General features: G+C 44.1%; 56 protein-coding genes (1 of these 56 running past the window's edge). 27 read left to right on the top strand and 29 right to left on the bottom strand.

The genetic code is table 11. The features are described from left to right. From sucC to sdhC, 7 genes are all read right to left on the bottom strand, one after another. Positions 1–113 carry the beginning of an ADP-forming succinate--CoA ligase subunit beta gene (sucC, locus tag AB6E85_RS21925; RefSeq protein WP_010436793.1) on the bottom strand. 1,054 nt of this gene lie to the left of the window's left edge, so only the first 113 of its 1,167 coding nucleotides appear in the window; its start codon is at positions 111–113; its stop codon lies beyond the left edge, outside the window. Positions 114–319: 206 nt separating this feature from the next. After that, entirely contained in the window at positions 320–1,528 is a 1,209-nt protein-coding gene (gene odhB / locus AB6E85_RS21920) for a 2-oxoglutarate dehydrogenase complex dihydrolipoyllysine-residue succinyltransferase (protein WP_017056410.1), read from the bottom strand. A gap of 21 nt (positions 1,529–1,549) precedes the next feature. Next, positions 1,550–4,366: a 2-oxoglutarate dehydrogenase E1 component gene (sucA, locus tag AB6E85_RS21915; protein WP_017061946.1), complete on the bottom strand. Its 2,817-nt coding sequence runs from the start codon at positions 4,364–4,366 to the stop codon at positions 1,550–1,552. 97 nt (positions 4,367–4,463) lie between these two features. Beyond that, positions 4,464–5,177: a succinate dehydrogenase iron-sulfur subunit gene (locus AB6E85_RS21910; protein ID WP_010436773.1), complete on the bottom strand. Its 714-nt coding sequence runs from the start codon at positions 5,175–5,177 to the stop codon at positions 4,464–4,466. A 12-nt stretch (positions 5,178–5,189) separates the two neighbouring features. After that, entirely contained in the window at positions 5,190–6,956 is a 1,767-nt protein-coding gene (gene sdhA, locus AB6E85_RS21905; protein WP_048606450.1) for a succinate dehydrogenase flavoprotein subunit, read from the bottom strand. After that, entirely contained in the window at positions 6,957–7,304 is a 348-nt protein-coding gene (sdhD, locus tag AB6E85_RS21900; protein WP_010436768.1) for a succinate dehydrogenase, hydrophobic membrane anchor protein, read from the bottom strand. Then, positions 7,298–7,690: a succinate dehydrogenase cytochrome b556 subunit gene (gene sdhC / locus AB6E85_RS21895; protein ID WP_017061948.1), complete on the bottom strand. Its 393-nt coding sequence runs from the start codon at positions 7,688–7,690 to the stop codon at positions 7,298–7,300. The genes sdhD and sdhC overlap by 7 nt, the downstream gene beginning before the upstream one ends. A 417-nt stretch (positions 7,691–8,107) precedes the next feature. On the opposite strand from sdhC, the gene AB6E85_RS21890 reads away from it, so the two are divergent. Beyond that, positions 8,108–9,397: a citrate synthase gene (locus AB6E85_RS21890; RefSeq protein ID WP_017630646.1), complete on the top strand. Its 1,290-nt coding sequence runs from the start codon at positions 8,108–8,110 to the stop codon at positions 9,395–9,397. A 504-nt stretch (positions 9,398–9,901) separates the two neighbouring features. Here the strand turns inward: AB6E85_RS21890 and AB6E85_RS21885 are convergent. Continuing rightward, complete coding sequence (locus AB6E85_RS21885; RefSeq protein WP_372144281.1) at positions 9,902–10,660, bottom strand: Nif3-like dinuclear metal center hexameric protein; 759 nt, start codon at positions 10,658–10,660, stop codon at positions 9,902–9,904. A 90-nt stretch (positions 10,661–10,750) separates the two neighbouring features. Between AB6E85_RS21885 and AB6E85_RS21880 the strand changes: the two genes are divergently transcribed. Continuing rightward, positions 10,751–11,509: a DUF1853 family protein gene (locus tag AB6E85_RS21880; RefSeq protein ID WP_372144279.1), complete on the top strand. Its 759-nt coding sequence runs from the start codon at positions 10,751–10,753 to the stop codon at positions 11,507–11,509. 121 nt (positions 11,510–11,630) lie between these two features. Here AB6E85_RS21880 and pgm read toward each other — a convergent pair whose 3' ends face one another. Both pgm and seqA read right to left on the bottom strand, forming a co-directional pair. Beyond that, entirely contained in the window at positions 11,631–13,277 is a 1,647-nt protein-coding gene (gene pgm / locus AB6E85_RS21875) for a phosphoglucomutase (alpha-D-glucose-1,6-bisphosphate-dependent) (RefSeq protein ID WP_019820492.1), read from the bottom strand. A 91-nt stretch (positions 13,278–13,368) separates the two neighbouring features. Further along, positions 13,369–13,908 (bottom strand): replication initiation negative regulator SeqA, encoded by a 540-nt coding sequence (gene seqA / locus AB6E85_RS21870; RefSeq protein ID WP_019820493.1) that lies wholly within the window; start codon positions 13,906–13,908, stop codon positions 13,369–13,371. A 93-nt stretch (positions 13,909–14,001) separates the two neighbouring features. Between seqA and AB6E85_RS21865 the strand changes: the two genes are divergently transcribed. The 3 genes from AB6E85_RS21865 (at position 14,002) to fldA (ending at position 15,682) form a co-directional block, all read left to right on the top strand. Further along, positions 14,002–14,763 carry an alpha/beta fold hydrolase gene (locus tag AB6E85_RS21865; protein ID WP_268672536.1) on the top strand — a complete coding sequence of 254 codons (762 nt, stop codon included), beginning with the start codon at positions 14,002–14,004 and terminating at the stop codon, positions 14,761–14,763. Positions 14,764–14,871: 108 nt separating this feature from the next. Beyond that, the gene (locus AB6E85_RS21860) at positions 14,872–15,090 is read left to right on the top strand and encodes a DUF2788 domain-containing protein (RefSeq protein WP_004737900.1); all 219 of its coding nucleotides are present in this window, start codon (positions 14,872–14,874) and stop codon (positions 15,088–15,090) included. 58 nt (positions 15,091–15,148) lie between these two features. Then, a complete protein-coding gene (gene fldA / locus AB6E85_RS21855; protein ID WP_010436745.1) occupies positions 15,149–15,682 on the top strand; it encodes a flavodoxin FldA in 534 nt (177 codons plus the stop codon). 96 nt (positions 15,683–15,778) lie between these two features. Here the strand turns inward: fldA and AB6E85_RS21850 are convergent, their stop codons facing one another. Beyond that, on the bottom strand, positions 15,779–16,285 hold the full coding sequence (locus tag AB6E85_RS21850; protein ID WP_268672537.1) for a DUF4442 domain-containing protein: 507 nt from the start codon (positions 16,283–16,285) through the stop codon (positions 15,779–15,781). Between the two features lie 206 nt (positions 16,286–16,491). Between AB6E85_RS21850 and fcrX the strand changes: the two genes are divergently transcribed. Then, positions 16,492–16,941 (top strand): ferric iron uptake transcriptional regulator FcrX, encoded by a 450-nt coding sequence (fcrX, locus tag AB6E85_RS21845; protein ID WP_048606469.1) that lies wholly within the window; start codon positions 16,492–16,494, stop codon positions 16,939–16,941. Between the two features lie 54 nt (positions 16,942–16,995). Next, positions 16,996–17,613 carry a hypothetical protein gene (locus AB6E85_RS21840; protein ID WP_372144276.1) on the top strand — a complete coding sequence of 206 codons (618 nt, stop codon included), beginning with the start codon at positions 16,996–16,998 and terminating at the stop codon, positions 17,611–17,613. 132 nt (positions 17,614–17,745) lie between these two features. On the opposite strand, the gene glnS is transcribed toward AB6E85_RS21840, so the two are convergent. Together glnS and nagE are read right to left on the bottom strand one after the other, a co-directional pair. After that, on the bottom strand, positions 17,746–19,413 hold the full coding sequence (glnS, locus tag AB6E85_RS21835; RefSeq protein ID WP_017063407.1) for a glutamine--tRNA ligase: 1,668 nt from the start codon (positions 19,411–19,413) through the stop codon (positions 17,746–17,748). 302 nt (positions 19,414–19,715) lie between these two features. Then, positions 19,716–21,275 (bottom strand): N-acetylglucosamine-specific PTS transporter subunit IIBC, encoded by a 1,560-nt coding sequence (gene nagE / locus AB6E85_RS21830; RefSeq protein ID WP_048612171.1) that lies wholly within the window; start codon positions 21,273–21,275, stop codon positions 19,716–19,718. 475 nt (positions 21,276–21,750) lie between these two features. Here nagE and nagA point away from each other — a divergent pair, with 475 nt between their 5' ends. The 4 genes from nagA (at position 21,751) to asnB (ending at position 27,681) form a co-directional block, all read left to right on the top strand. After that, a complete protein-coding gene (nagA, locus tag AB6E85_RS21825; RefSeq protein ID WP_372144274.1) occupies positions 21,751–22,887 on the top strand; it encodes an N-acetylglucosamine-6-phosphate deacetylase in 1,137 nt (378 codons plus the stop codon). 2 nt (positions 22,888–22,889) lie between these two features. Next, on the top strand, positions 22,890–24,104 hold the full coding sequence (locus AB6E85_RS21820) for an ROK family protein (protein ID WP_017062194.1): 1,215 nt from the start codon (positions 22,890–22,892) through the stop codon (positions 24,102–24,104). An 84-nt stretch (positions 24,105–24,188) separates the two neighbouring features. Next, positions 24,189–25,775 carry a cation:proton antiporter gene (locus tag AB6E85_RS21815; RefSeq protein ID WP_372144272.1) on the top strand — a complete coding sequence of 529 codons (1,587 nt, stop codon included), beginning with the start codon at positions 24,189–24,191 and terminating at the stop codon, positions 25,773–25,775. A 235-nt stretch (positions 25,776–26,010) separates the two neighbouring features. Then, a complete protein-coding gene (gene asnB, locus AB6E85_RS21810; protein ID WP_017062196.1) occupies positions 26,011–27,681 on the top strand; it encodes an asparagine synthase B in 1,671 nt (556 codons plus the stop codon). A 79-nt stretch (positions 27,682–27,760) separates the two neighbouring features. Here the strand turns inward: asnB and rfaH are convergent, their stop codons facing one another. After that, positions 27,761–28,267: a transcription/translation regulatory transformer protein RfaH gene (rfaH, locus tag AB6E85_RS21805; protein WP_372144270.1), complete on the bottom strand. Its 507-nt coding sequence runs from the start codon at positions 28,265–28,267 to the stop codon at positions 27,761–27,763. A 502-nt stretch (positions 28,268–28,769) separates the two neighbouring features. Here rfaH and AB6E85_RS21800 point away from each other — a divergent pair. Next, the gene (locus AB6E85_RS21800) at positions 28,770–30,167 is read left to right on the top strand and encodes a peptide MFS transporter (protein ID WP_017062198.1); all 1,398 of its coding nucleotides are present in this window, start codon (positions 28,770–28,772) and stop codon (positions 30,165–30,167) included. A gap of 123 nt (positions 30,168–30,290) precedes the next feature. Here AB6E85_RS21800 and hemH read toward each other — a convergent pair whose 3' ends face one another. The 3 genes from hemH to htpG form a co-directional block, all read right to left on the bottom strand. Then, a complete protein-coding gene (gene hemH, locus AB6E85_RS21795) occupies positions 30,291–31,253 on the bottom strand; it encodes a ferrochelatase (RefSeq protein ID WP_372144268.1) in 963 nt (320 codons plus the stop codon). 277 nt (positions 31,254–31,530) lie between these two features. Next, positions 31,531–32,175 carry an adenylate kinase gene (adk, locus tag AB6E85_RS21790; RefSeq protein ID WP_048617835.1) on the bottom strand — a complete coding sequence of 215 codons (645 nt, stop codon included), beginning with the start codon at positions 32,173–32,175 and terminating at the stop codon, positions 31,531–31,533. 388 nt (positions 32,176–32,563) lie between these two features. Next, positions 32,564–34,468 carry a molecular chaperone HtpG gene (htpG, locus tag AB6E85_RS21785; RefSeq protein ID WP_048612176.1) on the bottom strand — a complete coding sequence of 635 codons (1,905 nt, stop codon included), beginning with the start codon at positions 34,466–34,468 and terminating at the stop codon, positions 32,564–32,566. A 270-nt stretch (positions 34,469–34,738) separates the two neighbouring features. Here htpG and AB6E85_RS21780 point away from each other — a divergent pair, with 270 nt between their 5' ends. From AB6E85_RS21780 to AB6E85_RS21765, 4 genes are all read left to right on the top strand, one after another. Then, positions 34,739–35,650: a winged helix-turn-helix domain-containing protein gene (locus AB6E85_RS21780; protein WP_372144265.1), complete on the top strand. Its 912-nt coding sequence runs from the start codon at positions 34,739–34,741 to the stop codon at positions 35,648–35,650. Between the two features lies 1 nt (position 35,651). Beyond that, complete coding sequence (locus AB6E85_RS21775; RefSeq protein ID WP_017066005.1) at positions 35,652–36,167, top strand: regulatory protein ToxS; 516 nt, start codon at positions 35,652–35,654, stop codon at positions 36,165–36,167. A gap of 115 nt (positions 36,168–36,282) precedes the next feature. Beyond that, entirely contained in the window at positions 36,283–37,038 is a 756-nt protein-coding gene (locus tag AB6E85_RS21770; RefSeq protein ID WP_372144263.1) for a sulfite exporter TauE/SafE family protein, read from the top strand. Between the two features lie 18 nt (positions 37,039–37,056). Beyond that, positions 37,057–37,377: a SelT/SelW/SelH family protein gene (locus AB6E85_RS21765; protein WP_333007831.1), complete on the top strand. Its 321-nt coding sequence runs from the start codon at positions 37,057–37,059 to the stop codon at positions 37,375–37,377. A 24-nt stretch (positions 37,378–37,401) separates the two neighbouring features. Here AB6E85_RS21765 and yfcE read toward each other — a convergent pair whose 3' ends face one another. Genes yfcE through AB6E85_RS21740 form a run of 5 tightly spaced genes read right to left on the bottom strand, consistent with a single transcriptional unit; the run spans position 37,402 to position 40,264 of the window. After that, positions 37,402–37,947, bottom strand: a complete 546-nt coding sequence (gene yfcE / locus AB6E85_RS21760) for a phosphodiesterase (RefSeq protein WP_017068995.1) — start codon at positions 37,945–37,947, stop codon at positions 37,402–37,404. A 47-nt stretch (positions 37,948–37,994) separates the two neighbouring features. Continuing rightward, the gene (locus AB6E85_RS21755; protein WP_333007828.1) at positions 37,995–38,402 is read right to left on the bottom strand and encodes a CBS domain-containing protein; all 408 of its coding nucleotides are present in this window, start codon (positions 38,400–38,402) and stop codon (positions 37,995–37,997) included. Beyond that, positions 38,399–38,749, bottom strand: a complete 351-nt coding sequence (locus AB6E85_RS21750; protein ID WP_050653755.1) for a P-II family nitrogen regulator — start codon at positions 38,747–38,749, stop codon at positions 38,399–38,401. Before AB6E85_RS21750 ends, AB6E85_RS21755 begins: the two co-directional genes overlap by 4 nt. Next, positions 38,739–39,533: a DUF1538 domain-containing protein gene (locus AB6E85_RS21745; protein ID WP_061038753.1), complete on the bottom strand. Its 795-nt coding sequence runs from the start codon at positions 39,531–39,533 to the stop codon at positions 38,739–38,741. Before AB6E85_RS21745 ends, AB6E85_RS21750 begins: the two co-directional genes overlap by 11 nt. Continuing rightward, a complete protein-coding gene (locus AB6E85_RS21740) occupies positions 39,530–40,264 on the bottom strand; it encodes a DUF1538 family protein (RefSeq protein ID WP_372144259.1) in 735 nt (244 codons plus the stop codon). Before AB6E85_RS21740 ends, AB6E85_RS21745 begins: the two co-directional genes overlap by 4 nt. A 289-nt stretch (positions 40,265–40,553) precedes the next feature. On the opposite strand from AB6E85_RS21740, the gene AB6E85_RS21735 reads away from it, so the two are divergent. From AB6E85_RS21735 to AB6E85_RS21715, 5 genes are all read left to right on the top strand, one after another. Further along, positions 40,554–41,468: a TIGR01777 family oxidoreductase gene (locus tag AB6E85_RS21735; RefSeq protein WP_333012126.1), complete on the top strand. Its 915-nt coding sequence runs from the start codon at positions 40,554–40,556 to the stop codon at positions 41,466–41,468. 43 nt (positions 41,469–41,511) lie between these two features. Then, entirely contained in the window at positions 41,512–42,339 is an 828-nt protein-coding gene (locus AB6E85_RS21730; RefSeq protein ID WP_017061923.1) for an SDR family oxidoreductase, read from the top strand. A gap of 396 nt (positions 42,340–42,735) precedes the next feature. Further along, a complete protein-coding gene (locus tag AB6E85_RS21725; protein WP_372144257.1) occupies positions 42,736–43,590 on the top strand; it encodes a co-chaperone YbbN in 855 nt (284 codons plus the stop codon). Positions 43,591–43,787: 197 nt separating this feature from the next. After that, on the top strand, positions 43,788–44,717 hold the full coding sequence (locus tag AB6E85_RS21720; protein WP_017063395.1) for an SPFH domain-containing protein: 930 nt from the start codon (positions 43,788–43,790) through the stop codon (positions 44,715–44,717). Between the two features lie 3 nt (positions 44,718–44,720). Further along, complete coding sequence (locus AB6E85_RS21715; protein WP_372144255.1) at positions 44,721–45,176, top strand: NfeD family protein; 456 nt, start codon at positions 44,721–44,723, stop codon at positions 45,174–45,176. 36 nt (positions 45,177–45,212) lie between these two features. Here AB6E85_RS21715 and cueR read toward each other — a convergent pair whose 3' ends face one another. Continuing rightward, a complete protein-coding gene (gene cueR / locus AB6E85_RS21710) occupies positions 45,213–45,608 on the bottom strand; it encodes a Cu(I)-responsive transcriptional regulator (RefSeq protein WP_050647342.1) in 396 nt (131 codons plus the stop codon). A 351-nt stretch (positions 45,609–45,959) separates the two neighbouring features. On the opposite strand from cueR, the gene AB6E85_RS21705 reads away from it, so the two are divergent. Next, positions 45,960–46,136, top strand: coding sequence for a hypothetical protein (locus tag AB6E85_RS21705; protein WP_372144253.1), 177 nt, complete (start codon positions 45,960–45,962; stop codon positions 46,134–46,136). Positions 46,137–46,173: 37 nt separating this feature from the next. On the opposite strand, the gene AB6E85_RS21700 is transcribed toward AB6E85_RS21705, so the two are convergent. From AB6E85_RS21700 to zipA, 5 genes are all read right to left on the bottom strand, one after another. Continuing rightward, positions 46,174–46,539 (bottom strand): DUF2799 domain-containing protein, encoded by a 366-nt coding sequence (locus tag AB6E85_RS21700; RefSeq protein WP_372144251.1) that lies wholly within the window; start codon positions 46,537–46,539, stop codon positions 46,174–46,176. A 62-nt stretch (positions 46,540–46,601) separates the two neighbouring features. Then, positions 46,602–47,990 carry a multidrug transporter gene (locus tag AB6E85_RS21695; protein ID WP_372144249.1) on the bottom strand — a complete coding sequence of 463 codons (1,389 nt, stop codon included), beginning with the start codon at positions 47,988–47,990 and terminating at the stop codon, positions 46,602–46,604. Further along, on the bottom strand, positions 47,971–48,126 hold the full coding sequence (locus tag AB6E85_RS21690) for a DNA ligase (protein ID WP_372144284.1): 156 nt from the start codon (positions 48,124–48,126) through the stop codon (positions 47,971–47,973). The genes AB6E85_RS21695 and AB6E85_RS21690 overlap by 20 nt, the downstream gene beginning before the upstream one ends. A 389-nt stretch (positions 48,127–48,515) precedes the next feature. After that, entirely contained in the window at positions 48,516–50,528 is a 2,013-nt protein-coding gene (ligA, locus tag AB6E85_RS21685) for an NAD-dependent DNA ligase LigA (RefSeq protein WP_372144247.1), read from the bottom strand. Between the two features lie 92 nt (positions 50,529–50,620). Beyond that, the gene (gene zipA, locus AB6E85_RS21680; protein WP_372144245.1) at positions 50,621–51,664 is read right to left on the bottom strand and encodes a cell division protein ZipA; all 1,044 of its coding nucleotides are present in this window, start codon (positions 51,662–51,664) and stop codon (positions 50,621–50,623) included. Between the two features lie 229 nt (positions 51,665–51,893). On the opposite strand from zipA, the gene cysZ reads away from it, so the two are divergent. The 5 genes from cysZ to crr all read left to right on the top strand — a co-directional run bounded on the left by cysZ (position 51,894) and on the right by crr (position 56,895). Further along, complete coding sequence (cysZ, locus tag AB6E85_RS21675) at positions 51,894–52,652, top strand: sulfate transporter CysZ (protein ID WP_029235129.1); 759 nt, start codon at positions 51,894–51,896, stop codon at positions 52,650–52,652. Between the two features lie 237 nt (positions 52,653–52,889). Continuing rightward, positions 52,890–53,858 carry a cysteine synthase A gene (gene cysK, locus AB6E85_RS21670; protein WP_017061934.1) on the top strand — a complete coding sequence of 323 codons (969 nt, stop codon included), beginning with the start codon at positions 52,890–52,892 and terminating at the stop codon, positions 53,856–53,858. Positions 53,859–54,160: 302 nt separating this feature from the next. Further along, complete coding sequence (locus AB6E85_RS21665; RefSeq protein WP_004734263.1) at positions 54,161–54,418, top strand: HPr family phosphocarrier protein; 258 nt, start codon at positions 54,161–54,163, stop codon at positions 54,416–54,418. A 136-nt stretch (positions 54,419–54,554) separates the two neighbouring features. After that, on the top strand, positions 54,555–56,279 hold the full coding sequence (ptsI, locus tag AB6E85_RS21660) for a phosphoenolpyruvate-protein phosphotransferase PtsI (protein WP_017061935.1): 1,725 nt from the start codon (positions 54,555–54,557) through the stop codon (positions 56,277–56,279). A gap of 106 nt (positions 56,280–56,385) precedes the next feature. After that, positions 56,386–56,895 carry a PTS glucose transporter subunit IIA gene (gene crr / locus AB6E85_RS21655; RefSeq protein ID WP_004737851.1) on the top strand — a complete coding sequence of 170 codons (510 nt, stop codon included), beginning with the start codon at positions 56,386–56,388 and terminating at the stop codon, positions 56,893–56,895. Between the two features lie 527 nt (positions 56,896–57,422). Here the strand turns inward: crr and AB6E85_RS21650 are convergent. Further along, the coding region (locus AB6E85_RS21650; protein WP_372144243.1) for a hypothetical protein at positions 57,423–57,671 on the bottom strand (249 nt) is incomplete at its 5' end.

The raw sequence follows: 57,671 nt of genomic DNA, 5'->3' as shown, positions 1-57,671 counted from the left end.
ATACGACCTGCAGCTTCGAAAGCTTCTTGTGCAGTATCACATGCGAAACCTTCTGGTACAGGCAAACCGAATTCTGCAAACAGCTGTTTGGCTTGGTATTCATGCAAATTCATTTTGATATTCCGTTTATTTTCCCTTAAGGGATTATTATTTCCATAACGACACAGTTTCCTGTGTTACGTCTGTAGGGTCTTCTCAAATCAACTGCTGTCCATTTTCTAATGGCTTTACAGTTCAATTGAAGGCCAGACGTTGAGCAGCCTAGCCTTTGAAACTTTTTACGTCTAGCTAACGGGGTTAACTAGACGTTTTAGCGATACTAAACGTCTAATAGCAGACGTGCAGGATCTTCTAGAAGCTCTTTGATGGTCACTAGGAAGCCAACTGATTCACGGCCATCGATTAGACGGTGGTCGTAAGAAAGCGCTAGGTACATCATTGGTAGAATCTCTACCTTGCCATCAACAGCCATAGGACGGTCTTGGATTTTGTGCATACCCAAAATTGCCGCTTGAGGCGGGTTGATGATTGGCGTAGACATTAGAGAACCAAATACACCACCGTTTGTGATAGTGAAGTTACCGCCCATCAGTTCATCAACCGTTAGCTTGCCGTCACGGCCTTTGATTGCTAGCTCTTTGATGCCTTTTTCGATATCAGCGAAACCTAGTGTGTCACAGTCTTTCAGTACTGGAGTCACTAGACCACGTGGCGTTGATACTGCCATGCTGATGTCGAAGTAGTTGTGGTAAACGATATCTGTACCGTCGATAGAAGCATTCACTTCAGGGAAACGTTTTAGCGCTTCTGTTACTGCTTTCACGTAGAAAGACATGAAGCCAAGACGCGTGTCGTGACGCTTCTCGAATTGGTCTTTGTACTGCTTACGAAGGTCCATGATTGGCTTCATGTTCACTTCGTTGAAAGTAGTCAGCATTGCTGTGCTGTTTTTCGCTTCTAGAAGACGGTTTGCAACTGTCTTACGTAGGCGAGTCATAGGCACCCGTTTTTGGCTACGAGCCGCTGCTGGCGCTTCAACTGCTGGTGCAGATGCTGCTGCCGGAGCCGCTTTCGCTGCTGCTAGGTGTGCGTCGATGTCTTCACGAGTAATACGACCACCAACACCAGTGCCTTTAACGTCAGCTGGTTGTAGGTTGTGCTCAGCAAGCAGACGACGAACAGCTGGGCTTAGTGCGTCGTTGTTCTCTTCTGTTAGCGCAGCTTTATGGCGCTTGTCAGGAGATGCTTCTGTATCTTCAGTGGTGTCTTTCGTTGGTTCACCAGCGACAGCACCCGGCTTGATTTTAGCCAGAAGCTGCTTAGAAAGTACCGTAGCACCCTCTTCTTCGATGATAGCTTCCAGAACACCCGCTTCAGGAGCCGGTACTTCTAGAACTACTTTATCTGTTTCGATATCTACAATGACTTCATCACGTGCAACCGCTTCACCCGGTTTTTTGTGCCAAGTAGCAACTGTTGCATCAGCCACAGATTCAGGTAAATCTGGAACCAGAATTTCAATTGTCATGTGCGTATTTTCCTTTTACTTCTAGTTCTTAAGTAGGGTCAAAGCGTCGTCAACTAACGCTTTTTGTTGTTTCAAGTGTACCGACATATAGCCAACAGCTGGTGATGCTGATGCAGGACGACCTGCGTATTGAATATCAGCACCTACTGGGATAGCAGCTCGGAAATTATGTTGGCTACTGTACCAAGCACCTTGGTTTTGTGGCTCTTCTTGACACCAAACGTAATCGACTACATTTGTGTATTGTGCAATGGCAGCTCTCACGTCCTCATAAGGGAACGGGTAAAGTTGCTCAATACGTACAATAGCGACATCGTCTTGCTCGTTCTTACGTCTTTGATCAAGCAGGTCAAAGTAAACCTTACCTGAACAGAACACGACGCGTTTTACATTCTCAGGCGCCAGATCATCAATTTCTGCGATAGCTGGTTGGAACGTGCCTTCTGCCAAATCTTCAAGAGAAGAAGTACACAAAGGGTGACGAAGCAATGACTTAGGTGACATTACAATCAGTGGACGACGCATTGGTCGAACTACCTGACGGCGAATCATGTGGTAAACCTGTGCCGGTGTTGAAGGAACAACAACCTGCATGTTTTGTTCAGCACATAACTGAAGGTAACGCTCAAGACGTGCAGAAGAGTGCTCTGGGCCTTGACCTTCATAACCGTGAGGAAGCAGCATAGTTAGACCACATAGACGTGCCCACTTTTGCTCACCTGATGAAATGAATTGGTCGATAACAACTTGTGCACCGTTTGCGAAGTCACCAAATTGTGCTTCCCAAAGGGTTAGACCGCTTGGCTCTGCTGTTGCATAACCATACTCAAATGCGAGTACCGCTTCTTCAGATAACACCGAGTCAAACACTTGGAATGGCCCTTGTTTATCATGAATGTTCGCAAGAGGAACATACGTGCTTGCATCTGATTGATTGTGCAGTACTGAGTGACGGTGGAAGAACGTACCACGACCTGAATCTTGGCCTGAGATACGAATACGCTTACCGTCGTCAACAAGTGTTGCGTAAGCCAGAGTTTCAGCCATACCCCAATCGACTTGTTTCTCACCATTCACCATGGCAGTACGATCGTTGTACAGTTTATTTACTCGGCTTTGCAGCTTGTGGCTGTCTGGGTATTGGCAAAGTTTGGTACCAAGCTCTTTCAGGCGCTCGATATCAATCTTGTTATCCCACTCGATGTTCCAGTCGTGACCTAGGTAAGGAGACCAGTCTACTGAGTGAAGTGCCATTGGACGCCACTCTTTAACCACAACTTCACCGTGATCAAGTGCATCACGATATTCGTTAACTAGCTGAGTTGCTGTATCAATACCAAACTCACCGCGCTCCATTAGCACGTCAGCGTAAAGCTTACGTGGCGTTGGGTGTTTCTTGATTTTTTGGTACATCAAAGGCTGTGTTGCATTCGGCTCATCGGCTTCATTGTGACCGTGGCGACGGTAACAAACCAAATCAATAACAACATCACGCTTAAACGTATTACGGTAATCCAATGCAAGACGCGCAACGAACGCAACCGCTTCTGGATCATCAGAGTTAACGTGGAAAATCGGAGCCTGAACCATCTTCGCGATATCGGTACAGTACATCGTAGAGCGTGTATCGCGAGGGTTAGACGTTGTAAAACCAACTTGGTTGTTTACAACAATACGAACCGTACCACCAACACAGAAACCACGCGCTTGAGACATGTTAAACGTCTCTTGTACTACACCCTGACCAGCGATAGCTGAGTCACCGTGGATAGTGATTGGAAGTACACGGCTACCATCATTATCACCTAGGCGATCTTGACGTGCACGTACTGAACCGATAACTACCGGGTTTACGATTTCTAAGTGAGATGGGTTAAATGCTAGTGCTAAGTGAACGTTGCCGCCTGGCGTTGCGAAGTCCGCAGAGAAGCCTTGGTGGTATTTCACATCACCAGTACCCCACGTGTCATCGTGCTTGCCCGCAAACTCGTCAAACAGGTCTTGTGGCTTTTTACCAAGCACGTTGACCAACATGTTTAGACGACCACGGTGAGCCATACCAACAACAACTTCACGCATGCCTTGTCCGCCAGCATGACGAATAATTTCTTTCGTCATTGGGATAAGAGCATCACCACCTTCCAACGAGAAGCGTTTTGCGCCTGGGAATTTCGCACCAAGATAGCGCTCAAGACCTTCAGCAGCAGTTAGCTCTTCTAGGAAAGCTTGCTTTTCTTCTTTGTTGAAAGAGGGTTGACCAGATACAGACTCTAAACGTTGTTGGATCCAACGCTTTTGCTCTGTATTTGTCATGTGCATGTATTCAGCACCAATAGAGCCACAATAAGTTTGCTTTAGAGATTTGTAGAGATCTTTAAGCACCATCGTCTCTTGGCCAATGGCGTAAGAGCCGACGTTAAACGTCTCATTGAGGTCATCTTCGGTAAGAGTGTGGAAAGAAGGGTCCAGTTCATCAACTGTCGCTCTTTTCCATAAACCTAGGGGGTCTAGATTTGCTGCTTGATGCCCTCGGAATCGATAGGCATTAATAAGTTGCAGAACCTTTACTTGTTTCGCATCGACATCTGGATCACTAACTTGGACACTGTAATGCTTTGTTTCTTGAGCGAGTCGACGGAAGTATTCACGAACACGAGAGTGTGGTTGTTCCACTGTCTCTGAAGCTTGCACAGGCAGTTCTTCAAAAACACTTCTCCATTCGTCACTTACCGAATCTGGGTCACTTAGATACAGTTCATAGAGTTCTTCTACGTACGTTGCATTGGCGCCAGCCAAGTGTGAAGACTCGAGCCATGCCTTCATCACGCCGTTGTGCATATTTTCCCTTAACCAGTAGTTTTCACGTTTGCTGCGGTCTATGCCGAGCTATTAAAAGGCCGCCCCAAAACTTCTAGGGCGGCAATTTTTATATAACTTAAACCGAACGATTCACTAGCATGGTCTTGATGTGACCAATAGCTTTCGTCGGATTTAATCCCTTAGGACAAACACTTACACAATTCATGATGCCATGGCAACGAAAAACGCTAAATGCATCATCAAGATCGGACAAACGTTCGTCTGTCGCTGTATCTCGGCTATCAATTAGCCAACGGTACGCTGCAAGCAGGCCTGCTGGTCCGATGAATTTGTCAGGGTTCCACCAGAACGATGGGCATGACGTTGTACAACATGCACACATGATACATTCGTACAATCCATCTAAATGAGCACGTTCATCAGGGCTTTGTAAGTTTTCGCGAGCCGGTGGCACATTGCCATCAGACACTAAGAATGGCTTCACTTTTTCGTAGTTATCGTAGAACTGAGTCATGTCTACAATCAGGTCACGAACAACAGGTAAGCCAGGCAGTGGGCGAATCACAATCTTGTCTTGGCCCGAAAGCGCAGACAATGGCGTGATACACGCTAGGCCATTCTTACCGTTCATGTTCAAACCATCCGAGCCACATACACCTTCACGGCATGAGCGACGGAACGAGATTGTTGGATCTTGCTCTTTCAACAGAATAAGCGCATCCAAAAGCATCATGTCTGAACCTTCATCCACTTCTAGAGTGTATTCCTTCATATAAGGCTTCTGGTCGACATCTGGATTGTAACGGTATAAAGAGAAATTCAGTTTCATGGTTATATCTCCTTAGTACGTACGTGCTTTTGGTGGGAACGCTTCACGATGGATAGGTTCCATGTTTACACCACGCTTAGTCATGCTCTCTGACTCTGGGTTGTAAAGTGAGTGGCATAGCCATTGCTCATCATCACGGTCAGGGAAATCGAATCGAGCGTGTGCGCCACGGCTCTCTGTACGGAAGTTTGCAGCAACAGCCGTTGCGAATGCTGTTTCCATCAAGTTTTCAAGCTCTAGACACTCGATACGTTGAGTGTTGAACTCTGTAGACTTATCAGATAGGTGTGCATTCTTCAGACGCTCGCGAATCGCTTTTAGCTCTTCTAGGCCTTCAGCCATTGCTTTGCCTTCACGGAATACCGAGAAGTTGTTCTGCATACATTGCTGAAGATCTTTACGAATTTGCGCTGGATCTTCGCCGTCTGTACTGTTTTCCCAACGGTTGTAACGCTCTAGTGAACGCTCAATGTCAGCTTCAGTTGCAGGTTTCGCTTCGTCTTGCTTCTTCAGTGTCTCACCTAGGTGTAGACCTGTCGCACGACCAAATACCACTAAATCAAGCAGTGAGTTACCACCTAGACGGTTGGCACCATGTACTGATACTGATGCGATTTCACCACAAGCAAATAGACCTTGGATTTCAACATCGCTGCCGTCTTCGGTTTGCTTGATAGCTTGACCAGAAACTTGTGTTGGAACACCACCCATCATGTAGTGACATGTCGGGATTACTGGGATTGGCTCTTTCACTGGATCAACGTGAGCAAAGGTACGAGAAAGTTCACATACACCAGGAAGACGAGATTCAAGCGTCTCTTTACCTAGGTGATCAAGCTTAAGCTTAATGTGTGGACCCCAAGGGCCATCGCAACCGCGACCTTCACGAATTTCAACCATCATTGAACGAGCAACAACATCACGACCCGCTAAGTCTTTAGCGTTTGGTGCGTAACGTTCCATGAAGCGTTCGCCGTCTTTGTTAAGAAGGTAACCACCTTCACCACGACAACCTTCCGTTACCAATACACCTGCACCAGCAATACCCGTTGGGTGGAACTGCCACATTTCGATGTCTTGCATAGGAACGCCAGCACGAATCGCCATACCAACACCGTCACCAGTGTTAATGTGTGCATTCGTTGTTGATGCGTAGATACGACCAGCACCACCAGTCGCAAGGATTGTTGCCTTCGCTTTGAAGTAGCAAACCTCACCGGTTTCCATACAAAGCGCAGTAGTACCTAAGATTGCACCATCTTCGTTCTTAACAAGATCCAGTGCATACCACTCAGAGAAAACGGTCGTTTTGTGTTTAATGTTTTGTTGGTAAAGCGTGTGAAGCAGAGCGTGACCAGTACGGTCAGCTGCAGCTGCGGTTCGAGCCGCTTGCTCACCACCAAAGTTTTTAGATTGACCACCGAAAGGACGCTGGTAAATAGTACCGTTCTCAAAACGAGAGAAAGGTAGGCCCATTTTTTCAAGTTCGATTACCGACTCAGGACCGTTTTTACACATGTATTCGATAGCGTCTTGGTCACCGATGTAATCAGAACCTTTTACTGTGTCATACATGTGTTGTTCCCAATGGTCTTCATGCGCGTTACCAAGAGCAACAGTGATACCGCCTTGCGCTGAAACCGTATGAGAACGAGTAGGGAAAACTTTAGAAAGCAATGCACAAGAAAGGCCTTGCTCAGAAATTTGCAGTGCGGCACGCATACCTGCACCACCAGCGCCGATAACTACGGCATCAAACTCACGAACAGGAATAGTCACTTACGCACCCCACAAAATAAACAGACCAGAGAAGAAATATCCAAGAAGAACTGCAACAACACCGACTTGAAGACCAACACGCAGTTTTGCGCATTTGATGTAGTCAGTTAGTACTTGCCATAGGCCGATCCACGCGTGAACCAAAACAGAAGTAAGCGCTAACATGGTGAAGACTTTAGTGAAGGTTCCACCAAAGAATTGCGTCCAAGATGCGTAAGAGATATCACCAGAGAAAGCACAGAAGCTGACTAGGTAGATAGTGTAAAGCGTCATAATGATGGCAGTTGCACGAATCAATAGATAATCGTGGACACCATTACGACCAAAAGTAGAAACGTTGTTTACCATACTAAGATCCCCGCTAGTAGAGACAATACCGCTGTTGCTGCGAATGCAACCTTAGCGCTCTTAGCGCCAGATTCCAGCTCTTCAAAGTGACCAAGGTCCATAAGAAGGTGACGAATACCACCAGCAATGTGGTAAGCCAAAGCGGTTAAAATGCCCCACAGAATAAACTTCACGAAGAAACCATCGACAATGTCGCTAGCTTCGGCAAAGCCTACTGGGGATGAGAGGGAAATGGATAGTAACCAAAGCAAAATTCCAATCGCGACAAAAGTTATCACCCCAGACACACGGTGTAGGATGGAAGCTATTGCTGTGATTGGAAAGTGGATGGTCTGTAAATCTAAATTAACAGGTCTTGTCTTTCTTTCTTTCACGGGCTTGCTCACTCAGCTCCATTGAGCATTATGGTCATTAAATAACCTTATGATATTGTTATGGACAAAATTTGATTGCAAACCTTCAAAATTTAACATTAACCTAACAAATAACTGAAGTTGAGCCTTAGATAATTGTAAAATAATTGTTAACTGCTCGATTAAGAAAGACACCTCACATTTCTTCTTAGCCTTGCATTTATAAGGTTTTAACCAAACTTTTCAGCGCCACTATACGGCTGGCAACATTCTAATACAATTGATGTAACAAATAATGCTACACAGACCAGATTTTTAACGAATTTAATGTAAAAAACACTAACAAGTGCACACAAAGCTTCAGAAAAATTGACTTTCCCACGTAAGACCAGTAAAAAAATGGCACATAAACATCCTGGACGGATTAAATAATAAACAAAGGAGATTGTTATGGCGGATAAGAAAGCTACCCTTCACATTGAAGGTCAAGCGCCAATCGAGCTGCCGATTACAGAAGGTGTACTTGGTACTCCAGTGATCGATGTTCGTACACTAGGTTCTAATGGTTTTTTCACTTTTGACCCTGGTTTTCTTGCCACTGCATCCTGTGAGTCTCAAATCACTTTTATTGACGGTGGAAAAGGCATTCTTTTACATCGTGGTTATCCAATTGACCAACTTGCCAATAACGCTGATTACTTAGAAGTATGTTACATACTTCTTTACGGTGAAGCCCCATCTCGAGCTGAGTACGAAAAGTTCAAGACTACCGTGACACGTCACACTATGGTGCATGAGCAAATCGCTAGTTTCTTCCACGGCTTCCGTCGTGACGCTCACCCTATGGCTGTAATGTGTGGTGTTGTAGGCGCTTTAGCGGCGTTCTACCACGACTCACTTGATATCAACAACGATACACACCGTGAAATTGCGGCATACCGCCTGATTTCAAAAATGCCAACACTGGCTGCAATGTGTTACAAATATTCAATCGGTCAGCCGTTTATCTACCCACGTAACGACCTAGGCTACGCAGAAAACTTCTTACACATGATGTTTGCAAACCCATGTGAAGAGTATGAAGTGAACCCTATCGTTGCTCGTGCAATGGATAAAATCTTTACTCTACACGCTGACCACGAACAGAACGCTTCTACGTCTACAGTGCGTCTTGCTGGTTCATCTGGTGCTAACCCGTTTGCGTGTATCGCAGCAGGTATCGCATCACTTTGGGGCCCGGCTCACGGCGGTGCAAACGAAGCTTGTCTGCGCATGCTTGAAGAGATCGGTAGCGTAGATAACATTGAAGAATACGTTGCGAAAGCAAAAGACAAAGATGACCCATTCCGTTTGATGGGCTTCGGTCACCGTGTTTACAAGAACTACGATCCACGTGCAACAGTAATGCGCGAAGCGTGTCACGAAGTACTCAAAGAGCTAAACATCCAAGATCCACTACTAGACGTAGCAATGGAACTTGAGCGTATCGCTCTTTCTGATGAGTACTTTGTTTCTAAGAAGCTATACCCGAACGTAGATTTCTACTCAGGTATCATTCTGAAAGCAATCGGTATTCCAGTATCTATGTTTACAGTAATCTTCGCGATGTCTCGTACCATCGGTTGGATTGCTCACTGGAACGAAATGCACAGCGATCCGACGAACCGTATCGGTCGTCCTCGTCAGCTGTATACTGGTGAAGAACAACGTGACTTTAAGGCACTTCACGAACGTGAATAGTTGCTATAAATCATAATGTTAAAAGGGGTTGATGTGAGAACATCAACCCCTTTTCTTTTGTACGCTCTCAACTCCGTCCTCCTCAAGAGTGCGAAGTGAACGAATAAAATAATATCGTCATCCCCAAGAACGAGGGACGAGTGAGTTGGGGATCTCAATCAGTTTATAGAGAACCTTAAGAGATTCCCTACTCCTTCCTTCGTCAGTCTAGGGAATGACGGTACTTATAGAGCGAAACAATGTCGTCATCCTCAAGAGCGAGGAACGAGCGAGTTGGGGATCTCATTTAGTTTATAAAGAAACTTAAGAGATTCCCTATTCCTTCCTCCGTCAGCCTAGGGAATGACGGAGCCTATAAAACGAAACAATGTCGTCATCCTCAAGAGCGAGGAACGAGCGAGTTGAGGATCTCTTTAAGCGTGCAGATAAACTCTACAGGTTACCTGCTCAATTCTAGAGAATGACGCATACGCTCGACTCGTATCCCTCATCTCGCAACTTCTCTTATACCGGATTATCGATATCAATAAACTCAACATCCAAGCCATGCTCTTTCGCTAACCATTCACCTAGCGCTTTTACACCGTAGCGCTCAGTCGCGTGGTGGCCAGCAGCAAAATAATGAATGTCTTGCTCGCGTGCTGAGTAAGTAGTGCGCTCTGAAATTTCACCAGAGATGAACGCATCAATACCTTGAGAAGCCGCTAGCTCAATGTAATCTTGACCACCACCAGTACACCAACCGACGGTCGTAATCATTTTTTCTTGATTTTCTGGAGCGATATGCAGTGGTTTACGATTTAGCACTTGATCGATTTTTGCTGCAAATTCAGTACCTGTCATTGATGTTTTTAATTTACCAAACATAGCAACCGATTGTGGGTGCCCTTCCAAACCGCCTTCGACTTCTATCTCAAGTAACTCCGCCAGTTTCGCGTTGTTACCAAGCTCAGGATGAATATCAAGCGGTAAGTGATAACCTAAAAGGTTGATGTCATTTTTAATCAGGGTACGAATACGCTTGCCCTTCATGCCACGAATCGCTTCTGACTCGCCTTTCCAGAAAAAACCATGATGGACTAACAAAGCGTCTGCATTCAGTTCTACCGCTTTATCAATCAAGGCTTGAGAAGCTGTTACACCAGTAACGATTCGCTTCACTTCTGTTGCACCTTCAACTTGAAGGCCATTCGGGCAGTAATCTTTAATCTGCTGTGGCTGCAGTTTTTCGTTAAGTAGCTTTTCTAATTGTAAGTTATTCATTTTTCTTTCCAGCTTACCTTTATAATAACGTCGTTATATCAATTTACGGGTAGAATGTCGAAAGCCCCACGATGAGTTTATGAGGAAGAGATGACAGCACTGCAACGTTTTTACCAATGGGTCATCGACTCACCGCCATTACTAGAAATCAAGCCACCGATTTCGGATCTCAGTGCATTCTCTAGCCACCATGCCATCGACTCATCACATACTTATGATGGTAATCCTAGATTAGGCTTCCTCTACCAGCATCTATGTGAACAAGTGATCACTGCCTCACCGAATTACTCGATAAAGCACGATGAGATTCAGATCAATGTGGAAGGCAGAACTCTCGGTGCAATCGACTTTATTCTTGAAGAAGAGAGCAGCCAAAAGCTAGAACATTGGGAAGTGGCGATTAAGTTTTATCTGCTCCACGAACAAACATGGTTTGGACCCAACTCTCACGACCAATTGGATAAGAAACTCGACAGGATGCTCAGCCACCAACTCGAAATGTCCTCTTCTGCCGCCTTTGTTGAGCAATATCCAGAGATCGATGTCGACTCAAAGCACTTATTGATGCAAGGTCGCCTATATACCAACCCATTCTTAGAGCAAAACGTACCTACTGCATGTTTGGGCTACGACATTAACTCGAGCCAGGTTAACGGGTTTTGGTGCTATCAAGACCAAGTTCATCTAATCACTGAAGCGCTCTACCCTCTCACCAAAGAGCAATGGGCAGCTGGTACGGATGATTTCAGCAGTCAGCCTATCACCGAGTTCGGTGATCGCTTCGTCCATGGGCAAACAAAGTCGGGGCAATTCTGGTTTGTGATGCCGCAAAGCTGGCCACACGGTTAGTCGTCTGAGCTAACTCAGTTACCTTTCCCAATTATACGAAACCAACACAAATAAAAAGGGTTGATGCTTTCACATCAACCCTTCTTCTATTTACGTAGCAACTCTAGTAATCGAGATTCGATTATAGGCCAGCGGCTGCAAATACTTGGTTAACAATCTCTTGAGCTTCTGCTTCGATTGCTTTCAGGTGCTCTTCACCCTTAAAGCTTTCACAGTAGATCTTGTAGATGTCTTCAGTGCCTGATGGACGCGCAGCAAACCAGCCGTTCTCAGTTGTCACTTTCAAGCCACCAATCGCAGCACCGTTACCTGGAGCGTGTGTTAAACGTGCAGTAATTGCATCACCAGCCAGCGTCTCAGCAGAAACCATCTCTGGAGATAGCTTTTTAAGCACGTCTTTTTGTGCGCCATTTGCTACCGCTTGAATACGGTTGTACTTAGATTCACCGTGTTTAGCGGCAAGCTCTTCGTAGTATTCTTGTGGGTTCTTACCCGTCACAGCAGTGATCTCAGCCGCAAGTAGGCAAAGAATCAGGCCATCTTTATCTGTTGACCAAGGCGTACCGTCTTTACGTAGGAAAGAAGCACCTGCACTCTCTTCACCACCAAAACCAAACTGGCCGTTGTATAGACCATCAACGAACCATTTGAAACCAACTGGCACTTCGCAAAGCTCACGACCTAAGTCAGCAACTACGCGATCGATTAATGCACTTGATACCAGTGTCTTACCAACAGCAACGTCTTTACCCCAACCTTCACGGTTACGGTATAGGTAATCAATACAAACCGCTAAGAAGTGGTTTGGATTCATCAAGCCTTTAGGTGTCACGATACCGTGGCGATCGTAATCTGGGTCGTTACCAAACGCTAGAGCGTACTCGTCTTTAAGCGCCAGTAAGCCTGCCATTGCGTATGGAGAAGAACAGTCCATACGAACCACGCCATCTTTATCTAGAGACATGAATTGGAATGAAGGGTCCACCGCTTCACTTACCAGAGTAAGATCTAGGTTGTACGCTTTACCAATTTGACGCCAGTAATCAATACCGCTGCCACCCAGTGGATCAACACCAATCTTGATGTTTGCTTTCTGGATCGCTTCCATATCCACAACGTTAACCAAATCAGCGACGTATGGCGCCACTAGGTCAACTTCTTTTACTAGCTCAGACTGTTTAGCCTGTGCGATAGGCGTACGCTTAACACCTTGCATTTGCTCAGCAATGATCACGTTCGCACGGTCTTCAATCGCTTGAGTCAATTCAGCTTCAGCCGGGCCACCGTGTGTCGGGTTGTATTTAATACCGCCGTCTTGAGGTGGGTTATGCGAAGGTGTGATAACAATGCCGTCGGCTTTTTTGTCATTCACTAGGTTGTGCGTAAGAATCGCGTGCGAGATACCAGGTGTTGGAGTAAAGCCATTGTTTTCTTGAATAATAACTTCAACACCGTTCGCTACAAGCACTTCGATAACCGTAGAGAACGCAGGCTCAGATAGAGCATGTGTATCTTTACCTAAGAAAAGAGGGCCAGTTGTACCTTGCTCGGCACGAACTTCAGCCACCGCTTGCGCAATTGCTAGAATGTGATTTTCGTTAAATGTTGATTTGTCTGCTGTACCGCGGTGACCTGAAGTACCGAAAAGTACTTTATGATCTGGGTTCGTAGCATCCGGTTGCTGTAAGAAATAGTTAGCAACTAAAGCCGGGATATTATGAAGATCTTCCTGCTGAGCTTTCTGCCCTGCACGAGGGTGCATAGCCATTTTCGACATCCTTATATATAAAATTTAAAAACAAAAAAACCTCATAATATCTTCTTATCCATGGATATTATGAGGTTTAAATCAGATTTCGTTAAATTGAACCTGTTACTTTTTCTATCAATTCTGCTTGGAAACTCATGCGGCTCATAAGCTGCTCAACCATCTGTCTTTTTCGGCTTGTATTGTTATTAGTAATAACCCAAAAAGGACTTTGTGGAATAGCTTTAGGCTTAGTCGTGTTGCCGTTTGCTAGCAACGTCGCTTCGTTATCTGCAAAGTAAACGCGCTTACGGCCTTTTACTTGAGTTGCTTCTGAAAAGCTTAAAGGGTCGATTTTATGCAGTGTTGATAACACAAGCATGAAACGATCAATGGCTTTCTTTAGTGATGCAAACTCATCTGATATTAGTAGTGAGCGCATTTCTTTAACGCCATCGAACTTCTCTGGAGTAAAGCCTACCTCTTTGCTAACAACGATACCTTTTGGCTCAACGATCTCTTCGATCGGAGCCATGCCTTGGCTATCAACCTGTAACAAGCGGCGCAGAATATCTGAAGCGCTTTCGCCAATACGTTCTGTCTGACCCGCAATAAAACGGTATAGGTCCTCATCAACCTCAATTGTTTTCATTCGCTTTTCACAATCTCAATGTTTAAACTCTGGGGGATTATAGCGAGATCCGCGCGGATACTCTACGTCAAACCCACCATGAATAAGATAAAAATGTCAGTACAGCTCAACTATAAAATTGAAGGTGAGGGTCACACCATTGTTTTGATCCATGGATTATTCGGTAATCTGGACAACCTTGGCTTGCTCGCTAGGGATCTAAAAGCCGATCATCAGGTACTTAGTATCGATCTCCGTAACCACGGTCAATCCTTCCATAGTGACACTCATAACTATCAAGCGATGGCACAAGACGTGGCTCAACTGCTGCATGATCTTAAGTTAGAAGACGTCACTGTGATTGGTCACTCTATGGGTGGCAAAGTAGCGATGGCACTGACACAGCACCTTGCACTGCAAAAGTTGATTGTCTTGGATATGGCGCCAGTCGCGTACACTCAAAGTCGCCACGACAACGTATTCGCAGGCCTACAAGCCGTGATAGAAGAAAAACCGACTTCACGCTCAGACACACTCAAGGTTCTCGCAAAACATATCGAGATCGATGGCGTTCGCCAGTTTTTAACCAAATCTTTGTTCAAAACAGAGCAAGGCATTATGGATTGGCGCTTCAATGTTGCTTCGTTATTGAGCAACTACCCACACATTATTGGTTGGGAACCGATCGAGAAAACCTCGGTCAAAACCTTGCTCATTAAAGGTGGGGATTCAGATTACCTCACCGCAGAACATCAAGCAGCCGTTCAGCAACAATTTTCTAACGCAAAAGCGCATGTCATTGCCAACACCGGTCACTGGCTGCATGCTGAAAAACCAGCAGAAGTACTTCGAGCAATTAGAAAATTCATCGCTTAACTGCGCTTTTTCGTGCAGATAAATGAGAGCTGTGTAATTACTGCAGATTAACTTTATCTCACAACAGTGATATAGTGCGCCCAAGCAAAATTGGTATATAAGGTTCCCATGCTTTACGACTACATGAACATCATCGAATCTGTTGGTTTAGATCTCCTGTTTGCCGCGATTTTCTTTTTAATCGGTATGGCAATTAAGGACGTTCTCAAGCAGGGAAATGTTCCTCCATTTGGTCGTCGCATCGTATGGTTAGTACTTTTCCTTGGCTGTGCGGGTTTTATCGCCAAAGGGATAATCCAACTAAGCTGGGAAGGAACTGGGATCTAACGATTCTCTTCCGAACTTTATTACACCGACAACAGACAAAATGAAAGGTAATGATTCTATGGCAAGTGTAGGTCTCTTCTTTGGTAGCGATACAGGTAACACTGAAGCTGTTGCTAAGATGATTCAAAAGCAATTGAGCAAACAGCTCGTTCACGTTCAAGACATTGCAAAAAGCAGCAAAGAAGATATCGATAACTTCGATCTACTGCTGCTTGGTATCCCTACGTGGTACTACGGCGAAGCACAATGTGATTGGGATGACTTTTTCCCAGAGCTAGAAGCTATTGATTTCTCAACTAAGCTTGTTGCTATCTTTGGTTGTGGCGACCAAGAAGATTACGCAGAATACTTCTGTGATGCTATGGGTACTATCCGTGACATCGTTGAAGCGAAAGGCGGTACTATCCTAGGTCACACATCAACTGAAGGCTACGAATTCGAAGCATCGAAAGGTTTAGTTGAAGGCGATGACAGCCAATTCGTTGGTCTATGTATCGATGAAGACCGTCAACCTGAGCTAACTGATGAGCGCGTATCTAACTGGGTTAAACAAATCCACGAAGAGATGTGCCTAGCAGAGCTAGAAGACTAATTCTCTAGTGGTTGTTAATTGTTACAATTAATAACCATTATGTAGATATGAAAAAACCTCCTTATAGGAGGTTTTTTGCTATTTAAAATCTATTAATTAGCACTCAGCTTCTAATGCTTCATCGTCATCTCTAAATTGCGGCTTCTTTCTTACATAGAGAGTGCGTTGAATTTCTGAAACCACATTACCCTGCTTATCTTTCACGTGAATAATAAATTCAGGAAAACACTTTTCACCGAGCTGTGTCTGACGATAGATATCGTCAAGCTGCCCTTGGCTTATCTCAAAATCTGCATACAAGTCCGATTGCCCCGGCTTGATGAAGTTAATGCTCGCTTCTTTATCCCAAACATAATATCGCTCACCTAAAATTCCCATTAACATCAATGAGTAAACGGGATCGGTAAGAGAAAAAATACTGCCACCATATTGAGTACGATTGGCGTTCTTATTCCACCAGCGTAGTTTAAGTGCTGTCTTAACAACCCTAAAGTCAGCGCTAATGTGGGCTATTCGAATACCCGCTCCCCAAAAGGGAGGCCAAATATTAAGAGCAAATTTTACAATGTTGGGTTTATATATTTTTGCGAGTTGCTTATTCATAACAACATTCCATGTTCATATCAGAAACACCGTCACCTTGACTGGTCGTACCTCCACTATAAGTGAGATACTTCCAATTTACAAAACAGATTGTGATGTCAGTAGTAACCCTTTGAAGTTCGTGGTTTATTGTTATGCCTGACTAAACTATAATGGTATTAATATTGAATTCTGTTAATTGCTGCAGATCATCAACAGGAAAGTATATGTCAGACAATAATCAAGCGCTAAAAGATGCAGGTCTTAAAGTGACCCTTCCACGGCTCAAAATTTTAGAAGTATTACAACAGCCAGACTGCCAACATATTAGTGCTGAAGATTTATATAAGAAGCTGATCGACCTAGGTGAAGAAATCGGTCTTGCAACCGTTTATCGAGTACTTAACCAATTCGATGACGCTGGCATTGTAACTCGTCACCACTTCGAAGGCGGCAAGTCTGTATTTGAACTTTCTACACAGCACCACCACGACCACCTTGTATGTTTAGATTGTGGCGAAGTGATCGAATTCTCTGATGACATCATCGAAGAAAGACAGAAAGAGATTGCTCAGCGTTACAACGTGCAACTAACAAACCACAGTTTGTACTTGTACGGCAAAAGCATTAGCGGAGATTGCAAAGGCAATCCAGACGCGCATAAAGCGAAGAAGTAATACAGAACGCTGGCTTAGGCCGGCGTTTTTTATATAGGGCTCCATAAAGTATCCATGAAAAGAATCCCGCTAGTTAAGGCTTTTACTTTAATTGAGATGTTGGTTATTGTGGTGATTATCGCCGTACTTGCTGTTGTTGCCCTTCCCCGTTTTCTTAACATTCAAACCGATGGCCGTATCGCTCTGTTTGACGCTGCTCAATCTCAATTTCAAAGTGCGATCACGTTTGCTCACAGTAAATGGCTGGTCAGCGGCGGCGGCAACGCTGAAATGAATGACATGCCAGGTTTTGGCGAAGACGCAGACGGCAATGCTCAATTGGACATAAATGACGTCGGCTACCCACTTGGCGTTGATAAAGGTAACCCTATGGGTCAGCCTTACAACATAGGTCAAGGTGATCAAGGGTGTGTGTCAATATGGAATGCCATTATGACAACCGACCTGACTGCTACCACAGACCCGAGCCAGTCCAACAGTTTTGATTTTGTTACCCGCCGTCAAAACCATAGCTTTGTTGCCAAAGACGGTACTCCTCAAAACAAACTCGCGCTTTGCTACTACATCTACACTGGAGTCGATTTCGACAGCGATCCTGGAAATGCAGGTTATGTTTTCTGGTACAACTCACGCACGGGTGAAGTAACCCAACAAGACCCCAATAATCCCTAAAGCTCTGGCTCTAGTGCTTAAAACGCTAGTTGGTCACTAGAAGCGCCTTAGTAATCAAATTTAAGATACAAAAAAACCGGCTCTAAGCCGGTTTTTTATTGGGTCGTTTTTAACAAACTAAATACTTAAGCATTAAGCTTCAGTTTTACCCCAAGTATCACGTAGACCAACCGTACGGTTGAAGACTAGTGCATCTGCTTTAGAGTCTTTCGAATCCACACAGAAGTAGCCTGTACGTTCAAACTGGTACGCTTGCTCTGCCACACCTTCTGCTAGGCTAGGTTCAACAAAGCCATTTAGCGTAACAAGTGATTCAGGGTTTAGCGTTGCAGCGAAGTCATCAGCAGCGGCTGGGTTTGGTACTGTGAATAGACGATCGTACAAACGAATCTCAGCAGGTAGCGCTTTATCAGCAGATACCCAGTGGATAACGCCTTTCACTTTGCGGCCATCTGCAGGGTTCTTACCCAATGTTTCATTGTCGTAAGAACAGAAGATAGTCGTAATGTTGCCTTCTGCATCTTTTTCGATACGTTCAGCTTTGATCACATAAGCGCCACGTAGACGAACTTCTTTACCTAGAACCAAACGCTTGTACTTTTTGTTTGCTTCTTCACGGAAGTCATCACGCTCAATCCAAACTTCACGTGTAAATGGTACTTCACGAGTGCCCATTTCTGGCTTGTTTGGGTGATTTGCAACCGTTAGCGTTTCTACTGTATCTGCTTCGTAGTTTTCGATAACGATCTTAACTGGATCCAGAACAGCCATTGCACGAGGTGCATTTTCGTTCAGATCATCACGGATGCAAGATTCAAGTGAACCGAACTCAATCATGTTCTCTTGCTTAGTCACACCAATACGCTTACAGAATTCGCGAATCGAGCTTGAAGTAAAACCACGACGACGTAGGCCAGAAATAGTAGGCATACGTGGGTCATCCCAACCTTGAACTAGGTTTTCAACCACAAGTTGGTTCAGCTTACGCTTAGACATCACTGTGTATTCAAGATTCAGGCGGCTAAACTCGTACTGACGAGGTTGGCAGTCAATCGTGATGTTATCTAGAACCCAATCGTACAAACGACGGTTATCTTGGAATTCAAGCGTACAGATAGAGTGCGTAATACCTTCCAGCGCATCAGAGATACAGTGAGTAAAGTCGTACATTGGGTAAATGCACCACTTGTCAGCCGTTTGATGGTGGTGAGCAAAACGAACACGGTAGATAACAGGATCGCGCATAACCATGAACGAAGAGCTCATGTCGATCTTAGCACGTAGACACGCTTTACCTTCTTCGAAGCCACCGTCACGCATTTTTTCAAACAACGCTAGGTTCTCTTCAGGGCTGCGGTCACGGTATGGGCTCGCTTTACCTGGCTCTTTTAGCGTGCCACGGTACTCACGGATTTGATCAGGACTTAGCTCGTCAACATACGCTAAGCCTTTATTAATTAATTCCACAGCATAAGCGTAAAGCGTATCGAAGTAGTTTGATGAGTAACAAATATCACCAGACCATTCGAAGCCTAACCAGCTTACATCATTCTTAATTGACTCAACGTATTCAACGTCTTCTTTTTCAGGGTTTGTATCATCGAAACGAAGATTACATTGTCCCTGGTAGTCCTGAGCAATACCAAAGTTCAAGCAAATAGATTTAGCGTGACCAATGTGCAGGTAGCCATTTGGCTCCGGCGGGAAACGAGTATGCACGCTACTGTGTGTACCATCCGCTAAATCTTTATCAATAATTTGGCGAATGAAATTCGATGGACGAGCCTCAGCTTCACTCATCTATAGCACCTCTATGTATTTAGTATTGTCAGAGAAAGTTATCTTTCGTCTCCAAGAAAACGGTCGCTTATAGCGCCAGTCAAAGATAGAAAGATCATTGTTGCTAATCATCCACAATTCTTAGCCTTTGCACAATAAGAACCGTCTGTTAATTACGATTATTTCTGCTATTCGATGAAGAATAGAACGAACCGTGTTCGCTGGTCTTAAACTGCAGGCACAAAAAAGCCTCCCATGTGGGAGGCTTTCAATTTGACACTTACTTAAGAGTAACTTTACTTCTTAATTAAGTACTTCCCTTACTATGGAAGTTTTACATCAGATAGGTCTTCGCCTGCACCGATAGCTTTCATTTCGCCAGCTACGATTTCAGCTAGTGGGCCTAGGATAACCTGTAGGTTGTTTTCACCTAGTTTAACCACACCTTTAGCACCTAGTTTCTTAAGAACAACTTCATCTGCAACAGAGCGGTCTTTAAGAGTTAGACGTAGACGAGTGATACAAGCGTCGATTGAAGTTAGGTTGTCGTGACCACCTAGAGCTTTCAGGTATTGACGTGCAAGGTCGCCCTTTGGTGCGTCGCCAGCAGGAGCAGCAACAGCTTCGTCATCATCTTCACGACCTGGCGATTTCAAGTTGAAAGCGCGGATTGCGAAAGAGAAAGTGAAGAAGTATAGAGCACCGAAGCCAAGACCGATTAGTAGTAGTACGAATGGTTTAGTTGCTAGACCCCAGTTCAATACGAAGTCGATAAGACCAGCAGAGAAACCGAAACCGTGCAGAGTACCAAACATGTTAGCAACTACTAGAGACAGACCTGTAAATACAGCGTGCATTGCGTATAGAGCAGGAGCTAGGAATACGAACATGAATTCTAGCGGCTCTGTGATACCTGTTAGGAATGAACAGAATGCAACTGAGAATAGTGCGCCACCAACTTGGCTACGTTTTTCAGCAGGAGCAGCTAGGTACATTGCAAGTGCAGCACCTGGTAGACCGAACATCATTACTGGGAAGAAACCGTTCATGAATACGCCAGCACCTTTATCGCCACCGAAGAAACGGTGTAGGTCGCCAGATTTAACAGTTTCAGTCACTTCTTTAACTACAGTAGTGATTTCTGGAGTTACAGAGTTAGCGAATGTGAATGTGTGCTCTTGGCCAACAACTAGAGTTTTAGCAAGTGCTGGGTCAACACAAAGTTGAGTGATGTTAGCGAATGCACCTTGACCAGCAACGATGATTTCTTGACATGTACCCATACCGAACCAGAAGTATGAGTTCAATACGTGGTGTAGACCTACAGGGATAAGTGCACGGTTAAGAGTACCGTAAACGAATTGGCCGATAGCGCCAGACGTTGATACTGCATGAGCAAGTGCGTCTAGACCAGATTGAACACCAGGCCACACCACACCAGACACAGCACCTGCAACAAGTGCAAATAGACCGGCCATGATAGGTACTAAACGTTTACCCGCGAAGAAAGCCAGCCATTCTGGAAGGCGTGTTGCGTGGAAAGCGTTGTAAGAGTGACCTGCGATAATACCTGCGAAGATACCGCCGAAGAATGACATGTTAACGTCTGCGTTAATTGTCGTTGCTGTAGCAGTTAGTACGAAGTAAGCAACTGCACCAGCAAGACCTGCTGCGCCGTTACCGTCTTTAGAAAGACCAATCGCGATACCTAGACCAAAGAGCAATGGTAGGTTACCGAAGATAGCACCACCAGCTTGCGCCATGAATGGAATATCAAGTAGATCGCCTTGACCTAAACGTAAAAGAAGCGCCGCAATCGGAAGCGTTGCGATTGGTAGCATTAACGCCTTACCAAGCTTCTGTGCATATCCTAGAATATTCACCAGTTGTTTCCCCCTATAGGATTTTTTAGAATTCGTTTGAGAAACTTATTTTAGTCGCTCAATTTAGTCCTATTCAGTGTATTCAATTAATTTTGCTCCGCAAATTAAAACCTTACCATTTGTGATCCTAATCACCAGTTTTTACCAAATCCAGAGGTTTTTGCTAGCGAGATCATAAAACTTATTTTATCATTCAAAAAAATGAACATTTATAGATAAAATCCAAATCTAATCATTAGGCAAAAAGATGGTATCTCAGAGCTTATAGTGCTCCGTGAATAATCATTAATGATGAACCTAAACGTATAATAACGATCAATTGTTCATATATTTTTCAACAACTTAAATCGCTTCCCATTTTGAAGCCGTTTGCCCATAAAAGATAAATCGTTACGTAAATGATGCTCGCAAACTAAGTCCACATTTAGGTAACGAACGAATTTGAAAGATCTCACGAAATAAGGATTAGCTGACTATGTACGCGCTAAGTAACTGTAAAATTTACACTGGTAGTGATGTTCTAACCGATCATGCTGTTGTAATCGAAAACGAACTGATCAAAAAAGTCTGTCCTATCTCTGAATTGCCAGAAGGAATCGAGGTTCGCGACCTAGACGGAGCAAACCTAAGCCCAGGTTTCATCGACCTACAACTGAATGGTTGTGGCGGTGTAATGCTTAACGATGAGATCACTGCAGAAACCATGCAGATCATGCACAAAGCAAACCTGAAATCTGGCTGTACTAGCTTCCTGCCAACGCTTATCACCTCTTCAGACGAAGATATGCGTGCGGTTATTACGGCAGCTCGTGAATACCACAACCAATACCAAAACCAATCTTTAGGTCTGCACCTTGAAGGCCCTTACCTGAACGTTGCGAAAAAAGGCATCCATAGCGTCGATCACATTCGTAAATCTGACAACGAAATGATTGAGCTTATCTGTGAGAACCGTGACCTTATTGCAAAAGTAACATTGGCTCCAGAGCTTAACGACCCTGAACACATCGAACGCCTGCACAAAGCTGGCGTTGTGGTTTCTATCGGCCACACCAACGCAACTTACACAGAAGCGCGCCAAGGTTTCGAATCTGGTATCACGTTCGCCACTCACCTGTTCAATGCAATGACGCCGATGGTTGGTCGTGAGCCTGGCGTTGTTGGCGCGATTTACGATACTCCTGAGGTTTATGCTGGCATTATTGCCGATGGCTTCCACGTTGATTACGCAAACATCAGAATTGCGCATAAAATCAAGAGAGAAAAGTTGGTATTAGTGACGGATGCCACAGCTCCTGCAGGTGCTGACATGGATTACTTTATTTTTGTCGGTAAGAAAGTATATTACCGTGATGGTAAGTGTGTTGATGAAAACGGCACACTAGGCGGCTCAGCTCTGACTATGATTGAAGCAGTTCAGAATACAGTTGAGCACGCTGGTATCGCTTTAGACGAAGCTCTTCGCATGGCTACGCTATACCCAGCTACGGCTATCGGTGTAGAAAGCAAGCTAGGTCGAATCAAAAAAGGCATGGTTGCAAACCTAGCTGTATTTGACCGAGACTTTAACGTTAAAGCGACTGTTGTTAACGGACAATACGAGCACAATTAAGTATGAATGGCGGACAAATAGGTAACGTAGACTTAGTTAAACAACTAAACAGTGCGGCGGTATATCGACTTATAGACCAACAAGGGCCTATCAGTCGTATACAAGTGGCTGATGTAAGCCAACTCGCACCGGCAAGTGTTACAAAAATTACCCGCCAACTTTTAGAGCGCGGCCTAATTAAAGAGGTTGCGCAGCAAGCGTCTACTGGCGGTAGACGCGCTATCTCCCTAACCACAGAAGTAGAGCCTTTCCATTCTGTCGCTGTGCGTTTGGGTCGAGACTACATTCAAATAAGCCTGCATGACCTTGGTGGTCGTGAATTGGCTTTCCAACAGCAAGACCTGAATTATTCAGACCAATCAGACCTTACCCAAGGCTTGGTCAATAACCTCAAAGCTTTCATTGCTGAGCATCAACCAAAGATCGACCAACTGATTGCTATTGGTGTCACGCTTCCAGGCTTAGTTAACCCAACGACCGGTGTTGTTGAGTATATGCCGAATACCGACATCGATAACCTCGCATTAAGCGACATTATTCGCGATACATTCCATGTTGCTTGTTTTGTTGGTAACGATGTTCGTGGAATGGCGCTTGCTGAGCACTACTTCGGTGCAAGTAAAGACAGCCAAGATTCTATTTTGGTCAGTGTTCACCGTGGTACAGGTGCAGGTATTATCGTTAATGGTCAGGTTTTCCTAGGTCATAACCGTAACGTGGGTGAAATTGGTCATATCCAAATTGATCCGCTCGGCGAGCAATGCCAATGCGGTAACTTCGGCTGTCTTGAAACTGTAGCGGCAAACCCAGCGATCGTTGAACGAGTGCAAAAACTGATTAAGCAAGGCTATGAGTCTTCTTTAACAGAGCTTGAGCATATTACGATTCAAGACGTTTGTGACCACGCGATTAATGGTGATGAGCTAGCCAAGCAAAGCTTAGTTCGAGTAGGTAACCAGTTAGGTAAGGCTATCGCGATGACGATTAACTTATTTAACCCTCAGAAAGTTATCATTGCTGGTGATATTACCAAGGCACAAGAGATTGTTTTCCCTGCAATTAAGCGCAATGTAGAGAATCAGTCGTTAACGACTTTCCATAGCGGCCTGCCTATTGTAGCATCACAGATCGATAAACATCCTACGATGGGAGCTTTTGCTATGATTAAGCGCGCCATGCTCAACGGTGTGTTGCTTCAAAAGCTTCTCGAAGACTAAAGAAAAACAATTCTGATTTTCCGCGGGCCGTGTTTGTATGAACACGGCCCGTTTTTTTAAGCTAGGGAACTACAACAACAAGTTATGGAACTTATATTAATATCCACTGCGTTTATCGCAGGATTTATTGCTTTAAAATGTCAACTTCCTCCATTAGTTGGATTTTTGGTCGCAGGTTTCGGGCTCTTTGCCCTAGGCTTTGAAACTAATGACACCATCATTACCTTGGCTGACCTTGGTGTCACCCTGCTCCTATTTACTATTGGCTTAAAGCTCGACATCAAAACCTTGCTCTCTAAGGAGATCTGGGCTGGCGCGACAATCCACAACCTTTTATCTACTCTGTTTTTTGCGGTCGCCCTATTTGGTTTTAAGTTCCTAGGTATTTCATCTCTGGCAGCCATGTCGATGGAACAGATCGTTCTACTCGGTTTTGCCCTTTCATTCTCTAGTACTGTATTCGCGGTTAAATCTCTGCAAGATAAAGGCGAGATGAATGCGACCTATGGCACGCTAGCGATCGGTATTCTGGTGATGCAGGATATCTTCGCCGTGGTCTTTTTGACCGTATCGACAGGCAAGATCCCAGAGTGGTATGCCATCGCACTCTTCGCTTTGCCATTCTTTCGCCCGTTGTTCTACAAGATCCTCGATTGGGTTGGACACGGAGAAATGTTGGTGCTGTTCGGCATCTTCTTCGCATTAGTTGTTGGTGCTGGCTTGTTCCAGTTTGTAGGTGTAAAGCCAGACTTAGGCGCTCTTATCTTGGGTATGTTGCTCGCTGGTCATCCAAAAGCTTCAGAGCTGTCGAAGTCGCTGTTTAACCTCAAAGAGCTTTTCCTCGTCTGCTTCTTCTTGAATATTGGCTTGTCCGAGCAGCCGACCATTCAAGGCTTTATGCTTGCGGTCTTGTTCTTGTTGTTACTGCCAGTGAAAGGCATTTTGTACTTCTTGGTGCTCAACCGATTCAAGTTCCGTGTTCGAACGTCCCTGCTCGCGTCTCTATCACTGTTTAACTACAGTGAATTTGGCCTTATCGTCGGCGGTCTTGCCTTTAAGATGGGTTGGATGTCTGGTGACATTTTGGTGGCTGTGGCGATTGCAGTTTCACTATCCTTCTTAATCGCTGCACCTCTCAACAAAGCGGGTCACAAACTTTATCAACAATCAGGTCGTTGGTTAAAAGAACATGCGGCAGAGAAACTTCACCAACGTGATAAGCGAATTGACCCGGGTCGGGCTCAAGTGCTAATTCTTGGTATGGGACGAATTGGTACTGGCGCTTATGACGAGTTACGTTCTCGCTACGGCAAAGTCAGCTTAGGTGTCGAAGTTCGTGAAGAAGCCGCGCACAACCACAGAAGCCATGGCAGAAACGTAATTTCTGGCGACGCGACTGACCCAGATTTCTGGGAGCGAATTTTAGATACAGCAAACGTAAAACTGGTGATTTTGGCAATGCCTCACCACCAAGGTAATCAAACCGCTTTAGAACAATTAAAGTCACGTAACTTTAAAGGCCAAATTGCGGCTATTGCTGAATACCCCGATCAACTCGAAACACTGAAAGACAATGGCGTTGATGCGGCATTTAACATTTACAGCGAGGCTGGTAGTGGTTTTGCTCGCCACGTTTGCGAACAGTTAAATCCAAATATCAATAAAATCTAGTATTAGACGGTGTTCAGCTAAACCTCTCAAAATTGCCTATTTTTCGCACTTTTGAGAGGTTTTTGTTTAAAAAACCAACCGCAATTAAACATTACACATCAAAAGCACATAAAAATTAGATAATTTCTAACATAACACCCTTTATATTATTTTTTTGCTCACATCCGGTTGCTTTTTTTAGCCAGAATGGCAAATTGAATGCAGTTGATTTGGAAATTATTTAAAAGGAAGTTCTATGTGTTCAGTATTTGGCATTCTCGACATTAAAAGTGATGCCGCAGCACTTCGCCCTATTGCTTTAGAAATGTCTAAGAAGCTTCGTCACCGTGGTCCAGACTGGTCTGGTATCTATGCTGGTGAAAAAGCAATCCTTGCTCATGAACGTCTTGCTATTGTTGGCTTGAACAGTGGTGCTCAACCACTATACAGCCAAGACAAAAAGCACATTCTTGCAGTAAATGGTGAAATTTATAACCACAAAGAACTTCGCGCACGCTATGAAGATAAGTACCAGTTCCAGACTGATTCTGACTGTGAAGTTATCCTAGCGCTATACCAAGAGATGGGTGCAGACCTTCTAGAAGAGCTTAACGGTATTTTCGCATTCGTTTTATACGACGAAGAGAAAGACGAGTACCTAGTGGGCCGTGACCATATTGGTATTATCCCGCTTTACCAAGGCTACGATGAGCACGGCAACTACTACGTTGCTTCAGAGATGAAAGCATTGGTTGAAGTATGTAAGACGATCAGTGAATTCCCTCCAGGTAGCTTCTACTCTTCGAAAGATGCAGAACCTCAACGATACTACATCCGCGATTGGAACGAGTACGCTGCGGTACAAGGCAACAGCACAAGCAAAGAAGAACTGACTGAAGCGCTAGAAGCAGCGGTTAAACGTCAACTAATGACTGACGTTCCTTACGGTGTACTTCTATCTGGTGGCCTTGATTCATCAATTACTTCAGCAGTCGCAAAACGCTTTGCTGCAATGCGTATCGAAGATGATGAGCAATCTGAAGCTTGGTGGCCACAACTGCACTCATTCGCTGTTGGTCTTGAAGGCGCACCAGATCTTATCGCTGCTCGTGAAGTTGCGGACAAGATCGGTACTGTACACCACGAGATGACTTACACCATTCAGGAAGGCTTAGATGCCATCCGTGATGTTATCTACCACATCGAGACTTATGATGTAACGACGATTCGTGCATCAACGCCAATGTACTTGCTTGCTCGTAAGATCAAAGCAATGGGCATCAAAATGGTACTGTCTGGCGAAGGTGCTGATGAGATCTTTGGTGGTTACCTGTACTTCCATAAAGCGCCAAACGCGAAAGAGTTCCACGAAGAGACTGTACGTAAGCTACTTGCTCTAAGCATGTTCGACTGTGCTCGTGCAAACAAATCGCTAGCGGCATGGGGTGTTGAAGGCCGTGTACCATTCTTGGATAAAGAGTTCATCGATGTCGCAATGCGTCTGAACCCTGAAGATAAGATGTGTGGTAACGGTAAGATGGAGAAGCACATCCTGCGTGAGTGTTTTGAAGACTACTTACCAGATTCAATCGCATGGCGTCAAAAAGAGCAGTTCTCTGATGGTGTTGGCTACGATTGGATTGATACATTGAAAGCAACGGCTGAAGCAAAAGTAACGGATCAACAAATGGAAGCTGCTAAGTTTCGTTTCCCTTACAACACGCCAACAACCAAAGAAGGTTATGCTTACCGTGAAATCTTTGAGGAGCTATTCCCTCTAGAATCTGCGGCAGAGTGTGTACCTGGTGGTCCTTCAGTTGCTTGTTCATCAGCGAAAGCGATTGAGTGGGATGAGTCATTCAAAAACTGTGTCGACCCATCAGGCCGTGCAGTACAAGCCGTTCACAACGATGCTTACAACGCTTAGAGCGTTTTGAACAAATCCTAAAGACTAAAAAAGGCGCATTATGCGCCTTTTGTTTTAAGCCTATTTTTTATTACTGCAGTTATGCGCGAGCTTGTAATGCTTCGTTCTCAATACTGATTGGAACGACTTGGCTAATCATTTTCACCAGCATAATCGATCGAGCCTCACCGTCTTTCTGATCGAAAATAGCTTCAACCCCGGCAAACTGGCCACTCTGAATCTTAACTACCTGCCCGGATTCAAACTCAACACAACAATCTTCCACTTCGTTACTGCAGCACTTCTCAAACTCTTTAAGTTCAAACACCAAGTCTCCTTGGACCTCGTGCGGCCTCGCACCGAACTTAATAAAGTCCACAACACCACGTGTTGAACGAACAGTCGTGAAACTAGGGCCTTGCTCATAGTCAAAGCGTACAAAAATGTAAGACGGAAACAGCGGTTCTTTGACCTGCTTTTCTTTCCCTCTCACCACCTTTTTGACTTCTATTTGAGGGCAAAAACACTCTACCCCTTGATTCTCTAAGTGCTGCTGAGCGCGTTTTAGATCACCACGCTTACAGTAAAGCAAATACCAACGTTTCATTTAACTAGCCATTTTATATTTTTAGATATTTGACCACATGCCTAAAACGGTTGAATCGCCATTAATAAAATGAATCGTTGCTAACGAAAAATAATGCGTAGCAGACCAGTTTATCAACAAAAAGTTATAGGTGTCGAAAGTGGTTAAGCATTGTACAGGGATCATTTAGAGATCAAAAGGCTCATTGTTGTAAGCATATGTACGCCCCAATTAATGAGAATGCCATTCTATTTAAATTCAAAACGATACGCCAGATAAATATATCTAAACATCTTTATTCGACATGGCTTTAAAGAAGGTTATTAACCAACCAGCTCAAATCTGGAAAATTAGTTTGCAGCACACTTAAAATGGGTAACATTAAAAGTAAAAGGCATAAATATCAACACTTTAGTCAATTCGAGTTATCGTGACCATAAAATACGTCTATTGCAGACTTTTATCCCACTGTGTATACATGAATGACTATAAAATCTTTTAATACCTAAAATTAGTAAAACTTATGCCAAGCAACCACAACATCTTTGGCCACCCTAGAGGCCTATTTCTACTTTTTAGCACAGAGCTATGGGAACGTTTCTCTTACTATGCGATGCGCGCCATCCTTGTCTTATTTTTGACTGACACTACCCTCAACGGTGGACTGGGTTGGTCAACGAAAGACGCACTCGATCTCTACGGTATTTACACCGGTTTAGTCTACATCACACCATTAATTGGTGGCTGGATTGCCGATAACTACCTAGGTCAGCGTAAATCAATTCTGATTGGCGGTGTATTAATGGCACTTGGCCAATTTACACTGGCTCTACCTAACGGCTTCATCGGTTTAGACCAAGTGAACGCTCTCTACCTTGGTTTAGCACTGCTAATCAGTGGTAACGGTATGTTTAAGCCGAACATCTCAACCATGGTTGGCGATCTGTACCAAGAAGGCGATAACCGCCGTGACGGTGCTTTCACCATTTTCTACATGGGCATCAACTTAGGTGCGCTGCTTGGTGGCTTAATTTCAGGTGCTGCTGTCGATTCATTCGGTTGGAAAGCAGGTTTCCTAGCCGCTGGTATTGGTATGGTTATTAGCTTGATCATGCAAGTGACAATGGCTCAGTCTTGGTTAGGCAACATCGGTTCTGTGCCTGCTGCTGCTCGAGCGAAAGCACTGAACAAATCTAAAGAAAAAGCGCCACTGACCAAAGAAGAGTTCGACAGACTAAAAGTGATTCTTATCATGGGTCTGTTCGTGATTGTTTTCTGGGCGGGCTTTGAACAAGCTGGCGGCCTAATGAACATCTACACTCAACAATACACTGACCGTATGATTGGTGGCTTTGAAGTTCCTGCTGCGTGGTTCCAATCTTTGAACCCATTCTTCATCATTACACTTGCTCCAATCATTGCGGCATTCTGGGTGAAACTGGGTAAGCGTGAACCCAACTCTCCTGTTAAGTTTGCAATGGCATTGTTCTTCTTAGCTCTGGGCTTTGTGTGCATGATGGGCGCGGTAATGGAGCAAGGCGGCGACCTAACAGTGAAAACATCAATGCTATGGCTAGTCGGTGCTTTCTTCTTCCATACCCTTGGTGAGCTTTGTCTATCTCCTATTGGCCTGTCGTTGGTCACTAAGTTAGCTCCGCTTCGCCTAGCATCATTGATGATGGGTGCATGGTTTGGCTTCAATGCGGTGGCAAACTACGTGGCAGGCCTGGTTGGTTCTCACGTTGGTGAGCTTGGTGCTATGTCTATCTTTAGTGGTATTGCTATCACAGCAACGGTGAGTGGCATATTACTGCTGCTTTGTGCGGGTAAGCTTGTGTCATGGATGCATGGCGTAGAAACCAATATGACGCTTGAAGCAGAGCCAAAAGCTAAGCAAGCAACAGAAACATCTGCGGCTTAACTCTCACGCTGTTTCAACACCAAATATCCTGATCAAAAAGGGCTGCTCAATGAGCAGCCCTTTTGTTATTTGTATGATATGGCTTAATGTTAACGATAAGCCATAATCAAGGCTCAGCAGCTGTTAGCGATATAGAGCGACTAACTCTGCCATCATATCGATATGCGAGTCTCTGTCGTTTAGACACATAATGTAGCTAAAGTCTGAACCACCAGCATCAATGAACGTCTCTTTACACTGGTCTGAAATCTCTTCCAGCGTTTCCAAACAGTCAACCGAAAAGGCAGGTGCCATAATGTCGATCTTCTTGATGCCTTTACTCGGCAGTGATTCAAGTGTCTCATCAGTGTATGGCTTCAACCACTCTTCTCGACCAAATCGCGATTGGTATGTCATGGTGATATCGTCTGCTGATAAACCTAACTCTGCCGCAAGCAGCTTTGTTGTCGCTTCACAATGCTGAGGGTAGATATCGCCTTCATCAGCCAGTCGCTTCGGAATACCGTGGAAAGAACACACTAAATGATCGGCTCTGCCATTTTTATCCCAATGGCTGCGAACGCTTTCAGCCAATGCTTTTGCATAGCTTGGGTGCGCGTAGTAGTCACGAATAAAGCGATAGCTCGGGATGACCGGCATCTGTTTAAAGGCTTTGGTTAAACCATCAGAAACCGCCGCTGTGGTGGTGCCAGAGTACTGAGGATATAAAGGCAGTACGATGATGTCCTCAACGCCCTGCTCCATCAGTTGCTCAACACCTGTCTTTAGGCTTGGGTTGCCATAGGTCATACCCAGTGCAACAGGCATCTCTAGTTTCTTCTGGAGCTTTTCAGCTTGTCTTTGAGAGTACACAAGCAGTGGTGAGCCTTGATCCATCCAGACAGACTGATACAGCTTAGCGACTTTAGGCGAGCGAATCGGTAAAATCACCCCATGCAAGATAGGACACCAAAGCCAACGTGTTAGGTTTACAACTCGCTTGTCGTGTAAGAATTCACTCAAAAATCGACGAACGCCAGCGGGGGTCGCCGAATCTGGTGTTCCTAAGTTCACCAGTAAAACGCCCTGCTTTTTATTATTTTCCATAGATACCTGAGACCAATATGTGATTTTCTGGAAAGTAATATACTAATCTGCATAAGTTTAAGATCATTACGCCTCAATGAAAGTCTGAATAATCATTCTTCATATGAGATACACAACATCCACTCTCAATTGCTAGCCACTGCCATCGGGTCTGAACCGTTCTGAATCATGTGCAATCAAATTATCTAGATTGGTATCGTACTAAAAATTGAAACAAAAAAAGCGACCCTTAAGGTCGCTTCCAATATATCAAATTCTAAAACTGGCTGTTAGCCAATTATGCTAGTGCTTTCTCAAGTTCTGCACTAACTTCAGCAACTTGCTTAGTACCGTCAAACTTAAGGTACTGAGTGTTACCTGTTTCAGCTTCTTTACCGTAGTAAGAGATTAGCGGAGCTGTTTGATCGTGGTATACACCTAGACGTGCACGAACTGTTTCTTCTTTGTCGTCATCACGTACAACTAGGTCTTCACCAGTTACGTCATCTTTACCTTCTTCTTTAGGTGGGTTGTACACATTGTGGTATGTACGACCAGAAGGAAGGTGAGCACGACGACCAGCCATACGCTCAACAATCACATCGTCAGCTACGTCGAATTCAACAACGTAATCAACAGCGATGCCCATTTCTTTTAGGCCATCAGCTTGTGGGATTGTGCGTGGGAAACCGTCTAGTAGGAAACCTTTCTCACAGTCATCTTGAGCGATACGCTCTTTGATAAGACCAAGGATAATTTCATCAGAAACTAGCTGACCAGCGTCGATTACTGATTTTGCTTGCTTACCAAGCTCAGTACCCGCTTTGATAGCAGCACGTAGCATGTCACCAGTTGAAATTTGAGGGATACCAAATTTGTTCATGATGAAGTTAGCTTGAGTACCTTTACCCGCGCCAGGAGCACCTAGAAGAATGATGCGCATGTTTAATCCTCTTATAAAATTATGATTTATACCGAAGCTCACTATCCCTCCATTCTTGCTCATTTTTAGGATGAACAGAAAGCGTTAAGTAACCATTGAGGCTAAGCAAAACTGTGAACAGAAGCAAAACGGTAAGTTTCGGTATAACGTTTAAAAATCATACAACTGGAGTTGATTGCTTCCTAGCCCCAGCTGATTAGGTCGAGCATTCTATCACATTAATATTCAATTTGGCTGAATTTACGACTAAAGAATGCATCGACAACATTTGTTGTGACGATAACGGTAACGTTGACCACGTTAGGTCAATTTTCAACGACATTCATAAAAAAAGCCCGCATTTGCGAGCTTTTTATTACAATTGTTGGCTTAACCTAAAGTCGAAAGACTAACGCTTTGTTAGTAGCTCGTTGATTGCACCCAAGAATTGTGACGGATCTTCCATTGAGCCTTTTTCAGCTAGCATAGCCTGGCCAAGGAGTAACTCAACCCAACGGCCAAACGCTTGCTCATCAGCTTCATCAGCCATCTGTTTCACAAGTGCGTGCTCAGGGTTAATCTCGAAGATGTACTTCACTTCCGGTGCTGCTTGACCCGCAGCTTCAAGAAGCTTCGCCATTTGCGTGCCCATTTCGAAGTCGTCAGTCACAACAACCGCAGGTGTTGTTGCTAGCTTGAAGGTCGTACGAACTTCTTTAACACGACCACCTAGGTAAGATTGAGTACGCTCAACAACAGATTTGAACTCTTCTTCTGTCTCTTTTTGCTTCTCTTTCTCTTCTTCACCTTCAAACTTGCTTAGGTCTAAGCCCGCTTTAGTGATCGATTGGAACTGTTTACCGTCGAAGTCAGTCAGGTAGTTCATTACGTACTCATCAATACGATCGTACATTAGAACTACTTCAATACCTTTAGCTTTGAACTGCTCCAAGTGTGGGCTGTTCTTAGCGGCAGCGTAGCTATCTGCTGTTAGGTAGTAAATCTTATCTTGGCCTTCTTTCATGCGCTCAACGTAAGATTCTAGGCTGATAGTTTGTTCAGCAGAATCCACTTCCGTTGACGAGAAACGAAGTAGACCAGCGATCTTCTCTTTGTTCGCCATGTCTTCAGCTGGGCCTTCTTTCAATACTAGGCCGAACTCTTTCCAAAACTCTAGGTACTTATCATTGTCATTCTTCGCCATGCGCTCAAGCATAGTCAGGACACGCTTGGTACATGCGCCACGAAGAGACTGAGTTACCTTATTATCTTGCAGAATTTCACGAGACACGTTCAATGGCAGATCGTTTGAGTCAATCAGACCGCGAACGAAACGCATGTAAGATGGCATAAACTGCTCTGCGTCATCCATGATGAATACACGCTGCACGTAAAGTTTTAAGCCACTCTTGTGGTCGCGGTTCATCATGTCCCAAGGTGCTTTCGCTGGGATGTAAAGCAAGCTTGTGTAGTCGTTCTTACCTTCAACCTTGTTGTGACTCCAGGTTAGTGGATCAGCAAAGTCGTGAGATACGTGTTTGTAAAACTCTTGGTACTCTTCTTTCTCGATATCAGACTTGTTGCGAGTCCAAAGCGCTTGCGCCTTGTTGATCTGTTCCCAATGCTTCTCTTCGGTGTCTTTACCTTCGTCATCTTTCACTGCTGTGAAGATAGAAACAGGAATGCCGATGTGGTCAGAATATTTACCAATCACTTCACGCAGACGCCACTCATTTAAGAACTCTTTACCGTCTTCACGCATATGAAGAATAATGTCAGTACCACGAGACTCTTTAGTGATGTCTTCGATTGTGTAATCGCCTTCACCTGCAGAGTGCCACTGAACAGCTTCATTGTTCGGCAGACCAGCTGCACGTGTGCGAACCGTTACCGCGTCTGCAACGATGAATGCAGAATAGAAACCCACACCAAATTGACCAATCAGTTGAGAATCTTTGCTTTGGTCTTCAGACAGCTTTGAGAAAAAGTCTGCAGTGCCTGACTTAGCAATTGTGCCTAAATGCTCAATAACGTTGTCACGGCTCATACCGATACCGTTATCAGAAATGGTTAACGTGTTTGCTTCCGCGTTGAATGAAAGTTTTACACCTAGATCTGCATCACCTTGGTAAAGGTCACCGTTCGATAGAGCTTGAAAACGAAGCTTATCAGCCGCGTCAGATGCGTTAGAGATCAGCTCACGTAGAAAGATTTCTTTATTTGAATACAGTGAGTGAATCATTAGATGAAGTAGTTGTTTTACTTCAGATTGAAAGCCACGAGTCTCTTTATTTTGCGTTGCCGTTTCGCTCATTTTTACTCCAAAACATCTATACTTTATGTTGAATAATCATAGGGGCGTAACACTTGATGCCACTCTTCTGTTCATTAACATGAGGATGACAAATGTAAATTCAAGGTCAAAAATCATAAAAACACTGTTTTTTTGATCTGTTTTTATTATCCTTGAGTCTGATAAATATAAAAGAACATAAAAGAAGCCATGATTTGGTGAAGAATTAACGGAACTTCACCTGAGATTTGTCTATTTCGCACCCAAAACAACCCAAAATAGAAGAATTCAATGAGCAATATCGGCACAAAGTTTATTCTCGCACAGCGGTTCGTATTCGACCCAAACAGCAATTCACTTGTTGATCAAATGAGCGACGGTGAAGTCGTACGTCTTGGTAGCAATGAAAGCCGCATTCTCCTGATGCTGTCAGAAAGACCCAATGAAGTTATCACTCGCAATGAGTTGCACGAGTATGTTTGGCGAGACCAAGGTTTTGAGGTGGATGACTCAAGCTTGACGCAAGCCGTATCGACGCTGAGAAAAATGCTCAAAGACTCGACTAAATCTCCTGAATTCGTAAAGACAGTACCTAAGCGCGGTTACCAATTTATTGCGACCGTTGAGCGCTCTGCCCCACTATCGTCAAATGATCAGCCAGTAGCCGCTGAAATTGCAGAAAATGACGTAGAGCCTATCCTAACGTTTGCGACGCCTGCAGCGACTGAAGAAGCGATCAATGAAACGGTTGAACCAGAGCCAATTGCAAAAGTTCAAGAGAATAAGGTAGAAGTAGAACCAGCAAGCGTTCCTGTTGTAGCTCCGACTAAAAGCACCAATAAATGGCTAACATTTTGGTTGCTGCTTGCCGCTTTCATCATGCCGATTCTCGTTTTAACGTTTACCAACCCGGCAGAGTCCGAGTTCAAAACATTAGCTGAAGTCGATGGCGTCAAGGTTCAATCACCGGTTAACCACCCAGACCTCAGCAGTTGGCTGCCAGCGATAGAGAAGTGTGTATTACGTTACAACACGAATCACACTGGCATGCTAAAGCCGACTGAAGTGATTGCGACAGGTGGACAAACCAACAACCTTGCCCTCAACTACATTCACCCGCAAGATTACTCGAGCGAAAATGTAACTCTAAGAATTTACGCAAATCAGTCGGATCTAAACGACATTTGTAACGGTGGTCAGTAACATGAAATTAAAAGTATCGATTATTTTACTGGTTCTATCTGCATTCTTGAGTGGTTGGTTATATTGGGGCAGCGATGCAAAAGTAGAGCGCTTGCTCACTCAGCATGAGTGGCAGTCGAAAATGGTGACGCTGATTAGCGATAACAAGCAAGCTGACTCAATCGGCCCGCTTCGTAGAGTTGAACTATCATCGAATGCGAAATACCTACCAAATGGTACATATTTAAGAATGTCAGTGGTTAGACTTTACGGTAATCAAACTGAGCCTGCGAATGTCATCAACATCTCTGAAACGGGTCAGTGGGATATTAACGATAACTACTTACTGGTTTCGCCAACGGAGTTTAAAGATGTGACTTCGGCTCAGCGCCAAGACTTTTCCGAAGAACAGCTAGAGCTGATCACTCAAGTCATTAAGATGGACGCAGAGCAAAGCCGCCGCATAGATATTGTCAACCCGAAGGCATTGCTACTGACTAGCTTAAATCATGGTTCTACCGTATTGTTTTCAAACTAAGATTGGATCGCTATTTACTGTTTATGAATAGCTGAATACCATGAAACGGAAAACCAATAAAAAAGGGGCATGAAGCCCCTTTTTGTTATCTGAAGCTAACAAATACGAAGACTCTATGGATTGGATAAACTCACTAGCTCTGTTCTTTGGCTCTTTAATCGCCAATACCTTAGCCTCCTTATCGGGTGGCGGAGCAGGACTCCTGCAATTCCCACTGCTTATATTTCTTGGCTTACCCTTTTCAGTCGCTTTAGCCACTCACAAAGTCGCCAGTGTCGCATTAGGTTTGGGCGCCGCGTATACCCATATTAAAGGCGGAACTCTGAATTGGAAGCTTTGCTGTTACTTGATTGTTGTCGGCAGCATTGGCGTGGTCATTGGCGCGAATATTGTGCTACTGATTCCCGACAATATTGCTCAGAAACTGCTTGGGGCAATGATCTTAGCGCTAGGTGTCTACTCTCGTCTAAAGAAACAACTAGGCCAAGAGGAACACCTGAAAAACCGCAATACCAAAGGGTGGGTCGTAGGTGGCTTTGGTCTGGCACTGATCGGCGTTATTAACGGCTCACTGACCGCGGGTTCGGGGCTTTTAGTAACCTTGTTTCTCGTTCGCTGGTTTGGCTTCACATACAAACAGGCGGTTGCACTCACCATGATATGCGTGGGTTTGTTCTGGAATGGTATTGGCGGTATCGCCATCGTTCAAGCAGGAGCCCCCGTCTACTGGTTATGGCTACCAATATTGTTGGCAAGTTCATTTTTAGGTGGCAGTTTAGGGGCCTATCTAGCCAACCGTTCAAGTAATCAGCTCGTCAAAACCGCTTTTGAAATATTGACGTTTGCCGTTGGCATTAAACTACTGATATAGAATTTAAAAGGATTAACTATGAAGACGGAACAACCCAATCCGGCGCCAGCGAAAGAAACAGCAACAAAAGCCACAATCGCCATACACTATTGCCGTCAATGCAATTGGATGCTTCGCTCTAGTTGGTTATGCCAAGAGCTACTGCATACCTTCAGCGAAGAAATTGAACAAGTGAGCTTACACCCAGACACCGGAGGCAGGTTCGAAATTTTTTGTAATGGTGTGCAGATTTGGGAAAGAAAAGCAGATAACGGTTTTCCAGAGGCGAAAGTTCTGAAGCAAAGAGTGCGAAACATCATTGCTCCAGACAGAGACCTCGGCCACGTGGACTCAAAATAAGCCTTTCACAGCCGACCCAATGATTTAAAGCTGGCCACTCACGAGAACATCACCTTCAAGGCTAATAACTTTGAAGGTATTGTTTTCATAGATGCCATAGCTCGCCGCGTGTCCCTCTCGGGGGAATGTCACCGAGCTAGGATTAAAGATAAAGATGTCATCTTGGTACTCGGCGACAGGAATATGGGTATGACCGTGTGCAATGATATCGCCCGCCTTCAGCGCAGGGCGTTTATTGGTGTTGTACAAATGGCCATGGGTTAGGAAGATACGTTGACCTGATTCTAATAGCACCCACGAGTAATCCATCATCATTGGAAAAGACAACAACATCTGATCCACTTCGCTATCGCAGTTACCACGAACGGCAATGATCTCTTGAGAAAACGCATTCAACTTATCTGCAACCGCCGGCGGGTTGTATCCTTCTGGAATCGGATTTCTTGGTCCATGATTCAGAATGTCACCCAATAGAACTAAATATTGCGCACCAGACGCTTGGTAGAGTTCTAATACCTTTTCTGTTGCTGGCAGCGAACCGTGTAGGTCTGAAGCAAAAAATAATTTCACACGTACTTCTCCATAAAATTTATCAGCCTATTGTACGTATCTAAATGCTACACGTCATCTCTCGCCATACCGTTGATCACGATATTATTGTAACTAACCATACCGACTATCTTGTTATCACGAACTACTGGCGCACGACTGATACCAAAGCGTTCAAACAGGCGAGCGCAATACTTTACGTTCATCTCAGCAGACACGCTTAGCGCTGGCTTGGTCATGATCTCATAAACATTAGTTCGCTTCGGAGATCGGTTCTTAGCCAGTACTTTCTTGGCAATGTCATTCATCAATACGATGCCGTATTCGTCATCTTCGTTGCGCTTATCGACAATAATTGCTTTCACTTTGTGCTTCTTCGCCATCTCTATCGCTTCTAACACCGTGGTTAGCCCGTCGATAATCACGTACGTATTGGCCATGACATCACCTACTCGGATTTTTTCACTGGTACTCATAACTCATCCTCCACAACCTTAGTTAATGTCTCGACTTGATGCGCAACCCCGACTGCGTCTTCAATATCGATCTGCACCGCTATACCTTGTCCTGACTCCTGGTCAAACTCACCGACTTCGCCAATAGTTTCGAGAATATACCGAGCTAAGTGTTCCTCAACCACAAACAGCAACACATCTTTTTGCACCTCTAACGTTAAGCCAAAGAAGGTGGTTTTTTGGTTTAAACCTTGCCCTCTGGCATTGTTAATCACCGTTGCTCCAGTCGCGCCCGCATCACGCGCGGCATCGAGCACAGTGTCGGTCTTGCTCTCTTCTACAAACGCTAAGATAAGTTTAAAGCGCATCTTTGCTCTCCTTAGAGGTGTGTAAACGGTTTAACCATTGTGTTATTTGGGCATAGCCCATCACTGAAATTATGGGAAATAAGCTGGCAAAGGCGATCAACCCAAAGCCATCAATGACAGGATTTCTTCCTGGTACGGTTGAAGCGAGTCCAAGCCCGAGCGCTGTCACTAAGGGGACTGTCACCGTTGATGTAGTTACGCCACCCGAATCGTAGGCCAGTGGAATAATGAGTTTTGGGGCGTAAAAAGTTTGAATGACCACGACGACATAACCAAAAATGATGTAGTAGTGGATCGGGTCACCCGCAACGATACGGTAGCTACCCAGTGAGATACCGATAGCAACCCCCAATGCCACGGCGATCCTCAGCCCATTGACGCTAATACTGCCACCGGATACTTGGTTTGCCTTAATCGCTACAGCAATCAAAGAAGGCTCGGCTATCGTGGTACTAAAACCAATACAAAACGCAAACAGGTAAACCCAGTAATAATCAAACCAAGCCAAAGCAAGACCAGAGCTGATCTTAAACTCAGACAAAAAGCTTGGTTCGGTGAGTTGCATTGCCATCGTCTCCCCCAAAGGAAACAATGCGAGTTCCAACCCCATCAAGAATAGAGATAAACCTAGGATGACGTAGAAGAAACCGATGAGCACTTTGGTTAGGTTATTGACAGGCTTTCGTAATACCGCCAACTGAAAACCGAAGATGATTGCCGCAATCGGGATCACATCCATCACAGTGCCGAGAAAGGTGTCGATAAATTGTTGAACACTGATCATGTCACCACCATCCCGTACACCATGACAAAAATCATCGGCAGCAACGAAGCAAACGCGATCAACCCAAAACCATCTATCATCGGATTACGCCCCTTAATTGCCGAGGCTAAACCCACCCCTAACGCAGTTACTAATGGGACGGTGATCGTCGATGTCGTTACTCCACCTGAGTCATAGGCAATTCCAATGATGTTTTCCGGAGCAAATGCAGTGAGCACCACCACTCCAATATATCCACCGATGATCATGTACTGGATTGGCCAACCTTTTAAGATTCTCAGCACACCGAGTAAAATAGCGATACCGACTGACAGTGCCACAGTAAAGCGCAGGCCATCGGCATACTGCTCCATTTCATCTAACGTATTGGGGATTACCCCTCCCTCGGCAGCCACTTCTGCGGCTTCGGCAGCGACTGCGGTTAACGCTGGCTCGGCTATGGTGGTACCAAAACCCAAACAAAAAGCGAAGATCAATAACCAAAACACACTCCCCTTTCTGGCAAATGCTTGAGCCATCGATTCGCCAATTGGAAACAGCCCCATTTCAAGGCCAAAGATAAAGAAAGTGAGTCCAAAAACGACGAGCGCTAATCCGGTTAGAATAGATAAAAGATGAGGAAGTGGCTCTTGTAAGACAGCAAGCTGGAAGAAAGCGATTACCGCCACGATTGGCAATAGATCCCTCAGGCTACCTAACATGGATCGAAACAAAGCAAGCACCGCCGTCATCGCAATTCCTTGTCGCTGGTTATGAATTAATAATAATCATGGCAAATCCTTATCATTGCTTATGTGACAAATATTACGCAGTTGGTAACATATCCGAGTAAAGTGCATAAGTGTGATAACGGTACACATCCTGACTTGATGAATTTAATTTCACTCCTTTGTAAATTGAAAAAGGCGTAATTTGGGCATCACACGATTGAAACCTTATGATCGTTATAGTGATTTTTTCGTATTGATTGGCGACTAAAAACAAGCCATGTCTATAATTATGTTTAATAGGGAGATTGGTATGAAGATATTGTTAACGGGTGGTACTGGATTTATTGGCTCTGAATTGGTCAAGAGTTGGAACACTGACGACGTGACACTGCTAACGCGGAGTCCTGAAAATGCGAAGCAAAACCTAAATCACCTCAACCAGAACAACCTTCATTACATTCAATCCCTTGATGAGCTCAGTGATCTCAATGACTTTGATGTGGTGGTCAACCTCGCGGGTGAACCGATTGCCGATAAGCGTTGGAGTACAGAGCAAAAAGAGAGGATCTGTAACAGCCGCTGGCACATCACTGAAAAGCTGGTCGAATTAATTCATGCCAGTAGCAACCCGCCACACGCTTTTATTAGCGGTTCAGCCGTGGGTTACTATGGCGATCAACAGCAGCACCCGTTTGACGAGTCACTGCAAGTAGAAGATGAAAGCTTTCCTCATAAAGTCTGTGCCCACTGGGAAGAGATAGCCAGGCGAGCACAATCAGAAAGCACACGCGTGATACTACTGAGAACAGGCGTTGTACTAGGCGAGAATGGCGGCGCACTCAAGAAGATGTTATTGCCCTATAAGCTCGGCGTCGGTGGACCACTAGGTTCAGGTGACCAGTACATGCCATGGATTCACATTCTCGATATGGTAAGAGCCATCAACCACTTGTTGTCTATCCCTCACGCTCAAGGGGAATTCAATATGTGTGCCCCTCACCCTGTGACCAACAAACTGTTCAGCAGCACGTTAGCTAAACAATTAGGCCGACCGCATTTCTTATTCACGCCGAAATGGGCAATGTCGATTCTCATGGGGGAATCATCTTGTTTGCTATTTGACAGCATTCGCTCCAAGCCGAAGAAACTCACTGAGATGGGATTCATCTTTAGTTACTCAAGAATCGAGCCAGCACTAAAAAACTTGTTACAACATCAAGACTAATTCTTTACCCTAGAGCGATAGAGACTCTAATAAAGGATTAAGTGTGAACAAGTCGATTCTTATTACCGGTTGCTCAACAGGTATTGGCTATACATGTGCTCATGCACTTCAAAAGCGTGGTTTTCATGTCATTGCATCTTGTCGTGATCCACAAGACGTTCAACGCCTTCAAGATGAAGGCCTCACCTGTATTCAATTAGACCTTTCCAACCAAGAAAGTATTGAGCATGGCGCCAAGCTTGCTATTGATCTCGCACCTAATGGATTGTATGGATTATTCAATAACGGCGCTTACGGTCAAGCAGGGGCGCTAGAAGACTTACCAACCCAAGGACTCAGAGAACAATTCGAAACCAACTTCTTTGGTTGGCATCATCTCGTCTGTCAGATCCTTCCGCACATGCGCGAGCGTGGCGAAGGTCGGATCGTACAAAACAGTTCCGTATTAGGTTTTGCAGCCATGAAGTATCGTGGTGCTTATAATGCTTCTAAATTCGCGATTGAGGGTTGGACGGATACCTTACGATTAGAACTGCATGGCAGTGGTATACAGATCTCATTACTGCAACCTGGGCCAATTGAGACTCAATTTAGAACCAATGCCTTGAAAGCGTTCAATAAATGGATAAACATTTCTGGCAGCGCTCACCAAGACGCGTACCAACAACAAAAAGATCGACTCGAAAAAGAGTCATCGAATAACGCTTTTGTCCTGCCTCCAGAAAGTTGTATTGAGCCGGTATTCCATGCTCTCACCGCCGACAAACCCAAGCTAAGATACCGAGTTACCACCCCGACCAAAGTGTTCGCGGTATTGAAAAGGATCCTACCGAGTCGCTTGCTAGACCCTATTTTGAGAAAAGCTGCATAAATTGCTAACTTTGAATGCAGAGTCGCAAACTTTAATGTAACGATGTAATTTTTCCGTAACAATAAGATGTCATGATTATCCTATCCCATCAGTTATTCCCAATTGATGGTTCTATTCTGGAAATCTCATGACTTTAAACCGCCTTAATTGGGTAGGTGTGGGTCTGGCTATTACGTTGTTTATTCTGTTTTGAGTATCTCACGCAACGCCTCACTGACTACCTCGATGATAACGCTATGCCTTCTATGTTGAGATAACAACTCTATCAACATCGAAGCATAGCGTTTTTCTATTTTTGGTTCTTTTTATCCGAGATAACCGAGTTAGATCTTGAAGTTACCGACTAATCCCCCCATATTTGCAACGTATCCACAAAACAAACCTCAAGGAACGTAAATGCAATCTCCGCATATTGTTGAACTTAATGAGCAGAACTTTCGTCAAGTATTAGAAGGTTCGATGCAGACCCCTGTACTCATCCATTTTTGGGCACCAATGAGCCAAGAGAGCGCCCAAGTCATTCCTGAACTTCAAACTTTAACTCAGCAGTACAACGGTGCTTTTACCTTAGCCCTGCTCAATTGCGAACAAGAGCAAGCTATTGCTAGCCAGTTTGGTGTTCAAGCACTGCCTACTATTGCACTGTTTGTTAACGGTCAGCCAGTCGATGGGCTCGGTGGCCCTCAAAGCATAGAAGCTATCGTCGATATGCTAAGCAAGCACCTTCCTAGCCAAGATGAGCTTGCTTTGCGTCAAGCTCTTGAGCAAATGCAAGCTGGCGAGCACACACAAGCACTAGCAGCAATGCAGCAACTTCCAGCAGAGCTGACGAATAAAGGTGAAGTAAAACTGGCGATCGCAGAGTGTTTGTTAGAAACGCAACAATTTGACCTTGCTGAAGCTCAGCTAGCAACCATCCCTCTTGAGTACCAAGACAATTACTACAAAGGCTTAGTTGCAAAGCTTGAGCTTCACAAGCAGGCAGCAGACAGCCCTGAAATACAAGCATTAGAAGCCGCTCTTCAGCAAAACTCGAGAGACGCTAAAACGGCATCTGAATTAGCATTGCAATATCACCAAGTGAACCGCAGTGAAGAAGCTATGGATCTATTGTGGTCTTTCCTAGCCAAAGATCTTAATGCTCTCGATGGTGACATGAAAAAAGAGTTCATGGACATCTTGAGTGCGCTTGGGCAAGGTAACCCAGTAGCCAGTAAGTACCGTCGACAACTGTACTCTCTGCTTTACTAGTTAAACCTAAAAAGCGGTAGATTAAACATCGAAAATTGACAATTCAATCAATTAGTTTATCGCATAATAGAATGTAAAATGGGCCATAAAATCAATATTTTATGGCCCATTTCTCGTTTATAAATTTGCTCAGAATTTAAATATGAGCCAGTATCAATACTGAACTATCAAAAACTTAAACTTGCAAAGGATTTTGTATGCCTATTGATACCTTGATTACTATCGGCGTCTTTACTGCCGTCGCACTGTTATTTATCTTCGCTGGCGTAAAAACCGTTCCACAAGGCAACAACTGGACCGTTGAACGCTTCGGGCGATACACACACACCCTTAAACCGGGTCTTAACTTAATCATTCCATTTATTGATAAAGTTGGACAGCGCATTAGCATGATGGAGCGTGTTCTCGACATCCCAGCACAAGAAGTCATCTCCAAAGATAATGCAAATGTGGTTATCGATGCGGTTTGTTTTGTTCAAGTTATCGACGCGCCTAAGGCGGCTTATGAAGTGAATGACCTTGAACATGCGATCCGTAACTTAACCCTCACCAATATCCGTACTGTGCTTGGTTCGATGGAACTGGATGAGATGCTGAGTCAGCGTGACATGATCAATACCAAGCTACTGAACATCGTTGATGAAGCGACAAATCCTTGGGGCGTAAAAGTCACCCGTATCGAAATTAAAGACGTACAGCCACCAGCAGACCTTACTGCTGCGATGAATGCCCAGATGAAAGCCGAGCGTAATAAACGTGCTGATATCCTAGAGGCAGAAGGTGTACGACAAGCTGAGATCTTGAAAGCAGAAGGCCACAAGCAATCAGAGATCCTGAAAGCAGAAGGTGAGAAGCAAGCGGCAATATTGCAAGCAGAAGCCCGTGAGCGTGCCGCAGAAGCAGAAGCTAAAGCGACAGAAATGGTATCAACGGCAATTGCTCAAGGTGACATGCAAGCGGTTAATTACTTTATTGCACAAGGTTACACCGACGCATTGAAATCTATAGGCCAAGCTGAAAACGGCAAGATCATCATGCTACCACTCGAAGCAACTGGCCTTATGGGTTCTGTCGCAGGTATCGCGGAGATGTTTGCACATAAGAATGACAAAGGTAGTAAGGACTAACATATGGTCGAATTACTAGAACAAGTAAACCACTGGCATTGGTTAGCGTTTGGTCTAGCATTGTTAGCGCTTGAGCTAATTGGAACCGCTGGTTACTTTTTGTGGATAGGCATATCTGCCATGCTGGTCGGTGCCCTATTAGGCTCATTACCAATTGGTTGGCAGATGCAATGGCTGTCCTTTGCTAGCTTCTCTCTTATTACCACTTGGTTGTGGTGGAGAAGACAACTGTCTAATGACAAGCAGTCCGATGCAGGGCGAGAGTTAAACCAAAGGGAAAAACAACTGGTAGGTCAAACAACTCGAATCGATACTGACATTAAAAAAGGCAAGTGTCGTATCCGTTTAGGTGATACTACTTGGTCAGCTGTTAGTAATCACGACTTAGAAGCAGGCACAGAGGTGATCGTCACTGCTGTAGATGGCATAGTATTAACGATTACTCCAACTAAAGAGTAATACAAGCATTCCTTATCAGAGCCATAAGTAGCCCACTTATGGCTTTTTCTCTACAAGTGAATCAATGATCGGGCAATGGCTATTTGAGTCACCTGGACATTGTTCAACCCACTCTTTCAATGTCTTCTGAATTGCCAAAAGATCTTCAATTTTTTTGTTTACCTCTTCCAATTTACTAAGCGCTTTCGCTTTAACGTCGGCACTTTCACGACAAGGATTGTCAGCTAATTCAACAAGCGCACGGCACTCATCGAGTGAAAAACCCGCACTTCTCGCTTTCGCAACTATACCAAGTTCTTTGATCTGCTTCTTGTCGTAGCTTCTATAGCCATTTTCCGAGCGTAAAGGGGCTGTAATAACCCCCTTGTCTTCATAAAGACGAATAGACTTCGTTGATAAGTTAGTAAGTTTAGCGGCTTCACTTATGTTCATGATATTACTCTAATAAGCTGATGTATCTTCGGCAAAAGTTACCTTTGAGGCGCTAGCAAATAGTACACCTAGAACACCTGAATGCATAATAAATATAATTTAAGAAAATAAAGTCTGCCACTTATAACTGTTTTACCTTCAATAAAGTAAATAACCTGCATTTATAGACACTTATCACAACCAGAAATCAATAAGTTACTGATTGATATATTTAAATTAGCTATTGTTATTTTTTATTGAAAATTTTTATATAACTTTAACCTTTCATCAGTCGTATACATAATTGGGTATTAAGCATGACGTTTAAATGCTGTTTATTTTATTTTTTGGTAAGTACAAAGGATGGAAAATATGAAACTTTTAACTTTAGCACTAGCTTCAGTGTTTATTTTTTCAGCTCCAGTCTCTATTGCGAAAAACAGTGCAGGTAACGTGTTTGGCGCAGGTGTCCAGTGCACATTTAGTGACGGTGCAGTAAAGCAACTGCCCCGTGAACTGTGTAAGGCATATGGTGGTACACATCAATAATTACAGTGGGTAGGTTTTAGGGCAATAGCCCTTGAACCTATCTAAAGTTGTAGAAGTCAGCACCAATAAATGCATCCCAGCCTCTTTGCCACTCTGCTTTGATCATCACCTCCTGAGGCATATCGGCACATTGATCTGTGTACCTTGTCCCTGTAGTCCCTTTTTCAAATGCTTTGAAGGGATCACAATACTCTAATTTTCCTTTTTCATAACCAGCAAGGTAAGCAGATTCATCAAACTCTACCTTTTCTTTGATACTTGCCAACGAGTCATTATCTATCGCATAGCCGTGAGAGCCAAAGCGCTCACCTTGACCATACCAAAACTCAGATGCTGTTTTCGGTGAAGAAGTACATGCTGCCAGACTAAAAGCAATTAATGTGACGGGAATAATACGTTTCATAAATACCTCCTAAAAAGCAAAAAGCTGGGCACTAGCCCAGCTTCAATTACCATGTCATCAACTTACTTTACAGAAAAAGGAATTGTTAACATAAGTTTAAAGTCTTCTTCATCTTGGAATAGGTTCGTGTAACCTGCCCAGCTTGGTGCATCTGTATCATTGTAGTAGTTAGTGTAGTAGAAACTAACATTTGCGTCTTTCAAGGCACCAGCTTGTATTGCATAATTCGCAAAGAAACTGTAAGAGTATTCAGTCAAATCATCGTATCCCTGAGCTTCAGAACCAAAGCCGTAAGCGCCATTCACACCAGCACTAAAGCCTTTACCACCGATATCAGAGAAGTCACGAGCTGCTGATAGGAAGAAAGCAATTTCACCATCGTGGTTAAAGTCAGAACGGTTGTTCCACCAAATGTCGTAAGCACCATTTGAACCACCATACTGACTAGTCAGACGGTAAGCCATATTACCAGCTAGAGCAGAGTCAACTGATTCTGCTGCGGTATATGTAGCTTCAGCACGGTAAGAATATTGACCAGAAGAAAACGCCGTTAGCATCGCTGCTTGGAATGCAGTGCTATCATACTGTTCATCATCATCAACTACATAAAGTTGTGGAGACCAGTATAAACCACCATCTGTGGTGCCCTTAACCTTAACGTGGAAGTTCTTACGATCGCCGTCTGTCAATGCACCGTAACCAACATCAACTGAGATACCATTTTGCATAGCATAACGGCCGCCTATTGAGTATAGAGTACCCGCATCTTCGCCATTCGTAGTTTGGAATTCGTATGTTTCTTTGAACCAAGGAGCTTTGTACTCATCCGCAACAACTAAACCTAAAGACAGATCACCAAATGTCGCGCCAACTTCACCACCCATGTACGTACCAGGGGCAAAAGACCAGTTAACACCTAAAGAACTTGGCACTGATGGTTGGAAGTAACCAAGCTTTGCTGTAACACTGTCTCCAAACTTAAACTTAGCATTTGCAGTTGCGAATGACACACCATTGTCAGTACAGTCGGTCCAAACATCTGAACAGCCACTATCTTTCGCTTCTTTATCATAAGGGTTGTTGACACCCCAGAAGTTCATTTCGTGGTCAGCACCACCGTTTTGCCACATATCGAATGTGCTGTAGATAACAACATCTGCACCAGCAACACCGCCAATATAACCAGAATTAAAACCTAAATTAGCAAAAACTGAACCATGATCTAAGTTAGTTACTTTTTTAGTATTGTTGCCATTCGCATCTACGTTACCGCGATCACGAGCACGCATCATGAAATTAAGATTACCGCTAATTGTAGATTCAGAGAAGAACTCAGATACTTCACCAGAGTACTCAGGGCCGACAGGATCTTCTGCCAAAGCTGGAGCAGCAGAAAGTGCACCTACCATTGCTGCTGTAATCGCAGATACTTTAAAAAATTTGTTTTCCATGGAATAAAACTCCTAAAAATGGATATAGCTGTTTGAATATTCCCCGCCTAAAGTTGGCCGCCGTAGAGAGAAATACCTTTTCTTGTTTGAGAACCCTTAACGCTGAATTCTCTATTTCCTTTCTGGTTATGCACATCGTGTGCATCCATGGCATTAAGACTAACTTCGCCCTCAAAAAGATCAATGAGAACTTAATTTTCATCTAAAAAAATATGAGTTGGTGCAAATTTAGTAGGTACTTAGTGATCCAGATCGATAAATTGTAAAGCTCACAACCAGAAACAACAAAAACAATAAATATCAAATACTTAAGCCAATGACATTCTTATAAACATAGAAGTGACTCGCATTTTTGATACAACTATAACGGTATTTCATTAATGTTGAGCAGCGTCACTGTCCTAATTCTAGAGTTCGTATAGGAACAAAATTCTCAACAATTAAAAAGCCCTCATTTTTATATCAGAAACAAAAAAGGCACTCCCTTGAAAGGAGTGCCTTTGAGCTTTTTTTATCTGTATTTACTTACGAAATAAGGGCTATTAGATCTTCTTCTGTTCTTATTTCGATGCCTAAATCTTGTGCTTTGGTTAATTTAGAACCCGCAGCTTCACCGGCAAACAAGATGTCCGTTTTCTTAGATACGCTACCCGTCACTTTCGCTCCCAATGCTTGCAATGCCGCTTTGGCTTCACTACGACCTAATTGAGATAATGATCCCGTCAACACAACTACCTTTCCTTCTAGTGGTAGCTCTTGGTCATCCGCAGTTTCTTCGATAATAGGCCAGTTAACACCAAGTTCTATCAGCTGATCGACTACCGCTCTGTTTTTCTCTTGCGAAAAGAAACTTGTGATATGGCTAGCGACGATGTCACCAATATCGGACACTTCAACTAATTGTTCATGCGTTGCGGCTTGAACCAACTCCAGTGTTTTGAAGTGTTGCGCCAAGTTCATCGCAGTTGCTTCACCCACTTCACGAATACCTAGCGAATAAAGGAAACGTGCCAATGTTGTGTCTTTGGCTTTATTAAGTGCACTCACCACATTTTGCGCCGATTTCGGCCCCATGCGGTCAAGTACTGTAATCACTCCCGCGCTGAGCTTGAACAAGTCAGCGGGCGTTTCTACCATTTCACGGTCTACAAGTTGCTCTATCACCTTTACGCCAAGGCCATCAACATCCAATGCCTTTCTCGACACAAAGTGCTTAAGCGCTTCTTTACGTTGAGCCTGACACACCAAACCGCCTGTACAACGCGCTACAGCCTCGCCTTCAACGCGTTCAACTGCAGAGTTACATACAGGGCAAGCATCAGGGAAAACAATATCTTTTGCTGACTCAGGACGACGGTCGGGGACCACAGCCACAATTTGCGGAATAACGTCACCGGCACGACGGATAATCACGCTGTCGCCTACCTTCACGCCTAAACGCGCAATCTCATCGGCATTGTGTAAAGTGGCATTACTGACCGTCACGCCGCCTACGAAGATAGGTTCCAGTTTAGCAACCGGCGTAATCGCGCCAGTACGGCCCACCTGAAATTCAACGTCATTGAGCAGTGTAATCTCTTCTTGAGCTGGGAACTTATAAGCAATTGCCCAACGTGGCGCTCTAGCAACAAAGCCAAGCACTTCTTGAGCCGCGATATCATCGACTTTGATAACAACGCCATCAATCTCGTAAGCCAGAGCATCACGACGAGTCATAATATCTTGGTAATAGGCTTTCACGTCTTCGAGAGAGCTCAGTTGCTTAGTCTCGGGACACATAGGTAAGCCCCAACCTTTAAGCTGTAAGAAGCGTTGGTAGTGACTATTTGATAGCTCAGCGCCTTGTACAACACCGACACTGTATGCGTAGAAAGCCAATGGACGTTTCGCTGTAATACGAGAATCAAGCTGACGTAGGCTACCTGCAGCGGCATTACGTGGGTTAACAAAGACTTTCTCGCCTTTCTTCAACGCCAACTCATTCAACTTATCGAAACCCGCTTTTGGCATAAACACTTCGCCACGAACTTCAATACGCTCTGGCCAGCCTTCACCTTGCAACTTAAGTGGGATAGAGCTGATAGTACGCACGTTTTCAGTGATGTTTTCACCCGTCGCACCGTCACCACGTGTCGCAGCCTGAACTAAGGTACCATTCACATAGAGCAAGCTAACTGCAAGGCCATCAAGCTTAGGCTCACAACAGAAAGTTTTGAGATTCGCGGTTGGCGCTCTATCAGACATTCGCTTATTAAACGCATCTAAGTCTTCGTCAGAGAATGCATTGTCTAGAGAAAGCATTGGGATTTCGTGAGTCACTTGCGTAAAGCCATCTAAAGGCTGACCGCCAACACGCTGGCTTGGTGAATCCACCGTCACAAGCTCAGGATTCTCTTCTTCGATCTTTAGCAATTGCTGCATTAATCGATCGTATTCGACATCAGGGATCTCAGGGCTATCTTCTACGTAATAACGAACGGCGTGATAATGCAGAGTTTCTCTTAACTGCTCTAAGGTAACTTGAATCGATTCTTTCATATCATTCTCTATCGTGATTGAAATATCAAAAAGGGCTCCCTTAGGAGCCCTTTTCTATAAATATAGATTATTTACAAGGCTAAACAATACGGCTAGGCATGCGATGCCGTCATAAAATCTCTGATTTGCTTGCGGTAGTCAGATAAACGGTTTGGTGTCATTAAGTTTCGTGACTCATCCAACACGTTTCCGCCCATATCGTCGGCAATTTTCTGCGCCGCACTCAGCATCACATTGAAGTTTTGATCAGCTTGACCGTAACAAGGCAACGTCATAAAGAACGAAATACCTTTAGTCGTGAAGTCAGCAGGATCATCATGTTCTAGCGTTCCTGGCTGCATCATGTTTGCTACGCTGAAAATAACTTTTGGTGCGTCTGTAGATTGTGCAAAGCAGTGGTAGATAGACATCTCACCATAAGTTAGACCGTTGTTCTCCATGCTGCGGAAAAGTTCAGTACCCACCAATGGGATCTCTCCAGCACAATGAACATTAAGAACAATCACTTCTAAGCCAAGTTCTTCATCTGGCTGAGTTTCTTCAACGGGCGCACTTTGCGGAGTCACGACTTCTTTCGCAACAACTGGCTCTCGTTGAGTAAGCGTTTCGTTTGGAACGAGTGGCTCATCAACTGTCTCAGAAGATTCTTCAAACGAACCGTACTGCTCTTTAAAGCCGGCGTGGTTTTCTTTTTGCTCGTCAGTCAACTCAAAGCTTGGAACTTCAGGCTCAACGACCTTCTCTTCCTCAATCACTTCAGGTTCACTTTCAACCTTAATTGGGTCTTCTACGCTGAAAGAAGGAAGATCATTCAATTCGATGTCATCTTCGTAAGCTTCTTTCGCTTGTGGCGCTGTTAGCGGATCTGAGTCGATCAGCGGATCAGTCTCAGAGGGTGAAACAGCAAAATCCGGCTCTTTACGTTCTTTTCGGATTATCTCAAAATCATCTTCTGGGGCGAATGAACGGTTTGGAATAGTTTCTGCTTCATCTAAGCTGTCATTATCAAGCTTACCGAGCGGCTTATCTCCAAACTTTGCTTTCCCTTCTTTTTTACTCGTCCATAGACCATGGAACAATAATGCGGCGATAGCTAATGCGCCAACAATAATGAGTACAAATCGCAATTCCTGCATTTTTCGCTCTCAGCTTTCTTAGTCAACTAGCTATAAACACGCTGTCACTAAGTTGGGTTAATTTGGCTAATCTCACTACTCTATCAAAAGTAGCCACTGTTTTAGAACAACTTAATACAATTAGTTCCTTACATGGTGTGATTTTCACCACGCTTTTTTTCTTAATTTCGGTCGAGTACACTAGACATGTTTGCTATTTAACCAAATTCACATGTGACCTAATTTAAATATGACTATTGAATCTGTTCCCCGCTCCGGCTTTGGCTATTTTATTTTCGGAATAAAAATCGCTTTATCACCGAGCATTCGTAAGTTTGTACTAATGCCACTTATCGCGAACGTGTTACTCGTTGGTGGTGCCTTGTTTTATATCTTCTCCAACCTAAATACTTGGATTGAAGGTTGGATTGGTGCATTGCCAAGCTTCTTGTCGTGGTTGTCATACATTTTATGGCCACTGCTTGTGTTAACCGTCTTGGCCACGTTCTCGTATTTCTTTAGTACGCTCGCTAACTTCATTGCCGCACCGTTCAACGGCTTACTCGCGGAAAAAGTTGAAGAGTTGTTGAGTGGTAAAAAAGTTAATGACGATGGTTTACTTGATGTCCTCAAAGATACCCCACGTATATTAGCGAGAGAATGGCGCAAGCTTGTCTACATTCTGCCAAAAGCGATCGGTTTATTCCTGCTTTTGTTAATTCCAGCACTAGGACAAACCGTTGCACCGTTTTTATGGTTCATTTTCACAGCATGGATGTTAGCGATTCAATACGCCGACTACCCGTTCGATAACCATAAAATCAAGTTTGATGACATGAGAAACAATTTGAAACAAAAACAAGGCAAGAGCTACAGCTTTGGCGCGCTTGTTTCTGTGTTCACCACAATTCCAATTCTAAACCTGATCGTAATGCCCGTTGCCGTTTGCGGCGCGACGGCGATGTGGGTTGCTGAGTTTAAAGACCAAGCTCTGCGTTCTCGTCTATAGTTCTCGTCTATTACCCCGCCTATACTTCCTAGTTTCGCCTATCTTTTTGAAGTTCTGATCTCAATAAAGATAGGCGTGAATTCTGCTACATATCTATATGATATAACTTTTTAATCCTTTTACCTTTTTTTCAACTTGTTTAATCTAAATTCAAGCTGAACAAACATCGAAAGACACTAGACGGTAAAGTGATTGATATACTACGTTTAGTTCTGTCAATAAATGAAGGAATATCGCATGAGCAAGATCTACGAAGACAACACCCTAACGATTGGTAACACACCTCTAGTCCGCCTTAACAAAGTAAGCAAAGGTAACGTCCTAGCTAAGATCGAAGCTCGTAACCCAAGCTTCAGTGTTAAGTGTCGTATCGGTTCAAACATGATCTGGGAAGCAGAAAAAGCGGGTACGCTTAAGCCAGGTATCGAACTTGTTGAGCCTACCAGTGGTAACACAGGTGTTGCACTTGCATTCGTAGCAGCAGCACGCGGTTACAAACTAACGCTAACTATGCCTGAATCAATGAGCCTAGAACGTCGTAAGCTGCTTAAAGCGCTTGGCGCAAACCTAGTGCTGACTGAAGCACCAAAAGGCATGAACGGCGCGATTGCTAAAGCAGAAGAAATTGTCGCTTCAGACCCAGACAAGTACCTACTACTACAACAGTTCAACAACCCAGCGAACCCACAGATTCACGAGCAGACGACTGGTCCTGAAATTTGGGAAGCAACAGACGGCGAAATCGACGTGTTTGTAGCGGGTGTTGGTACGGGCGGTACTATCACTGGTACAAGTCGTTACATTAAAGGTGAAAAAGGCAAAGCGATTACTTCAGTAGCGGTTGAGCCAGCTGAGTCTCCAGTCATTGCACAAGCTCTTGCAGGTGAAGAAATCAAGCCAGCTCCGCACAAAATTCAAGGTATCGGTGCAGGTTTCATCCCTGGAAACCTAGATTTAGAGATTATTGACCGTGTTGAATCGGTAACTTCTGAAGAAGCGATTGAGATGGCTCAACGCCTAATGAAAGAAGAAGGTATTCTTGCAGGCATCTCATCTGGCGCGGCAGTTGTAGCAGCAAACAGAATCGCCGAACTACCTGAATTTGCAGGAAAAACTATCGTTACTGTACTGCCAAGCTCTGGTGAGCGTTACCTAAGCACAGCCCTATTTGCTGGCATCTTTACGGAAAAAGAGAACCAACAATAATATGTGGTCAAATCAATTTTTCGTCCAAAAAAGCCCCGTTTAGGGGCTTTTTTGTTGATCCCTGCCCCACCTTTGGTAATATCGGGTCTGTTTTATTTTTCGCTTCAAAATAAAAGAAGCAATAAACAAATTCTGAAAGTCATGAGTACTCAGCAAAAGACGACCATGGCTGGATAAAAATTTATAACCAGTCTAAGTTCTAACACGAACATGGCGTACTAGCCTCTAGCGCATTTGGGCTAAAGCAGTTAAGCTAATCTGGTTACAAACTTACAAAAAATAAATTAATTGGGGTATATAAAATGTACGAGAAGCAAGTAGAAATCACAGCAGAAAACGGTCTTCACACTCGTCCAGCTGCACAGTTCGTTAAAGAAGCAAAATCTTTCGACGCTGACATCACAGTGACTTCTAACGGCAAAAGCGCTAGCGCGAAAAGCCTGTTCAAACTACAAACTTTAGGCCTAGTAAAAGGTACTAACGTTACTATTTCAGCTGAAGGTCCTCAAGCTCAGCAAGCAGTAGACCACCTAGTTGCTCTTATGGATCAACTACACTAATACGGTCTCCTTCTTTCAAAGCCATTTTGCATAGCAAAGTGGCTTTGTTCGAAATAGATAGGAATAAGCGCGACATTAGTCGACGACTTAAAGTCACACACTCTCCCGTTTACAGTTGAACAACTAAGGTAAGGCTATGATTTCAGGCATCCTAGCATCTCCTGGTATTGCTTTCGGTAAAGCACTACTACTTCAAGAAGATGAAATTGTCCTAAACACTCAATCTATCTCTGACGACCAAGTTGAAGCAGAAGTACAGCGTTTCTTTGACGCTCGTAACAAATCTTCTCAGCAACTTGAAGTTGTTAAGCAAAAAGCACTTGAAACTTTTGGCGAAGAAAAAGAAGCAATCTTTGAAGGCCACATCATGCTGCTTGAAGATGAAGAGCTAGAAGAAGAGATTTTAGCACTCATCAAGAAAGACAAAATGCACGCAGACAACGCGATCCACACTGTGATCGAAGAGCAAGCTGTTGCACTAGAGTCTCTTGATGATGAGTACCTAAAAGAACGTGCAACTGATATCCGTGATATCGGTACTCGTTTCGTTAAAAATGCTCTAGGCATCAACATTGTATCTCTAGCAGATATCAATGAAGAAGTTATCCTAGTAGCTTACGACCTAACGCCATCTGAAACTGCACAAATCAACCTAGACTACGTTCTTGGTTTCGCTTGTGACATCGGCGGTCGTACATCTCATACTTCAATCATGGCACGTTCTCTTGAGCTTCCAGCTATCGTTGGTACTAACGATATCACTAAGCAAGTTAAGAACGGCGACATGCTTGTGCTAGACGCGATGAACAACAAGATCATCATCAACCCTTCAGATGCTGAATTAGCAGAAGCTAAGAAAATCAAAGAAGATTTCGAAGCAGAAGCGGTTGAACTAGCAAAACTAAAAGATTTACACGCTGAAACTCTAGACGGTCACCGTGTAGAAGTTTGTGGCAACATCGGTACAGTAAAAGACTGTGACGGCATCCTGCGTAACGGCGGTGAAGGCGTTGGTCTGTACCGTACTGAGTTCCTATTTATGGACCGTGACGCGCTTCCTACTGAAGAAGAGCAATACGTTGCTTACAAAGAAGTAGCTGAAGCAATGGAAGGCGAGTCAGTGATTATCCGTACTATGGATATCGGTGGCGATAAAGACTTACCATACATGGACCTTCCACAAGAGATGAACCCTTTCCTAGGCTGGCGTGCAGTACGTATCAGCTTGGATCGTCGTGAAATCCTACGTGACCAACTACGTGGTATCCTACGTGCATCTGCACACGGTAAACTACGTATCATGTTCCCAATGATCATTTCTGTTGAAGAGATCCGTGAACTGAAAAAAGCAATCGAAGAGTACAAAGTTGAACTTCGCGCTGAAGGCCTAGCTTTCGATGAAGAAATCGAAATCGGCGTAATGGTTGAGACTCCAGCAGCTGCTGCAATCGCACACCACCTAGCGAAAGAAGTATCTTTCTTCTCTATCGGTACTAACGACCTAACGCAATACACTCTTGCGGTAGACCGTGGTAACGAAATGATTTCTCACCTATACAACCCACTATCTCCTGCTGTTCTTACAGTAATCAAGCAAGTGATCGATGCATCACACGCTGAAGGTAAGTGGACTGGTATGTGTGGTGAGCTTGCTGGTGATGAACGTGCAACGCTACTTCTTCTTGGTATGGGTCTAGATGAGTTCTCTATGAGCGGTATCTCTATCCCTAAAGTGAAGAAAGTAATCCGTAACTCTAACTTCGCTGAAGTTAAAGCTATGGCTGACGAAGCACTATCTCTACCTACAGCTGCAGAAATTGAAGCTTGCGTAGAAAAATTCATCGCTGAGAAAACTCAGTAATCGCCAAATGCTTAATAAAGTTAGACGGCTAAAAATAGTCGTCTAATTTGTTAGATTGGTATAGTATATTCTACAGAATAAAACTAAACGTTAGGAGCATGACACAATGGGTCTGTTTGACAAACTGAAAAAGCTTGTATCTGATGACAGCGCTGATGCTGGTGCAATCGAAATCATCGCACCTCTTTCTGGTGAAATCGTAAACATCGAAGACGTGCCAGATGTAGTTTTCGCTGAAAAAATCGTTGGTGACGGCATCGCTATCAAACCAGCTGGCGATAAAATGGTAGCTCCAGTTAACGGTACTATCGGTAAGATCTTCGAAACTAACCACGCATTCTCTATCGAGTCTGACGACGGTGTTGAGCTTTTCGTTCACTTCGGTATCGATACTGTTGAGCTTAAAGGCGAAGGCTTCACTCGTGTAGCTGAAGAAGGTCAATCTGTTAAAGCTGGTGACACTATCATCACTTTCGACCTAGCGCTTCTAGAAGAGAAAGCGAAATCTACGCTTACTCCAGTTGTTATCTCTAACATGGACGAAATCAAAGAGCTGAACAAGCTTTCTGGTTCTGTAACTGTTGGCGAAACTCCAGTTCTTAAAGTAACTAAATAATTTCGATTACTTATCTGCTTTAATTAAAACGCTACCTAAGGGTGGCGTTTTTTGTACCTGTTATATTGCTCGAGTTCCTTAAACAACAGTTCTGATTACTACTCCTCACCTTGCTGTAAACAATCCCTCAATAAGCCACAGTAATACCTAATTCTTAATTACCAACATAACCCTACGTTGTTATTAAACCACGTTAAACGCCACCCTAGGCGCTGATCCTACACGCTAGACCAAGCAGTATTACTTTCGACAAGCACCGAGGCTTTGATATCTCGTTCCGTTCGATTCTGAGCTGGCTATCATCAATGACTCCTTATTCTTCATCTATGCTCTAGGTTATCAGCTTTATCTAGATTATTGTCTTTCGACTACAACAAGAACCCTAACATCTGACTTACTTCTCGACCAAAAGCAGATTCCTGATACCTCGTTCTACTCGGTTCTGGAATGACGTAAATATCCTTACCCACCTATAGAGCACTCGTCATTCCCTTTAGTGCTAAACGATAACTAAAAGAGCATTCTCCTTAAAAGCCAGATTCCTGATGCCTCGTTCCACTCGACTCTGGAATGACGATAAAAGTCTTTGTTATAACTAAGCCGTTACTTACGACTACCACCACACTTATATTGCAAAGCAATAGGGTCATCATCGCCCTAACTCCGTCATCCCCTACAGTGAGGAACGAACGCGATAGGGAATCTCGCTTTTGCTCCTGCCTACCAACATTGCACTTTTTCAAATACACCTTCGCCAAATTGCAGGCAATAAAAAA

It is taken from the genome of Vibrio sp. 10N.247.311.51, assembly GCF_041467855.1.
GTDB classification, from domain to species: domain Bacteria; phylum Pseudomonadota; class Gammaproteobacteria; order Enterobacterales; family Vibrionaceae; genus Vibrio; species Vibrio coralliirubri.
This window is presented reverse-complemented; position numbering and strand designations above follow the sequence as displayed.

Coding starts and splice junctions, on each gene's coding strand:
- odhB (WP_017056410.1), bottom strand. CDS start 1,528: ATGACAATTGAAATTCTGGTTCCAGATTTACCTGAATCTGTGGCTGAT.
- sucA (WP_017061946.1), bottom strand. CDS start 4,366: ATGCACAACGGCGTGATGAAGGCATGGCTCGAGTCTTCACACTTGGCT.
- AB6E85_RS21910 (WP_010436773.1), bottom strand. CDS start 5,177: ATGAAACTGAATTTCTCTTTATACCGTTACAATCCAGATGTCGACCAG.
- sdhD (WP_010436768.1), bottom strand. CDS start 7,304: ATGGTAAACAACGTTTCTACTTTTGGTCGTAATGGTGTCCACGATTAT.
- AB6E85_RS21890 (WP_017630646.1), top strand. CDS start 8,108: ATGGCGGATAAGAAAGCTACCCTTCACATTGAAGGTCAAGCGCCAATC.
- AB6E85_RS21885 (WP_372144281.1), bottom strand. CDS start 10,660: ATGAATAACTTACAATTAGAAAAGCTACTTAACGAAAAACTGCAGCCA.
- AB6E85_RS21880 (WP_372144279.1), top strand. CDS start 10,751: ATGACAGCACTGCAACGTTTTTACCAATGGGTCATCGACTCACCGCCA.
- pgm (WP_019820492.1), bottom strand. CDS start 13,277: ATGGCTATGCACCCTCGTGCAGGGCAGAAAGCTCAGCAGGAAGATCTT.
- seqA (WP_019820493.1), bottom strand. CDS start 13,908: ATGAAAACAATTGAGGTTGATGAGGACCTATACCGTTTTATTGCGGGT.
- AB6E85_RS21865 (WP_268672536.1), top strand. CDS start 14,002: ATGTCAGTACAGCTCAACTATAAAATTGAAGGTGAGGGTCACACCATT.
- AB6E85_RS21860 (WP_004737900.1), top strand. CDS start 14,872: ATGCTTTACGACTACATGAACATCATCGAATCTGTTGGTTTAGATCTC.
- fldA (WP_010436745.1), top strand. CDS start 15,149: ATGGCAAGTGTAGGTCTCTTCTTTGGTAGCGATACAGGTAACACTGAA.
- AB6E85_RS21850 (WP_268672537.1), bottom strand. CDS start 16,285: ATGAATAAGCAACTCGCAAAAATATATAAACCCAACATTGTAAAATTT.
- fcrX (WP_048606469.1), top strand. CDS start 16,492: ATGTCAGACAATAATCAAGCGCTAAAAGATGCAGGTCTTAAAGTGACC.
- AB6E85_RS21840 (WP_372144276.1), top strand. CDS start 16,996: ATGAAAAGAATCCCGCTAGTTAAGGCTTTTACTTTAATTGAGATGTTG.
- glnS (WP_017063407.1), bottom strand. CDS start 19,413: ATGAGTGAAGCTGAGGCTCGTCCATCGAATTTCATTCGCCAAATTATT.
- nagA (WP_372144274.1), top strand. CDS start 21,751: ATGTACGCGCTAAGTAACTGTAAAATTTACACTGGTAGTGATGTTCTA.
- AB6E85_RS21820 (WP_017062194.1), top strand. CDS start 22,890: ATGAATGGCGGACAAATAGGTAACGTAGACTTAGTTAAACAACTAAAC.
- AB6E85_RS21815 (WP_372144272.1), top strand. CDS start 24,189: ATGGAACTTATATTAATATCCACTGCGTTTATCGCAGGATTTATTGCT.
- asnB (WP_017062196.1), top strand. CDS start 26,011: ATGTGTTCAGTATTTGGCATTCTCGACATTAAAAGTGATGCCGCAGCA.
- rfaH (WP_372144270.1), bottom strand. CDS start 28,267: ATGAAACGTTGGTATTTGCTTTACTGTAAGCGTGGTGATCTAAAACGC.
- AB6E85_RS21800 (WP_017062198.1), top strand. CDS start 28,770: ATGCCAAGCAACCACAACATCTTTGGCCACCCTAGAGGCCTATTTCTA.
- hemH (WP_372144268.1), bottom strand. CDS start 31,253: ATGGAAAATAATAAAAAGCAGGGCGTTTTACTGGTGAACTTAGGAACA.
- adk (WP_048617835.1), bottom strand. CDS start 32,175: ATGCGCATCATTCTTCTAGGTGCTCCTGGCGCGGGTAAAGGTACTCAA.
- htpG (WP_048612176.1), bottom strand. CDS start 34,468: ATGAGCGAAACGGCAACGCAAAATAAAGAGACTCGTGGCTTTCAATCT.
- AB6E85_RS21780 (WP_372144265.1), top strand. CDS start 34,739: ATGAGCAATATCGGCACAAAGTTTATTCTCGCACAGCGGTTCGTATTC.
- AB6E85_RS21775 (WP_017066005.1), top strand. CDS start 35,652: ATGAAATTAAAAGTATCGATTATTTTACTGGTTCTATCTGCATTCTTG.
- AB6E85_RS21770 (WP_372144263.1), top strand. CDS start 36,283: ATGGATTGGATAAACTCACTAGCTCTGTTCTTTGGCTCTTTAATCGCC.
- AB6E85_RS21765 (WP_333007831.1), top strand. CDS start 37,057: ATGAAGACGGAACAACCCAATCCGGCGCCAGCGAAAGAAACAGCAACA.
- AB6E85_RS21755 (WP_333007828.1), bottom strand. CDS start 38,402: ATGAGTACCAGTGAAAAAATCCGAGTAGGTGATGTCATGGCCAATACG.
- AB6E85_RS21750 (WP_050653755.1), bottom strand. CDS start 38,749: ATGCGCTTTAAACTTATCTTAGCGTTTGTAGAAGAGAGCAAGACCGAC.
- AB6E85_RS21745 (WP_061038753.1), bottom strand. CDS start 39,533: ATGATCAGTGTTCAACAATTTATCGACACCTTTCTCGGCACTGTGATG.
- AB6E85_RS21740 (WP_372144259.1), bottom strand. CDS start 40,264: ATGACGGCGGTGCTTGCTTTGTTTCGATCCATGTTAGGTAGCCTGAGG.
- AB6E85_RS21735 (WP_333012126.1), top strand. CDS start 40,554: ATGAAGATATTGTTAACGGGTGGTACTGGATTTATTGGCTCTGAATTG.
- AB6E85_RS21725 (WP_372144257.1), top strand. CDS start 42,736: ATGCAATCTCCGCATATTGTTGAACTTAATGAGCAGAACTTTCGTCAA.
- AB6E85_RS21720 (WP_017063395.1), top strand. CDS start 43,788: ATGCCTATTGATACCTTGATTACTATCGGCGTCTTTACTGCCGTCGCA.
- AB6E85_RS21715 (WP_372144255.1), top strand. CDS start 44,721: ATGGTCGAATTACTAGAACAAGTAAACCACTGGCATTGGTTAGCGTTT.
- cueR (WP_050647342.1), bottom strand. CDS start 45,608: ATGAACATAAGTGAAGCCGCTAAACTTACTAACTTATCAACGAAGTCT.
- AB6E85_RS21705 (WP_372144253.1), top strand. CDS start 45,960: ATGAAACTTTTAACTTTAGCACTAGCTTCAGTGTTTATTTTTTCAGCT.
- AB6E85_RS21700 (WP_372144251.1), bottom strand. CDS start 46,539: ATGAAACGTATTATTCCCGTCACATTAATTGCTTTTAGTCTGGCAGCA.
- AB6E85_RS21695 (WP_372144249.1), bottom strand. CDS start 47,990: ATGGAAAACAAATTTTTTAAAGTATCTGCGATTACAGCAGCAATGGTA.
- AB6E85_RS21690 (WP_372144284.1), bottom strand. CDS start 48,126: ATGTGCATAACCAGAAAGGAAATAGAGAATTCAGCGTTAAGGGTTCTC.
- ligA (WP_372144247.1), bottom strand. CDS start 50,528: ATGAAAGAATCGATTCAAGTTACCTTAGAGCAGTTAAGAGAAACTCTG.
- zipA (WP_372144245.1), bottom strand. CDS start 51,664: ATGCAGGAATTGCGATTTGTACTCATTATTGTTGGCGCATTAGCTATC.
- cysZ (WP_029235129.1), top strand. CDS start 51,894: ATGACTATTGAATCTGTTCCCCGCTCCGGCTTTGGCTATTTTATTTTC.
- cysK (WP_017061934.1), top strand. CDS start 52,890: ATGAGCAAGATCTACGAAGACAACACCCTAACGATTGGTAACACACCT.
- AB6E85_RS21665 (WP_004734263.1), top strand. CDS start 54,161: ATGTACGAGAAGCAAGTAGAAATCACAGCAGAAAACGGTCTTCACACT.
- ptsI (WP_017061935.1), top strand. CDS start 54,555: ATGATTTCAGGCATCCTAGCATCTCCTGGTATTGCTTTCGGTAAAGCA.
- crr (WP_004737851.1), top strand. CDS start 56,386: ATGGGTCTGTTTGACAAACTGAAAAAGCTTGTATCTGATGACAGCGCT.